Raw genomic sequence first — 57,671 nt, forward strand, 5'->3', positions numbered from 1 at the left:
TATTTTTCATGTCATTGCCTCCCCACAGCTATATTTTATCCTAACTAAGCTGTGTCCGGCAAATCGAGTATGGGTCATATCTCAACCACCGGGCTCACTGCCATTGTCTCAGATGATTACTCATTTACATTCCAATATGGTTCTATCTCAACGGATCTCGAATCGGCGCCCCTGTCCCCCAGTTCTTAATTTACATTCCAATATGGTTCTATCTCAACAATGCTCGGACTTGGGCAGAACCGAAATTCCGGTTAATTTACATTCCAATATGGTTCTATCTCAACTTTTGACTGTCGGCATAGCAATTGGACGACACATTTATTTACATTCCAATATGGTTCTATCTCAACGAACAAACACGGTGCAATATGCGGCTTATGTGATAAATTTACATTCCAATATGGTTCTATCTCAACTAAGTCAGCATGGAATATGTGAGCGATGCGATGGAGATTTACATTCCAATATGGTTCTATCTCAACTCTGGAGTATTCAGAAAAATACCCAGGGCTCATAGTCATTTACATTCCAATATGGTTCTATCTCAACTCATTTTACGGCCCCGCTCCTGAATTAACTGTTTGATTTACATTCCAATATGGTTCTATCTCAACTAAGTAAGGCTGTAACACTTGCACTGGCAGTCGGGTATTTACATTCCAATATGGTTCTATCTCAACTGAAAACCTATGTCTGACAGGTATTCACGGTTACATTTACATTCCAATATGGTTCTATCTCAACGCATTTAGCCATATTAGTTTAACCCCCTTTTATTCATTTACATTCCAATATGGTTCTATCTCAACTGCCGTGTGGGAAGAGTATTGGAAACAGCTTATACATTTACATTCCAATATGGTTCTATCTCAACGTAACCGGGGGTGCCAGTTGTGCAGTCGTGGTAACATTTACATTCCAATATGGTTCTATCTCAACCAAAAACGACCACGACTTTGATTCACCTGTTACCTGGATTTACATTCCAATATGGTTCTATCTCAACTGTAGCATCTAAAAATTTTATTGAATCAAAAAACACATTTACATTCCAATATGGTTCTATCTCAACCGAGAGACCCAAGCTGCTTCACTGTAGCTAAACCATATTTACATTCCAATATGGTTCTATCTCAACCTAAACCTTCAAGCATTCCTTTTTTTGAGTATACCCAATTTACATTCCAATATGGTTCTATCTCAACTCTGCACCTATGATTGATACCCCGTAAACTCCAAGATTTACATTCCAATATGGTTCTATCTCAACATAGCTTTTGGCAGATTGTTTTTTGCCACATTCAAATTTACATTCCAATATGGTTCTATCTCAACCATAGCTTTTGGCAGATTGTTTTTTGCCACATTCAAATTTACATTCCAATATGGTTCTATCTCAACTATAAGAGGATGTTTCTTTGTCGTAAACATATCCATATTTACATTCCAATATGGTTCTATCTCAACAGAGTACCAGGGGACGGTCCTTTACGTGCGGGAAACGATTTACATTCCAATATGGTTCTATCTCAACGGAAATATTGGTAAAGGAAGGATGATTATGGCCAGATTTACATTCCAATATGGTTCTATCTCAACCGAAGCGGCACGGTGCTAAGTTGGCGATAACTGGATTTACATTCCAATATGGTTCTATCTCAACGTATCGGAATACGCTCAAGATGGTAAACCAAGCAAATTTACATTCCAATATGGTTCTATCTCAACGAAAGATTTAAGAGAAAAGGTTCAAGCAATGTTAGAATTTACATTCCAATATGGTTCTATCTCAACAAGTGCGGCATCATACATAAAGTACCGGTTGCACCATTTACATTCCAATATGGTTCTATCTCAACCTGGTAATCCACACCTGGTTCCACTTTTCAAGTCAATTTACATTCCAATATGGTTCTATCTCAACTTATGGGGAGCGTCATTTTTTTGGGCCCAATTCGCATTTACATTCCAATATGGTTCTATCTCAACTACGAGAGGAAAAAGGCTTAAGTCAGAAAGAATTGGATTTACATTCCAATATGGTTCTATCGCAACGAAAAAGAGAATGTCCTACTGAAAGATTTAGTTAAAATTTACATTCCAATATGGTTCTATCTCAACATATCAGTTCCGCCAGTTCCTGGCCCAGATGCGGCATTTACATTCCAATATGGTTCTATCTCAACTCCTGTACCACAAATACCACTTCGCCATGCTCAACCATTTACATTCCAATATGGTTCTATCTCAACCCAATGGCTGTAAAAATAGCTGTAGCTGAGTAACTCATTTACATTCCAATATGGTTCTATCTCAACTTTCATGTTGCAGGCCAGGGTGAATATACAGAAGTGATTTACATTCCAATATGGTTCTATCTCAACCAAAGCGAAGTCCAACAACAGACTTGCCATTCTAGATTTACATTCCAATATGGTTCTATCTCAACTGAAGCCGTGGGGGGCTTGGCGATGATGAAGCTAAATTTACATTCCAATATGGTTCTATCTCAACAGTTCTGCCGGTTGGTTACGGAGCGCATGGGTGGCAATTTACATTCCAATATGGTTCTATCTCAACGATGAACCGGTGTCCAAAACCAAGGATGAATATACCATTTACATTCCAATATGGTTCTATCTCAACTAATTTCTACAGCCAAGTAACTTGCTGTATTAGAGATTTACATTCCAATATGGTTCTATCTCAACCAAGATCGAGAGAGGCATCAGGCACGCAATTGAAAATTTACATTCCAATATGGTTCTATCTCAACTGATGTAGATGTGGTTTTGGATTGGTTTCAAAGCCGATTTACATTCCAATATGGTTCTATCTCAACCATCCGGCAGGCAGCACTTCGGGGCGGTCCAATAAATTTACATTCCAATATGGTTCTATCTCAACTAAATGGCCAGTATAAAAAAGCGCAAAGGGAAGAAATTTACATTCCAATATGGTTCTATCTCAACTATATAACAGGTTTGTTTTAGCCCTGGTCTTGCCTTATTTACATTCCAATATGGTTCTATCTCAACTGAGGAATTTGAAAAGATTTATGTATCTTTTTCCGGATTTACATTCCAATATGGTTCTATCTCAACCAAAAACCGTACTACTGATAATTTCTTTTGTTGTATAGATTTACATTCCAATATGGTTCTATCTCAACCAATAGAAAATCAATCTACTATTTACGAATTAGAAAAATTTACATTCCAATATGGTTCTATCTCAACTTGCCTATACATTTACATATATTTACATGTACTACATTTACATTCCAATATGGTTCTATCTCAACGGAGCCTATACTGCCAGATGGTAGGCCGGGGAACCATTTACATTCCAATATGGTTCTATCTCAACGGAGCGGTGGGCAGTGATTAAGTTTGAATGGCTTGGATTTACATTCCAATATGGTTCTATCTCAACGTTTTCCAAGGCCACACAGGTAGCAAAGTGCGGAAATGATTTACATTCCAATATGGTTCTATCTCAACTTCATATTGTGCATAAGTTGCCCGTGCAATATTTATTTACATTCCAATATGGTTCTATCTCAACGCCTAACGGTGATAACCTTAGCCCTGGCAGAATATGATTTACATTCCAATATGGTTCTATCTCAACAGACCCAGCCGGCAAGCAAAAGGTCTGTCAGATAAGATTTACATTCCAATATGGTTCTATCTCAACATCTGTGTTACATCGTAGTAATTGCCCCTATATACATTTACATTCCAATATGGTTCTATCTCAACCTATGGCTATGAGTAGATACCACGTTAATGTTTTCAATTTACATTCCAATATGGTTCTATCTCAACTTATGCATTCTTTACGACCCCAATCCCATTCGATAAGATTTACATTCCAATATGGTTCTATCTCAACCGATACTGTGATTCTCAAGCTGCCGCTGAATCATATTTACATTCCAATATGGTTCTATCTCAACTGTTCTATGCCGGTTATTAAATCCCTTATCGGCGAATTTACATTCCAATATGGTTCTATCTCAACTATGAGCATCCGGAAGATAAAATATTCAATGACAGATTTACATTCCAATATGGTTCTATCTCAACCGAAAAGAGTTAATAGAATTAGGTATAACATGGAAATTTACATTCCAATATGGTTCTATCTCAACTATATTAGAAATGGCTGGGTTAGTCCAGAAAAAAGGATTTACATTCCAATATGGTTCTATCTCAACTTGACAACAGAACAAGTGCGCCTGCTTTTCTTCCAATTTACATTCCAATATGGTTCTATCTCAACGAAGGCTGAGAGAATAAAAATAACCCCCTCTTTTTAATTTACATTCCAATATGGTTCTATCTCAACAAAGGACGCGAAAACAAGTTATGGCGCAAGTTTCAAATTTACATTCCAATATGGTTCTATCTCAACGTGGAACCGCAGGCAGGAGACAGGTAAAAGCGCAGATTTACATTCCAATATGGTTCTATCTCAACTAAGCCCATTGTTCCATCTCAACACCTACACCGAAATTTACATTCCAATATGGTTCTATCTCAACGTGCCATCTGTGTATTGCCCGTTTCCTGATAATACATTTACATTCCAATATGGTTCTATCTCAACTCTGAATCCACTTACCTCTCTTAGTGTCCTTTTAAATTTACATTCCAATATGGTTCTATCTCAACACAGTAATCTCATAATCTGAAACGCTGTCTAACCTATTTACATTCCAATATGGTTCTATCTCAACTAGGTAACCACATGAAACCGATACTCTCCATCAAGCATTTACATTCCAATATGGTTCTATCTCAACACGAATACTGCTCAGGCATAGAATGTCCTGTAGAGAAAATTTACATTCCAATATGGTTCTATCTCAACGTGAATGTAATGCAAAAATACGGTACTACGGACCTGATTTACATTCCAATATGGTTCTATCTCAACACAAAGAAAAATACACTGCTATCTATGCACTCGATGATTTACATTCCAATATGGTTCTATCTCAACGTATGGTGTGCCAGAGCATGAAATCGAAATGATTACATTTACATTCCAATATGGTTCTATCTCAACCCGTAAAAAATGCATAATCATACAAAACTTACGGTTGAAATATACAATACTTTGTATTAACACGTCTTAGAGCTTTTTGAACCAGGGAAAAATCCCGATTTTCGTTCATTCTTGTATGTCACACCCCCGGCCTTTTGGCACTATTTACGGTTGACATATGACAACAATGCATAAATCTTATAAAAAATTACTTGTTGCATCATCTTCCCTTCCCCAAAATTTCTTATCTAGCCACTTTTCACTCCTGCTCTTAAAAATGATGCATGAATCCATATCAATACGCAAATGTTTTTTCAACTCACCCCTTAGTTTGAATATCTGGGATTCACTTAGTTCCCCTTCAAATACCGAATTCTGAATATGTGTCAGATATTTTTTACAGATTTTAAAAACCCGCCGCCAGGTCTTGGCTCCATTTTCCTCACTACTTATATCATAAACCAGTATAACATACAAAATAATCACCACCAAATCTTAAAGCCCTGATAAGGTTTTTCCCTAATAATATGCTTGATGAGCTTGTATAACTCCAGCCTAATTAAATACTGATAAGACACTTCACGCCCTAAGTCCCTGTGTTTTATGCTTGTTTTAAGCTTTTGGTCCAGCTCATTCATAATTAATTTTAATGCTTGTGGCTTTAATCTCAGGTAATATTGATCTTCATCAAAAGACTTTTGGTTGACCATGTTCTTATTTAATAAAGAGAAAATCAGCCTGTCTGCTATCAATGGCTTAAAAATCTCGGCAATATCTAGACTTAGCGAAAATCGTTTTGTACTTGGCTCATGTAAAAAACTGACGGTTGGATTTAACTGGGTTTTATAAATTTCATTTAAAACTTTAGTATACACAAGGGAATTTGTAAAAGAAATCAAGGAATTGATCATATTGTCCGGAGGATGCTTTACTCGTTTCTTAAAATCAATTTCTTGATTGATAATGATTCCCCATGTTTCATAATAAGTTTTTCTTATATTTCCCTCAACGCCCATTAGTTCCTCAATACTTTTACAGTTTTGAATACTGTCACGGAGAGTTTCTATTCTTTCCATATGATTTTCAAGAGCCTTACCTCGTTGATTATAATATCTGACATTTCTGTAGATATTGTAAGATGCAGCTTCAATAATAGCTTTAGCCAATTCTAACCGCTTTTGTTGGTTTTGATGATGATTAACTTGGCAAACTAAAACCTTCCCCGACACCAAACTCTCTCTTGGGGTAAAACTGCCAAAATAATAATCGTAATAATTATAAAAATGAATACAAATATTATTTCTGGCCAGGAAATCAAGTAGCTTTGTGTTGACAGTAATCTCTCCCAAAATATAAAGTTCGTCAACTCGTTCAATGGGAATATCCTTTTTCTGACCAGTCTCTACAATGAACTGTAAAGTATTGTCGTTCCGTTTTAGGGTTCCGCTTGAAAAAATATAATAAGCTTGTTTCATAATTCACCTGCCCCAATATAACACATATCAAAAAATGCACATTTTCGACAGACGGCCTTCTTTGGATAATCATTAGGTGGAGATTCTTTTTTTAAAACTTTTTCTATTTCCTCTAAATTCCCTTCGATCTCAAAGATGTCTCCGTCATCCCATAACACCTTTTGCTTTTTTTTCAGCAGCGGGTAATCAATTACTGCCTCGTTGACGGCAACGCCCATTTCCCTTAAATAGTACATATAATACTTGACCTGGGCAATAGCCATCTGATTCATCTTTGTTGTTTTTTTGATTTCGTGTATAACCCCTTTGTCAATAAAATCAATATTGATAACGCCATCCACCATCAAGTGTTTATCTTTTCTGGAATAACTGCCCTCATCAATAAATCGCCCAATCAACACATTCTCATTGTCCTGTTCCATATCAATATTGTAGCTGGAATACCAGAGCTTACGTTTACATAAGTGAAAATAGGCATACATCATCCCGTTGATTTTCCGTTTCATGCTATTCACCTACATACAATTATCAAATTCAAATTCACCCTTGATAAATCCAACGCCCGATAAACTCATTTCATCAAAGTCGTAAACATTCATGCTCCTGAAAATACCGCTATGAGCATAAATAATTTCAGTCTTCCCCTTGTCAACTCTTTTGTCATTACGGTAGCTCAGGCTCACACTAACTGTGTAATCCTGAATTTCATTTTTCAGTTTTATCTTATCCTGTTTTGACAACCCGCTGTCCTTTTTTAATTTGGATTGCCATTCATCCAGCTTGTTGTCCACACTAAGCTGTTCATAGACTGAATCCGGCATCAGCGTAATACTTAAAATTTCCCTGAACTTTTTTTGAACCCTCTCTTTTGACTTATCAAAGGGTTTTATTGTTTTCAACACTTTTAGCTTTTCAGTTATATCATTGTAATACCGGCTTTTTTTAAGCTGCTCATTTTTCTCTTCGTCATAAATAGAATCAACGTATGCAAACTTGTCTTTTTCGTCAAATAATTTACCTTCATACTGCTGCAGCATATCCCATGAAACATCGAAGAGAATCCGGTCATAAATACCTTGATTATCACCTGTCTGCCTACCGTTCTTGGTATTATATACAAACACATTTGGTTCAACAGGTACAATCCGGCCCCGTCGATTGCACCTTCCAAGGCGCTGCAGCAAGCTGTCCCCAGTACACATCTCCGTATACAACACATCAAAATCAATGTCCAGGCTTGCTTCAACAATCTGGGTCGTTATCCAGATTCCTGTTTCATTGCTTTTGGAGAAATTCATGATTTCCTCTTCCAGTTTCTGGCGGTGCCGCTTTATAAATAAAGCATGCAAAAGTTTTGCATTTTCGCTTTTTAATGCTTCATACAATTCCTGCGCCTTTTTAACTGTGTTAACAATCACCAGCACCTTTTTATTTTTACCGTCTCTTTTGATGGTATTTAGGTCTATTTCCCCGTCACAAAGTTTCATAAAATGTCTTGGCGGACTTTCAGGGAAAAGCAGGGGGGATTTTTCATAAACAATTCCCTCTCTTTCCATTAAATCCATAATAAAAGCAGGCATCGTAGCAGTGATAATGGCAAACTGCCCACCAGCATCCTGAATCAGTTTCAGGCCATACACTAAAGCTGCAATAATCTCACTGCTATACATTTGAATTTCGTCAATGATAACCCTAGAATAAGCTAGAGTAGCCAGCATCTGTTCCCCGCCGTTATATTTAAAAACAAAGGGAAACAACTGGTCAACAGTACATACTGTGAGAGGACTGGCAAAAAGACGTGATTGGCTGTAGAAAACCATCGGGTCAATATCTTCATCTTCACCCGAAATATCAATATACTTAGTTAACGAGTCCGAATGAAGCAAACGTACATTTCTATAACCATATTCACTGGCTATCCGGTCATAAATGGCATTAATTGATACCTTTAGGGGCAGAGTATAAAAGCCCTTACCGTCGCCTATCCACAAAAGAGCCCCTTCTGTTTTACCAATTCCGGTTGAGGCCCTGACCACCAGATTCCTACCTCGATTCTTCAGCATATATTCTTGCACCTGGTTCAATTTCGTCTTAAATTCGTTGGCAACCCTGTTTCGGATATTATCCGGTAAGTTTATACCGCCGTCATTGTGCAATATTTCAAAGGTGTTCTTCTCCAAACCACTGCTGGCAGCATAATCAAGCCTGTTCAGCATTCCCTTAATTATTGCATAAACCAGCCACTGTTCCTCTTCTACTTTTTCAGGAACAGGCATATTGCGCATATTGCTTTTTGAAGGCATTAGATTATCCAACAGTGTAAACTCCAGTTGTTTTACATTCTTTGCCAGATCTTTTGCAATGATTTCATCAATAAGTTTCTTATGGCTTTTAAATTCATATACCAACTCTCTGTCATGATGATACAGTACTGCCATCCGGATGGCTTTAGTAATAACTTCCCCAAATATATTGTTTAATTCCTGAACATTCATGAATGCTAAACTTAGTACGCCATGAGGTATCTGCTCTATTCCCTTTTCTCTGTACAAATCTTTTAAAACATCCACCAGCGGTACTTTGGGTTTCATTAAATTATAAAACCTTGTATTAATCTTGCCTATATCATGATACAGTAAGGCAATTTTTATTGCCTCTGCTATCCTGCTGTCTTTGTTTACAAAGGCATCAGGATAGCAGTTTAAAAATCTCTTGAAATGGATTAACAAATCCCTGGTATGCATTTCAATGGTCGTCTTGCCATCTGATTTAGCATGAAACTCCATCGGATAACCTCCTAAACGATCGGCGCAACATCTCCCTCGCTGTCAACGGGCAATATCTGTTCAAAAAGGCTCCCCTTTGCCGCATAACATGCTCTGATAGGCTTGTCCCACCTTCTTATACCCGTTTTATTGTCAATTTGAAACACTTTATTCAGCTTGAAAAAGGTTCCTTTGGGTCTTAAATCATAATCCCACTTATCTAAGTAGGATTCCGGAATATAAATATCATTTTCCAATACATCATCATACTCTTTTTCCGTAATTTCAACCATTGAAACGCCATCGATACACAGCAAATCCTCATACCTCCCCAGGGAAAGAAAAGTTTTTGGAAAATTGATACCGTTATAAACTTCCTCAATTTTATCTTGGTCATCAGGGCAGATATGTAAAACTAGCTTTAATCCTATCAACGTCTCTACATAGCCAGTGCCTCTGCTGACACCGTATTTTTTCCAATCCTCTCTACCTTTTGACAGGACAGTTTTATCCAAAGAATACAATCCAAAATTTTTACCATCATCTTCTATAACCATGTTATGGCGGCTGAGGTCATTCTTATCAAAGGCAAGGAACTCGTAACGGGTATACAAATCATTTACCACAGATTCATAGCTTCCCTGCACCGCAACCTGCATGGGAACATATTCCCTGTATCCACACGCCGTATGTACCATCCCGATAACCGTCGAATAGGGGGGTAGGGGAAAGGACTCTTTAATTTGAAAGCTGGAAGGTTTGCGGAAATTTGCCGTACTTGCGTAAGCCCTAATTTTTATTGCCTTCACTGTAATACCCCTCCACTTTTCCTTTCAGTTCATCAAACAAGCTGTTAATATCAACGGCTACCAGATCATCTTTTATTTTCGTAGAGTTGTCTAATATCCCGTCCAGCAAACCTACTAAAGTATTTTCTCTAACATCCTCATCCTTAAACATTTCCTTAATGATGCCCGTATCCAGACTGCATTTATTAAGCCTCAGCCGGCCTTCAAAATAAGGATTTTTTCTGTTGTAAACACCGCCTATGGCGAAAACCGGTGCCAAATTCTCCCGGCGGCCTTTGATGTCCCGGTAAAGGAATTGCACTGTTTTTAATAGTTTTACAACCCTTGCGGCCTTTTCAGCATCAGGTATCTCTTCCGTAACCGTTCCCGTCTGGTCCGTTTCTTTTCCCACCCGGTCCAAGTCAATGGTAATGGTATAGGCGTAAAAGGATTGATGAATCTCACTTTGCGAAATGCTGTTATCTAGGTTTTTTCCTCTTGATGATAGCGCCATATTGGTCAGGTAATCCATCTCCGCATGATAATTCTCAAGGGCAATGGCATGACTTAGACGCACTATCGCTGAACGGCTGTTGCCAGATTCACCTTTTGCTGTTTTCATGTAACCAAATAAATCAATCTCAGGATAATCTGATATCTTTGCGCTGGGTGCAAACTGAACAACTTTTTTTGCACCGCCCCCGGCTCCTTCCACTGGCGTATTATCCCAACCCAACTGATTGATTATGTTATAACGCAAAGCCTGCCTTGAAATATAGCTGTAAACCCCGCCGTCACCCCGGGAAAGTTTTTTTAATACCTGAATGTTCCCAAACCCCTCACCATAGTTTCCACTCTGCGCCTCAAATATGATTGATAATGTTAATCCCTTTAATCTCATTATAATTGAGCCTCCTTAATGTTCTTATCCGAGCCATTATTTTTCTGTTTGTCTTTCGTGTATTCATCCGCCGTACCCTTAAGACCTAGAACATAAGCATATCCCAAACTCTTAAACGTTTCCTCGTCATTTATCATTTTAATAAACAAGTTGGGTACAGGTTCCCCCATACCTATATACATACGGGTGGCAATATTTAAAAATCCGCTGCAATCTCCCACTTGAAGTGCATTTAACAGTTGATAGGCAAACCCTCTAAGTTTATTATCCGTGCTGTCCTTTTGGGTTTCATTTTTATCTTTATTCTCAAACTTTCCCCTAAAACGTATTCCGGCCTGTGAAATCGCAAAGATCATATTGTCAGTTACCATCGCCCTTCCCCCTTTTCCATATAATTTTGAAGCCAATTGAACTTTTAGCAAAGACCACACATATCCCGCATATTCTCCTTCAGAAAATCCCCTGCGCAGGGCCATATTAATCAGCCCATACTGGGAATATCCGTTGATTAGATTATGAAGAGTCTCTTCAAAAATATATAAACGTTCCTTGTTACGCAGGGTTAAATAAATTCCCGTTAATTTCTCCAGTTCTCTGCCACATTCTTTTATGACTATTAGGTGGGTCTTAGACAGCAGGTTAATGTTATAACGCCCATCCTGCCGTTTCATAATCACTTGTATATTGCTTAATTCATATTTTTGCTTTTGCCGCAACTGTTCGTTGACCATGCGGGAGATGAGGCGGTATGTCAGCCTGCCAATATTCTCCTCTTTAACCGCGTCATCAATATCCCCCTTAGCACCAATATTGTCATCCTGCAACAATTTAATGCTTTCACTGTTATTGATGAAAACACAGTCATTGCCATAATCCGCATAGGAAAATCCTAACGGTGCACAGGAATAAATAAAAGCGCAAAGAGGACACAAATAAGAGTCCGGTCTAAAGTTCCAGAAATAAGAGTATTTTCTTTTATGGTCCACACCCATATCATGAAGCCACGACAACCCTGTTGAAAAGGAGGCCGGAACAGATATTCCGCATTCAATACAATAATCTTTAGCCCTCGGCGACTTGTTAACCCAATCCTTGACTGGTTTGATGAATACTGTTCGGTGGGTGTCAATCATATCTTTCTTGCTATTTTGGGGGTATAAAAAGGAAATGTTGTTCCAAAGTTTTGATACTTTAGTGTAAGCAATATCTTTAAAACAAAATATCTCAGGGTAGTTTATTATATAATCTGTTACTTCAATAGCCTTCTTTATTTTTTCTTTATCGTCTTCTATGTCTTTTATTGACTTCAATGCCTCTAATGGGTCGTAATGGTCAGCCTTTTGTTTAGCAATTGCATAACCTGATTTGTAACTATTTCTTTGGAGATATGTTTTAAGATCCTCCAGTAACTTTTTCAGGTCTTCGCTATCTATTGAACTATTATTAAGCTTGTCATTCATATTAACGATGCTTTTATACACTGTTCCGTTCTGAAACTTTTTCCGTAAGGCCTCGTAATACATAAAAGCCAGGTCAATGTTTTCATCTAGGAACAAATCCCTGCTGATATATAGTTCGCTGCCTTTTATTTCGCAATAATGGCTGCAGTCTCCACTTTCCAGCACCTGAATAAAGCCCAAAATCCCTGCATTATACAAAAAGTTCTGTAGCCCTACTCTAAAAAATTCATCCATCCTTTCACCTCCCTACATCAAATTAAACATGCCAAACCCCTCACCCCTTCGAGAACCTATCCCGCTGTCAAACAGGTGTTTCAGAAGCCGCTTGTCCCCTTGAAGCCTGAATTTGCCAAGGCTTGCCGGAATCCTTGAACCAAAAGCCTTAACCAGCACAAATTTACCTGAAACCGTTTCAATGACTAAATTATCAACCATTGACCCTGTTAGAAGTTCATGGCCTTCAATGTCATTTTTAATAATAGTTTTTAAGCAGGGCAGAAATTGTTCATCAGAATAAATGTAATAGTTGTCTTTGTTTGCTTCCCTTAAATGTTCCCGTACAACCAGCGGACTGACGAAATAAATGAATAATTCTTCTGTATTGATAGCTGTTTCATTTTCCAAATAAATCCTTAATAGTTTTAAAACATTGTGGTGTTTTATCGGAAAGGCTATGTTTTTCTGTCTGAGCAAGGAGTTGTAAAGCTTTACAAAAATCCCATAATCTGCTGTTGAAAAACGCATTTCAAATTCTGGTTTGTCCAATAAAACGCAGTCTTCCGTATACTTTGCCTGACTGAGATGAGTAGAAAAAGTAAATTGCTTTGTTTTTGGTTCTTTCCTATACATTTCCTGAAAAAAGTCCTTATCATTTTCCTCCAGGGATTTTTTTATAAAGCTTAGAAGCATTCTGCGGTAATCAAGATCAAGTGTGCAATTTTGCAACTCATATAGAAGCTTCATTCTCATTTTTATTCCCCCCTTTCATCCTAAGTCATTATATGTCTCCAAAAAACACTTTTGAACGACACTTACGACGCAACTCATCCTTATCCCCCTTGTTCCCGACTCTTCCAATATGGTTCAATTAGAACAAAATTCTAAAATCAAAATATTTTTTACATTCCATTATGGTATTTAATATCAATATATTTGGTAATTATTGTTGGAATCATTGTATCTGGTAATTTTTAGCTTGTCAATAAAAATTTTTGTAAATGTAATCATCAATCAGGTTTCTGTTTATGTCAGATGCCTTTAGTTTGCGATTGTCAATAAAAAAGTGAGCCAGTCGCCAGAAAAAAATCAAGCCACTATCGCCAGAATTAGGTTCTGACCGTTTTGTTTGAGATATGGTAGAAGTTCATCTACTCCCATCCCATCTATACCGCCTGCCCCTTTATTGGACTTTACTCTTTTATATGCCTTATTCATATTGTCCCTGTCCAATATCTTCTCTAGCAGCCTGTCTGTCGACAAATATGCGTTGGTGACGTTGTTTTTAGTTATCCTTGATGAAGTACACGCTTCTGCATATCCTTCCTGTTCCGCAGGTACTTTTTGCAGACAGCCTTCTACTTGAAGTTTTCTGTGTTTTATTCCATCCTCGGTAACATTCATTGCCTGTCAACCTCCTAAAGTTCAGCCCTTCCCACCAACCGTCGACTGTCCGTGGTAATATGGCTTCTGCTGACTTCTCACGATAAATCTTGTTTCAACCGTGCTTCATACGTTTTATTTCCACACGTCCGCGAGACCTCCCCGGGTAAGAACGCAGTCTTTCCTTCCATCTATCTGCCACATTTACACCGTAGGCTTCCGGATAGTTTCGGGCTTCAGTTTGTTATGCAACCTTACCCAACCTACATATGCCTTATGTGATTTCTGTTCGTCAGACCAGAAGTTTGCCTCCTGCTTCCTCCAGATTCCACCTCGCGATGGACACCCTTGCCCTTGGCTATGTGCTTGGCACTATCAACCCGCACTCGGGACTTTCACCCGTTAGACTGCGCCCATGCCGGGCACACATAGAAAAAGCAGCGGTCAAGGAATAAACCCAGACCGCTGCTTTTTAGAGCAATACTGTTACTGCAAGCCATTTATAAAATAACAAGTGTTCTTGTAATACTCTTTTGGCTAATCTACTACAAAATGATACAATGCATACCCCTCCCAAGCACCGCTGCTTTTTAAAATACTGCGTAAATGCACTTTTATCCTTTATATCAGTTGCTTTAGCAATTCCGAGCAAGTTACCGCCAATCCATCAGTGTCCATAATATTAGTTGCTCTCGGCTCTGACATAATACTATGTAGTAATTCAACAATGTTTATATTACTGTAATAGGCTGAAACAGCGACCATCTTATCTATAAACGGGTCAGTAATACTCTCAATTACTTTATCAGTTTGAATAATAATATCTTTGTCACTCGATTTTTCGCATGCTCTGAAACTATCACCCAAAAACAAATCAGGATGCAGTCGTCTAAAGCCTTGAGTTGGCATATAACTCTCAAGGAATAATTGCCTGATAACAAGTTGAAGAGAAAGGTCAATCTCACGCCCCAGAACAATGTCTTTTACAGTTTCAATAATATGCAAATGATTTAGTGCCAAAAAGAGAGCTTCGCAAACATCACAATAGGTATATTCTCTATCTAAATCGTTCACAACGACAAAAATTGTTTCAATCGCAAAACTGTCACAATAACACTCATCAAACAGTTTTATATTTTTTGATATAAAGTTGTTTATTTCAGAATCTGTCACCGATGGAGAATTATTTTTCAAAAGTGTAAGCACTTGTTCTTTGACAAATAGAAATCTACTATCTTTTACTATTTCACATTTAAGCAGTACATGGGCAAATTCATGTAAAATTATATATATTTGTTGCAAAGCAGCAAAAGAAATTGCCTTGCTCACGATACTCTTATCTAAATTGTCAGAAAAATTATATTTTAAAGAAGTGTATGTTCGGATAATTTTCAAAGTTTCGGCTATTAGACCGACACTAAAACATTCATCCGCTGTAAGTTTGTTTAAATATTTTACGTAATCGCATTCTGACGCATTGTGAAAATACAGCAAATTCATCGCATTCAGTGTTTCAATCAAATATTGGTCAATAAAAACATCTACGCTCGTTATTACATCAATTAAACCAACAGTTGGTTTCAATGTGAATTGAACTCTTGTGTTTTTAGAAAAAGTATCAATTAACCAAAAACTTACATCGAAACCACTCCGATTAAAGAGCTTACTTAAAACTTCCTCTAAAATATCCGCTAAAGGTGCAATCCCATAAAAATCATCAGACTGTGTCAGCTTTCTAATACCTTTTGTCCGGAACTTACTACCCGTGAAATCATCATAAGGGATTTTACCTGACACGCTAATAAACCTCCTGTGTTAGCTTTTGTTCGCGATCTTCACAACTTCCGAAAGCAGTTCCTTGCATGTCTTATCATTAATCGATTTTGTGACTTTTTCGATCGCCGTCAATGAGTCCTTTATGCTGAAACCAACTAAATCCAGTTCAAACTCGACATTGGTATCTGAGTTTTTGAATTTTATGTACAATCGCTTTGATTTTAATAATGCAACAACAACTCCAGATATAGCGCCTATCATTGCTGGCGAGATGGAGATTATGAATTCAAAGAACTCTTTTCCACCAACCAATCCTTCTGAAAACCGAATTTCCGAAGAATCTGGGAATTGACTTAGGAATTTATCAAACTGACCCCGGTCATCTTTTTGGAAAAACACTGTGAATGTACTCATAACATCCTCCCATTTAAATGTAATACTTATTAGGTGTTCTTGGAGATACGAAGGCACATCGACAAACTATTTCCAGCAGTTCAATGGCCTGCATTTATAAGATATCATTAAAGAAGAACGGAAGAACCTGCTCCGGTGTAGCCACCTTATGATAATCATATATCGTGTCAGTTAATTCGTTAAGATACTTGCATATAAACTCCTCAATAGTCATTCCTTGTAATCTGGCTATTTCGATCAATGAGTTTACGCTCAGACATTTATTCCATTCCCGAAGCTGATAACCCATTTTTGACTTAAAAGATTTAGAATGGTAGTAGCTCACGAGACACCGGCTTATGATATCACTTGAACCAAGGTACCAAGCGGCTATACTCTGTGACCAACTATATATATCGTCCTCTGTTGCAGATTCACACATTTGATTCACTGCTCGATCAAGCAGAGCAAACACTTTTCTGGATTCGCTGAATAATAACCTGTATGCTTCTTTATAGTCAAATAAGGCCTCAGAATTTGTTCGTAAATGCGGAAATACAGCCCAATTTTGACTATGGGTTCCGATGCCCTGATTAACTTTATACTGATTAAATGATAACATTGGTTTATTATGGCAAAAGCAACTTCTTATTTCCCTTATAGCATTGATAAACACTTTGGTATTTCTGACTTCATTCTCGTTGATTACTTGACAGTCTTTCATTATTTCCAGCAGAGATCTTGTTGGAGCCATATCACAACAAGGTTTCAGATGAAAATTTTGATAATAGTCACTTGACCTTAAAAAGTAAGGCATGCAATCCATTAGAAGAGCGTACAAATTTGTTATATCATACCAGAAGCTCATTTCGAGGGGAGCGTGTTGGGGAATTGGTTTAGGTGCAAATGCATCAGCCAAAAATAGACTTGTATTCCGATGCCCACATTGATTATTCCAGCTAGCAACTTTCACGGATAGAATACTAGTGATAGTGGTGTTCATCACAGTGCCTCCCACTCACAGTTTACAGACTTGGAACCCAGTCAATGAGGTTGCCACTGAAAGGTTATAGAACTGCATATTTTCTCTTAAACTATTTACATCACGACCAAGTTTGTCCGCTCGGAAATAGATGGGCGTCTTGAATCCTTCGCCCTCCAAACGAATATATCCCCTATTATGATAAGTATTATATTTACCACTAAGACGACCATTGAACAGCTGTGGTTTACCGTTCTCATCAGAGATTACATGGAGCGTACGCTTTTCATACGAGACACTCTTTCTCAATTCATCGAATAGGAGTTGACACTCTTCCCGATATTTTGGCAAGTGTGCAGCACTCAAAGCTTGTAGATATACTATGCGCGGTGAACGAACTTTACTAAGATTGTCCAGATACTGCTTGCAGGCCGAATATAGTTCCAGCCACTTTTCTTGAGACAAACCAATGCATTGATTTTCTATAGCAGGAATGATGGGTTGACCGCTATAATACAACCACTTTACGTTGATAAGGGTATATATACAGCCTGCGTCATTTGTTACGATACTTTGATATTCTGTATTTTTCAACAAGGCTATAATCTGTTTGCATTTATTTAGGAAGGTCTCCTGCTTTCCCAGGGGGTTATTAAAATCTAACTTGTCGATACCTCTCCCAATCAATTTTCTGACTTTATAGAAGATACCATAAGATTTACCACTCTGAATACTACGCTCGAAACGTTCTTCAGACAGCTCCATACTATCCATTTGACCGTCTAGTTCACCTAAAACATTTGAATCTATATTCTCATCTACGACCTCGTTTTCAAGTATGTCGCGGAGTACAAAAAGGCTTTGCAGTAGTTCCATTTTTTCTTCTTGATTCTCTATAACCTCTACATATCTAAGCCCCGCCCAAAGGCATGCGCTGTACGCGAATCCATTTTGAGGGAAATAACTAATAACGATACTCAGTCTCCGACTGATATCTTGGTACATTCCCCTTCTCGAAAAGGATGAATCCTGATCTGATAGCCGTATGCACAGGAGTGCCCACTCCACAAAGAGGTTAGCAGCATAATTTTTGATTTTCACAAGATCCAGTTGATCGATGGTTTTTTCAGCCAGTTCAACGGCAGCACGCAAACGCTGTATACGTTCTTCGTTAGTTAACCATTTCCCACTACCGCAGATTTCACGGGTAAGTGTTAATTCTTGCAGGATCAAATTATCGCTATGCTGATTTTCTCTGAATTCTCTCAGTTTATCGATTAATTTTTCGAATTCTCTACAGTCTGGAGTCCATAATGAAAGGGATGAGTTACGATTGTTTGGGCCAATCAGACGTAGTAGATTCTGCATCATGTAAATCTCTGCAGAATCTCCATTAGGTGATATAGCATCTAAAAGCAGGAAAATGATTTCCATCCTGGATTTCCCATACTCATCCATTATCAAACTGGCTTCTAGTTCACTGCGTATATAAACAAGTGGCTCCTCATCTTCAGAGGATGAGTAGACAAGAAGAGAATTGTTCAAAATAGCACCGAAGACCTTGGAAGAAGTCGTGTCCATTGTTCCAAGCAAGCGTAAAGCAATGGATATCGGTAATCGCTCCTTGTAAATTGTACATAGAGCAATACAGCAGATAAGTTCTATCAAGTGTCGCTTAAGTTCATTCGACTGTTCACACACAGATTCTTCGGCACTGCTAATCTGCCATCCTAGCTTTTCCATAACTTTACGCATTTGAATTGTCATAACAGAATTAAGTCGTTCTTCTGCCTCAGCCTTACTTATACGATTCAGTTCTTCGCTGATATCGTCGATACGTCCTTCGTTTTCTCGTCGAAGACGCTGCTTAAGATCTTTATGTAACTCACGGAACAGATATAAAGAAGCAAAAAAGCTATCAGACGCAGAATAGTATTTCATCATACGGGCGGCATCTTCAGGCCGGAAACCACCCTTTTCAACAAGCAGATTGCGCATCAAGGCGATCTCATCATAGTCTTCAGTTTTTCTAAGTGAAACATCTACATCGATGCAGGAATATTTTTTGTACGTGTTGCCATTCTCATCTGCATTAATTGCGTCATATCCAGTGCACACGATTTGCACCTGGCGCCCTGCATCACGAAGTGCCAACAATAAATCCGTAGCCCGGCTTATGTCTCCTTTAGTGCGAAAAGACGTATCCCAGACAATGAGTGTGGGTGTTGGATTATCCGTCTTGCTTTCAATTTCACGCAACAGTTGCTCAAGTGACGTAAATGCAGAGGACTTCTTCTTTTCTATTTCCCCGCTGTCATTTTTCTCCACACTAACATTAAAATTAACATCAGACTCTGGGATATAGACGACGGGATACAACCCTTCGTGAAATATGCGGTAGGCAAGAGCACAGAGGGCATTTGTTTTTCCAGAACAAGCCTGCCCTCGTAACATGATTGGCTTTGCATTTCTATCTTTAGAGGCAGCATCCTCAAGAATTTTAATGGTGTCTCGATAGAGACCTTCTTCGAAATATCGCTTCATGTGGAAACCGTTAGATTCTCGATAAGCGTACCATTTTGGAAAACCAACAGTACTGGATTGAAGAAACGCTTGAAAACGCTGAACAATTTCCTCTTTTGGAAAACTGTCAGCAAGTTCGACCTCCTCATAGTTGAGCAGCCGAGCAAACCCCTTAATGTTAAGCAGCAGTTCATGATCTATAGGAGAGGTCATCTTATAAGGGGACTTGCGAATGAAAATGGTAGGTCCAATTTCGTCCTCTGCTTCTACTCCAGTGTATTCAAATTCTGTAAGTTCTCCCGAAAGATTAGAAAGTAATTGCATTAAACTAGTGGGTATAGAAACGGCAATTCCTTTTTCTATGAGACGAAGAATATAAGGATCTTGTACTAACTCCGAGGGTAGCCCAAAAAAGTACACTGATTTCACACGCCCGATCTTACTTAACTGCGGGCATAGTGCGCGGAGAATATCACCACTCGTGAGGCCATCAAACAAGATGCGACCATAGGAGCGTAAAAGATGAGGGATCGTCTCCAAAAAAACCTGAGTTGTTTCCAACTGGTCAATAGGATCAATTACATCTGGCTCCATGCCAGATAGACGAACAATAGAAAGTTCACGCCGGTTTAATTGAATTGCCCTGCTGTCCGAAACAACAGTAATATCAGTACTACGCCGATTAAAATTGTCAAACTGGAATGCCAAATCCTTTTGACGTAATGTTGTAAAAACACAGCTCCATGACTGTGAAAATAAGAGTTCGGGGTTGCGTGCATTAAAATTATCACCGAGAAAAAGAATTGTAGGTTCTGCCACCATTTGGTGTAAGATACCGGATAGAACGTCCAAATCATTTTCGTACATAACAACACCTCCCGATAATAATCTTTCTATACTAGCAAGGGTTTCACCTTTTGCTTGAGAGTAAATAAATTTTGATCTACAGCCACTAACAAAGAAAACCAATAGAAGAGTTTGTGCCACATCAGTTTTTTATCCCGGCAAATTACGCATGCCTATATCACCACCATCTATACCCAGCATGTTCCAGCTTCTTCTTCTCTGCATCTTCTTTATGCTCCATCCTTCCGGAGATCCCGGTTTAACCCCCCAATTTTGGAGTCATATACCCTTATTTGTTATTGTCAAAAAAAATTCCCCATTTTTGACGGAGAAAATTCCCCACCCCAAGTAGGTCAAAGAGCCAAATTAAATCCCATTCTATGGTTAAGCCGTCGATGCCAAAAAGCGGCATCGACAGCCCGCATCTAGAGTTGGTGCAGTTGAGATGTCAAGGGGTCGAGTCAAGCAGGGGAGTTTCACCCCTGCTTGCTCACGGAACCGGACGTGAGAGTCTCCCCTCAACCGGCTCTTGTTATCATGCCGCAGGCCTACAGCCAATTTCCCAGTGAGCAAATAGACCTGGTCTTGTCTGTGCACAAAAACCTCTTGCTAAATGTATAGGGGAAAAGGTATTGTCAAACAAGGGCAGCCCACAAAAGAGGCCTGCCCTTGTTTTCAGGAAAGAAAACTAATTATTATGTTCCCTTATATATCCGTTTGGTTCAACAATGAATTCTTTAAAATCCCACTCAATACCCAACTGAACACAAATCGAATATCGAATAAAGAGTCTTAAGATTTTTGTTGAGCTCATTGTAATTACTCAATATTTTTTTGTTTTTTAATCTTTGTTTAGCGCTATTTTCAAGTGGTCAGCCATTAACATATAACTGTCCCTTCTGCCACAGCTTTAAGCACTTGCCCCACTGCCCTTCCAAGCCCTAGCGGAACAGCGTTACCAATTTGACGGTAACAGTTACCAACAGTGCCTTCAATTGTCCAAGAGTCAGGGAATTGCTGTATCCTCGCATATTCACGGACAGATGGGGGTCTGTCTTGAGTTGGATGGCAAAACATGGTTGCTTTTTGCACCGGACTCGTTACAAGAGTCGGGGATGGTTGTTCATAATCCAAACGGCGGTAAAAACCAACTTTACCTCCACCGCTTTTATACGCCCCGCCCATTGCTTGCTCCACCAAATCCGGTGGTAAGTTCCTCCAGTTCCCCCCATCGGGACAAGGCGTAAATAATTCAACCTTGCTGGCGAGAATGTTGCACATAAACCAGTGGTATTTTCTAAGTCCTCTATGGCTTCCCTTAAAATAACCCATCTGTAATTAGGGTTTTGATGGAAGTGGAAATGTGTAGGCTTTGGTAGAAAAATATCCTCGTGGTCACGAGAACCGATTATTAAGAGCCGCTCCCGGAACTGTGGGACACCATAATGGACAGCATCAAGAATTCCGTAAGCCAACTTATATCCCAATTCCTGAAAAGTGTCTTTTATAACTTGGAATACTGAGCCAGGTAATTCTTCAGGTTTCTGTGGCTTTCCGTTCCTTTCTTTCAGAGGAATATGCTTTATAGCAGCAGATACTAAGCCTTTAACATTCTCCATGACGAAGAAACGAGGCCTGGAAACCCGTATTACGTGGCAAAATTCCATAAATAAGCTTCCACGGGGATCATTTGTTCCTAAACGCTTCCCTGCAGTACTAAATGGCTGGCACGGGGGTCCACCAACTACGGCAAAAGCATCACCGGGCGCTAATCCTGCTGGTTTTAGTAGAAAATTACAAAACTGGTCTTCAGCTATTAACTTACGTATATCCCCAAGGATAAAAGGTCTATTATTTGCAGAAGCAGTTTTGGCACACCAAGGGTCAAAGTCCTGTCCAATCTTAATCTCCAGACCGGCTTTTTCTAGTCCTAGGTCTAACCCCATTGCACCACTGAAAAGAGATATTACCGGAAATGACATCGTATTGTGCCTCCTAAGCTATAGTAATATTTGATAGATAAGACTCAGGTATTTCCTTTGTGCAACGCAGCATTACTTTTGTATCCCCTTTTCGCTGTTAATATGTGTATGTAACATTGTCTAATAATTTTTCAAGCTTTCTAAAGGGGATATGCCCTATACCTCCATTGGATTTATGTTTTTATTAGAGCCACCGTCTTCAAAATAATTGTCAATACTTACAACCCAAAATATCATATCAAGTCTGGGCATTTTTATTTAACTGTTGCGAAGGGTGAGAGCCACCGCTCCGGCCAAGGAACCCCTTATCCATCTTAATAGAAGACTGAAATATTTTGATCAATCAAGGAATGCTATCGCCCCGAAATCGGCTGCGTCCTTGATAGAATCAAAATATTTCAGTCTTCTATTATTAAAATAGTGTAATGCTATAAATGATATGGCATTCAAACCGGAACGGTGAATCATTTCGCCGGAAGCCGGGCTCAATATTCAACGGAACGGTGGTTACTATTGACCGATATTTTCACGGTAGAATCCACTAACTCTCCAGTGAACCTGTTAGTCTCATGGGGTGTGTGCCTAGGTCAAACTATTGACCGTTAATTTTCCCTTCGTACAGGTTCCATGAAATGATATTAAAAGAGAATTTTTAAAAATTTGTCTTTTATTTTTTTATATTCTTCACTAATTACTTCAAGCCACAGTTTGCTATACGCATTCCTCCCTGACCATTCCCTGCTATGGCCCAGAAGCATTACCTTTAGGTCGTTAATTTTCTCTAACTCTTCACACATATGCTTTGGGGCTTCTAACCAATACACTATTATCTTGTCTTTATTATTTTTATTTATATGTCTACACGCCTCTGTACTGTATTCATAGAATTTTCTTTTATTATCATTATAGTACTCCTCCAGTCTCTCAAATAATGTTCTTTCTGTTTTCCCAACCTTTTTTATGTCACCTTCATAAGATAAAAAGTATATCCCAGGTTCTTTAGGGGCCAGATGCCCTAAACAAGCATCTCTCAGAAAAGCTTTACACATTAAATTGCCTGCCACATATTTTTTTGGTATATTATTAACTTTAAAATAGCTATATATATCGTAAATAAAATCGATTTCAATATAGCTATTGTCATTAAAATTCCATTGATTAAAATAAATTTCTTTTTTTTGTGGTAAAGTGTGCCTTATCGTATACAAAACAACATCTTCATTAGAAGAGAATCTGAACGAACGGCGATATTCTTCATTTATTTCCTTCGTAAAGGGAACTAAAAAAACACCTTTAAGATTATAATTAATGCCGTTAACATCCACCCCCATATATTTCCTGCAACCAGTATAACAATCCATATACTTATTTATTCCTGAATCAAAAAGTATATATTTTTCATATTCTTTTTTCTTAACTATGTCCGCCTTTCTAGGCATCTTTTCTAAAATATAAACTTGTAGCAAAATTCTATTATCAGGGTAATATAGCAGTAATGGCGCCTTATCAAACTCTCTATTGAAAGATTTAATAACCAAATGAGCCTTCATCCTTTGCAGATTTTGGACATTATTTAAGACTGTATAAATCTCCATCTCCACGTTCTCCTTCCTGCTGTCTTGAGTAACATAATACTATAAAGGCTGGTGAAATCTCCCCTTAGTTTTGGTTCCCTTTATAATTTCTACGGTTATAACGTTGCATACGTCAAAAGCAACCTGCTCCCAAAAATTAAACTCAAAAGCGAGTACGGATGATATAAAGACTCGCTCAGAGATTGGACTACCATCAGGGCTCAGGTCATAATCCCCATCCCACCCTCACTTTGATCTAGAAGTCAGTACTTGGTAGTAAGTAATTACATTGACGAATACTCATGTAACAATACTGGACATCACTTGTCACGGGAACTAATCCCATAAGTATTGTCCCAATACCAACATAGGTATTTATCCTTTTAAGTTGTACTCGCCCTTCAGCAATCAAAGTTACCATCTGTTTTTATTGCATTAAATCAATAGTCCAGTTCTTTTCCTGAATTCTGGTGTCTAACTCCCTATACTGACGCGATAGTTCATCTACCTGTTTTTGCAGGTCCTTAACGTTAACTGTGCTCAGGTATCTAAGCTCGGACCTACTATACCTGTCATGCTTAATCATAGCTGCTTCTGTCAAATGGCTCAAAATCATGCGTTTGTTCCATATTTGCTCTCTTTCAGTTAAAATGTCAGAAATTGTATCCGTATCATTGAACTTAACCGTGCCATTTGTTCTATTTATTCTTTTGATTAATTCGGTCAATTGCTGCCTTACCTTTTCCAACTCATCCAGTAAATCCTGGGGATTTTCAGCAGGTATTTCTCCTTCCTGAACCTTAGCATAACTAATCAATCTTGATTTAATTTGTTCAACCCTCTTTTGAAGGTCTGCCCTCAAGATTAATGCCTCAGCTAATTTCACGACACTTCCTCCTTCACGTTAATATTTTTTTGTTCATTAACCGATTGAAATCAAATGAAGTTTAGTGACTAAAACAAACCTTATCCTGGCAATTATTACCGTTACATTATCTCGACTAACCAGTTCAACCCTTGGATCAGTTATATCAGCACTGTCTAAAATGCCGTGGGGTATGTGTCTTTGACAGAGGATAACAACATTGGCGGAAGATAACTTACCCATTAAAGCATTCTCACCGTCTTCATAAGGATTATGCCAGGTAACATTGGCTCCTAAGTCGCTAAGCGCCCTTGAATACTTCTCCTTATTCCTAGACCCTACAATAAGAATCTTGATTCCTCGGAATTCATCCCTATCATCAGAACACTTTGAATTTGACTCCTTATGTTTTCGTGATCGGTTGACAGTTGGGGTGATCCCGGAGAAATCATTATTATGTTCAAATGGATAAATAGTCTTAATTCTTGCTTTGCCATTACTAATAACCGCACTGGCTGGTAAATCGTCAGTAGCTCCTAGTTCTTCGGGCGAAATGTCAAGTCTATAGGCCTGTCCGTTTAATGATGCGAACCAATGTTGTTCATGACTATATAATATATAACCCATTACGACCTCAACGGCGTTATTATTGCGTTTCGCTATGTGCCTGGTATGACTCCTGAGGAACTTCTTCATCCTAATCATCTTACTGAGCAATCTATAGAGCGGCTCATACTCTGTAATGTTATCCATTCCTAATTTTTCATCCAACAGAAACAAAAGTTTACTAACAGGATAGCCCTTCTCTATTTCACGTTTGAGTGAATAGTATTTCCTTCTAAAAGAGTTTGCCAAGATTAAAGCCTCATTTAACTTGTTCCTTAATTTCAGGTTATCCTGGTTCAGGTCATTACTCTGAAGCTTTCTCACTTCCTCTTCTAAAAAATTAATTTGTTCCTTCAATTCCTGATTCATCTGTCTGAGTCTTCGGTTATCTTCAGTAACTTTTTTACGTCTATACTCCAGGTGTTTGTTTTCTTTCTCAATGCATTTATCGGAGGAGGTTCCTATCTCCCGTTGAAGGCTCTTTATTTTTTCCGTTAGCTCAGTTACTTTCCTCTGCCTTTCCGAAAGAATCTGGTTCCGGGTCGATATATCTTCAGTCATCTTAGTTACCTTCAATTGGGCTAGGCGGACTTTAAGCTCTAAATCCTTTTTTGCTTTCCTCAGTTCGGTAAGCTGATTAGCCATTTTTGCAACCTTTTTCTCAAGTTTATCTTTCACGGCTCTGACATTTTTCAGTTGTCTTTTTAATAGATCAATATTATGGTTTTCCGAATTATTCGTACCGGTTGATTCTGATGTCTTCCTATTCTTTGATTGCAATGCCTTTTGTTTTCACCTCCTTTAGTTGACACTTATAAAAAGTCAGTACTTGGTAGAACTAATTGTATTTAGCTATTAACACTCGTGTACAATGCTGGACATCATATGTAATGGGAACATTCCCAATACGTAACATAGGTATTTACCCGGTGTTGGACCCGTACTTCATAAATCAAAGTTACCATCTGTTTCTATTCCACTAAATCAATAGTCCAGTTCTTTTCCTGAAATCTGGTATCTAACTCCCTATACTGGCGCGATAGTTCATCCACCTGTTTTTGCAACTCCTTAACGTTAACTGTGCTTAGGTATCTAAGATCGGACCTCCTGTACCTGTCAGGCTTAATCATAGCTGCTTCCGCAAAATTGCTCAAAATCTCGCGTTTATTCAGTATTCCGTCTATTTTGGTTATTATATCGGAAATTGTATCCGTATCATTAAACTTTACCGTGCCAAGTGTTCTATTTATTCTTATTACTAAGCCAGTCAATTCCTCCGTTACCTGTTCCAAATCAGCCATTAAATCCTGAGGATTTTCAACAGGAATTTCTCCCTCCTGGACATTCGCATTATTGAGCAGTCTTACTTCAATCTTTTCAAGCCTTTCCTGAAGATCCTCCTTCAGGATTAATGCCTCAGCTAATTTCACGACACTTCCTCCTTCACGTTACTATTCTTCTATTCATTAACCAACTGAAATTAAATGAAGTTTGGCAACCAGAACAAACCTCGTCCTGGCAATTATTATCATTATGTCATCTCTACTAATTGGTTCGACCTTTGGGGCCGTTTAGATTAAATAATTTATTTCTTTTGTTTTTCCAGTTCATCAGCGTCGCTGCCTCCACAATCCTGAGTATTTCTTACACCAGAACCTTCCAAAAAGTTTTTTCTCTTCTCCTTCCTCTTTTCTCTTTTTGCTTCACACGCAGCAAGTTCAAGTTCCTCTAATGTAATTCCAGCCCGAATCATTTTTCTTGATATCTCATCTAATGATTTTTTTGCTTTTAAAAGTCTTATCATCCTATTCAAATTACTACCTCCTTTTGAATTCTTAGAAATAAAAAAGACCGCCAAAGAATAGGGAAACCCCCAATTAATTAGCAGTCTTTCATCAGTCTTTTAAGCGATTTTATGCCGTTTTCATTTATTTTACTACATTCTACTAAAAAAGTAAATACAACTACGTGGTCTTTGGTTAACAATAGATATGCGCATAAAGCTGGATAAGGCCATCCGGTGAGAAATGTTTACCACATTTATCAGCAATCATCTCTATGTTCCTTTTATTTAAGACTGTTTTTGGCGAGTAAATGAGTATTTCGGCAGAACCACCTTCACGGTCAAATTAGAAGATGAATGTTACAGCAGAAATGAATTCATGAACTTTACAGAGATATATAGAGTTATCAGTGAATATATGGATTATTACAATACCCGCCGCAGACATGGCAGAATAGGATATATGGCTCCTGCAAAATATTATTAAGCTGTTATTAACAGCCATAGGGTGTGAACAAAGTTAGTTGCTTAAGCAGCCGTTTATCGAAGACCCTTTATATCGGGAAGGTATCCATGTTAGCCTTTTCTGGCAGGGGGACGGCAAAGCCTTTAGCTGTAGCTGGCCCCGTCCGGACCCATGAAACAGGGATACCAGGGGCCCCATGTCAAGGGCGGCTGCGAGAAAATTGCTGTATCTCTATGTAAGCTTAACTTTAAAAAAGATATTCTCCATAATAGGGGGTCAAGCCGGTTTCGCATACCAAGAGCTACTGCCAATGGAGCGATGCCAAGATATTGTCCGGCAATCTGTAAAGTAATCTTTTTCATCTCCCTGATGTCGTCATCCGAATATTTAGCCACACGTTTCACCTCCTTCACTTTAGATCTGGTGATATGCGCTTATCCGTATTTACTGCATTAATGGGCCTTTGACGTGTCATTTGATTTTTTATTACCATAATAAAAAACCTCCATCATCTAGGGTTATCTTACCTTATAATGGAGGTTTTGACAATTTCCTATAATATTTAATGTTCAACTTTCGGGCACCGTTTTTACTCACATTTTTAATCTGCTACCCTTCAATATCAGTTCCATCCTTAAAACTAAAAATCAGCTTTCCTTCCAGCGTCACCGTTACTTTGTCCACTGCCACTGTCCACAGCTTTGCGTCAAACTCGTCTATGACAAGTGGGCGGGATTCGATGCTTCGGACAAAGGTTATTAACAGGGTTAGATGCCATTTGCTTCTGATGACGGCAGCAAGCATATCTTGGCTACTACGTCCGTAAATGTCTGCCATTCATCTTCTGGGTCAATCCCTACAAATTCATCTGGAGTCTTGGTATTCTCTGGTTTCTCGAATAAGAGGGGTTCATTATTGCAACCTTGGAAAAGGTGCCCATGATTGCTTCTACTAAAATAATCGCCATCTGCAATCAGTTCAATGATAAATATGTACCTATTCCCCCTGGCATGATAATCAGTCTCCCCAAGAAAGAATCTCAGATCCTTATTGACACCAAAGAACACTGCATAGTATATAGCTAGATTACCAGGCTTCTTCTTTAAATCGGGCATTTCCATAATCATCAAGCATGTATAATCCTCATCTGAGTCATTAATAATTATGTAATTTATTTTTATTTCTATTGGATGATTATTTACATTGTCTCCATTTTGATTGCAGATGTCAGCCCATAAAGACATCATAAGTGCATGAACTTGATCGGGACCTTCGTTAAACGCCTGATAAAATAAGTCTTTGCGGTATAAGAATAATTCTGGCAGTATCTCTCTTTGAAATATACTTCGCAGTTCCTCATTTTTCATTGGTTCATACTCCCTCATCCTCAAATTGGCTAATCGGAGTGTGCAGGTTTTCATTGTGCTCATTAATCTTTGCTGACTACAATTCCAATATAGCGGTCGATTTCACAACAGTTCTTTAATACTTTTGAATCTTCGACACCGTACTCCTTTGCCAGATCTATCGATACCTGCAAGCGTAGTTCATTATTTAATTCAAAGTCAAATGCGATATTGGTTATACCTTTGAGTTTTTTGTATCTCTCAATAATATCGGCATAAACAGCTTTATATTTTTCGTCAAGTGACTGCATCTTTTTTTCCAATTCGTGCTGATATTGCTCAATTAACTTGATCTCCTGCTTGTTCAATACATCCTTCGCTACCGAGGAAAACACACTGGTGGTTATGCTACCAATAACTGCACCTAGAACGGGAATCGGGATAATTACTTGACCTACTGCCGCTCCAACAGCACTCAAAGCAGAATCAAAACAAACTACTTGCGACATTGCCATGAAATCGTCGACCTCAATTTCACCTTTACGATACTTGTTAGCAACATTCAGAATACCAAATGCCGCTGAAGTATATGCGCTCGCTATTGGGGCGGGAATATTGTAAAGATTTCTCAGACAGTAGATAGAATAGCCTGTCACCCCTCCTTTAACAGCCCCTTTACCTGTGTCGAGGCCAACTTCTTTCCAATCACGTGCGGTAAAGTCCTCTATTTTTTTACCAGACTTTATTTTCTTGTAAATCGATAACCCTAGCGAAATTCCGCCACCGAATACCGCAGCAATACCAGCTACTTTTGAAGCCTCGGAAAAACTTGGCTTTGCTTGTTCCTGAGCAATTTGTCGGTCATTGTCGGCCTTTTTCTTTATCTCTTTTTTATTTTCCGCACTCTGCTCCTTGTATTGAGTTTCTTGTTTATCTAAGGTTTGCTTTGCTTCACCGATTTGAGGTTCACTATAGTCAAATGCCGAAGAATGCGTTACATCATTAAATGGCCGGTTGGTCTTCTCTTCGATCAATTTGATTAACTCTTTTGCCTTTTGAATAGTGCTCAGTCTTAATGGCTGCCCGTTGATATCAACGGTTTTATCGCCATTGAGAATTTTTTGTATAACTTCATATTGATCCTTCGGAATAACATAGTACGATCTGCCATCAGATCCAAAATACTCATACTTGCCATTATGCTTCAATACGGCATTTAATGTATTGTTAATACCGTTATAAAACTTTGACTGAACAACATGGGCTGCAACTATGTAATCTTCCGGGGCGGTTCGTCCGACGTTATCAAAAGTAGCGTCAGCCTTTAGGCCATCTAAAATTCTAAGACAATTTCTTCGAAGCACATCAAACTGCTCTGCTATTTCGCCATGTTTTGTCTCGTCATTACCCAGAATATTACCTGGATTACTAATAAATTCTCTAACACTATCAACATGCGTAAGGACTTCCAGAAGCTTAATGTCTTCTGCAGCATAAGCCTTTTTTTCCTTGCTGAGTATATCCTGCAATAAAGCTTGCAACTCTTCAAACTTCAGATTTTTGAGATATGACACATAAGCCCCAATACTTTGCCCTTTTACATCCTCTAATGACACAGCTCACACCTCTATCAATATGTTTTAACGGTTCGATCAAGCAATTTTGCCAAAGAAAGCGTGTTGTTTACCAGCGCACCGAGAGCCAATTTTTCATCCGAAGTATAGTCCAGGTAGTTCTGCTTATTTAGTGCTGAGATAGCGTCTAAACTCTTGCTCAAGCCTTCTGTATGTGTAATTGTTAGGTCCTTTATCTCGATTATTTCGTTGTTGAATCCCGTGAATTTACGTATAATTTCTTCTACCTTTGCTTTCTCTGCATGCGCCTTGTCCGCAATTTTCTTATTTTTTATGAAAGCAAAAGAAGCGCTACCAATAAGAGCAACTCCACCAATTGTCCATCCGATTGGCCCTGCTAATCCTAAAAGTGCTGTTCCAGCGCTCATCCCACCTCCGCCCGCCGCTAGCGCACCTCCACCCAACCAGGCTAAAGCGGCATTTGTAGCAGCTGCTCCCGAGAGAGAGGATATTGCGGCACCAGTGGAAGCTGTACCAAAAGTTGTGGCAACAGCCATAGCAGCAGTAGGTCCAAAAGCAGCTACACCTATACTAGTAGCAGCACCCACGCCAGCAATGCCACCACCCACTTTTGCAGCATTTATGGATTCTGCTTTGAACTCGGATGCTTCTTTGAATTGCGATACAAACACTTCTATTTGACCCAAATCTTTGTCAAAGATTTTCTCCGTGTTTGCTAGCGAATTCACAAATCGCTCGACATTTACAATAGCTTGTACTGATTTTTGCCGCTCGAGCATAAGTTCCGACGAAAGAATCTGTGTCTTTTCGGCTAATTGCTTATACCGCTCTACCGACGCTTCGAAGCTTGAAATAGCCGTTTTCTTTAGCTGTGAGTTAAACATTTTACACCTCCACTGCATTTTCCTTTTACCATTATTTATCTTTTTTCTGTTCGTTCTTTTTTAGTATTTTTTTGAGCCATGAACCGGTGACTGCTCCGCCTATTACTCCGATAGGTCCTAATGCAATTCCTGCGCCAATTAGCGCAGCTGAAGGAATTCCACTTAGTAATCCCATGAATACTGAAGCTAATGTTGCCCCTGTTACTCCGCCTGCTGCAGAAATAGAAACCACATTAATTGCTTCTTTGACTTTGTTATAGTCCTCCTCATTCAATTCGTTGCATTTATCCAACAATATAGTAACGACCTGTGGAAGAACCGTATTTTCCTTGTTTGTTTCTATTTCATAGTCGACAATAGCTCGTATAGCAATATATTGAGTAAGATTCAACGGTGTTTTGCCAGTTTCAAGATTGCTGATAGTCTGCTTAGTCACACCAATTTTATCGGCGAGTTGCTCTGCAGTCCATCCAGCAATTTTCCTGATTGCTGCAAGATTTTGCTGTAAACATTTAATTTGAGAGTCCCTATTTTCAAGATTTTTTGGCATAATAACCCTCCTTGAACAAATCATATCAAATATTTTTGTCGTTGTCAAATATTTTATACTGTATTTAAATTATTTTCCAAATTTAAATATCTTTACTTATATAAAATAGTATTAATTCTGTCTATGTGACCACAATATATGAGTTTGATGTTCAAAGAGGCACCGGACAGCCGCTTTTGTCCAGCGTGCTCCATCACCATGTACGTATATCTGCACAATTTCATCTGCCTCTTAAGCGTCATAAATCCATTTTGCAGCCTCAAGCCATAAATCTTCACTATTTCTCCCATAGCTGTTTATATGATGAATATTATACATTGACCTCGTTTGCCGTGTTTTTCTAGCCTAATGAATGCTAATTAACGGTACTATCGCATTAGACCCGTCCTCATTGCCACATGGTCCTCATCTGCCTCTACATGCAAAACCCGCACTTGCCTTTTTTCTGCAGGACGGGGCGTTTTCAATCCATTAATCTTTCTCACTTTTTTCATCACCGTCTTGCCTGCTGATTTCTCCGCCACTCACATGCAAGCTGCTTTGACCGTATAATGATTCTCCAGCATGCTGTATCACATAGTGCCCAATTGTGGGTAACTGGCAGCCAGGGTAAAATCCCTGGCTTACTTACGAACAGACCTAACAGAGAACAATTTAAACCCCTAAGCTGCTAGGGAAAAAAGAGACGAGGAGCCATACTGTAAAATGGCTCCTCATCTCTTTTTTCCCTAAAACATTGCTTTACTGTTTTTCTTCTGAAGATACCCTGAACAAGCTTTTCTGAGCAGGATGTTCGTAGTCAAGGAAAGCGGTATGCCTTTTTCCGATGCCTGTCGCTCTATGAATTTAAAAAGGTCTTCGTCAAGGTGAATGCTTACCTTCACCTTCTTATTTTGCTTGAGCCTGTTAAGGGTTTTCCGTTTTCTCTGTGGCCTATCTTTTAGGGTGTCCTTTACACCTTCGTTATCCATACTATCCCTCCTCTCATCATACTTTTACCATAATAAAAGATTCTTCGGAAAGTCAATTTTTTTCGATTCCTATTATTTTTATCTTAAATCCCAGTAGTTTTTTCTGAGCAGTTCTACAATGTTATTGTAGGCTCAAAGCCCTGAACATCTCTTAAAAGACTCTTTAGACTGCTACATCATTTTCTGAATAGTCTGTTTTAAACAGCTTAAGAGGACAATTAAGAACTGAACCAAGGTTAATTTGTTTAGCCACGCGAAGGCAAAGCAAACCTCCCCAAACTGCTTCTAACCGCTTAAGGCCATTAGACACCTCTTTGGGCATTGCGCAACAGAGTCAGATGAAATACTGAGACTATCAGATTTGCGAGGTCAGTAAACTCTCTGGGAATATATGAATAGGTAACGTCTAAGCGGTTATGGCCCAATAATCTGCTCACTGCAAGACGTGCCTGCCTATCTGTTAGCCCCGACATTCTTAATCTTAGGTACTCGGAAATAGCATAGTGGTGTCTGAAACCGTGTGTCCCCTTTTCAGGAATCCCTAATCTCTGGCAAATTCTCTTAACCTGCCTTTCCACTTCCCGAATTTTTTCAGTAAATATTTTTCTGTTGGCTGTCAGGTTTTCTCTCTCAATAACTTCCCGAAACTTCTTCAGTATGTTTTGCGGAACTGGAAGCTGCCTAACACGCCCTCCTTTGCCTTTGACCGTTAAGACTCCTTTCTTGAAGTCAATATCATGAACTCTGATTTTGGTAACTTCTTGGATTCGCAATCCTACAGTGTCCTGAACTTCAAGCATCAACCCTCTTGGATAATTCTCCTTTCGGACCGCTCCAATGATTCTATCTGCATCTTCCCGACTATAAGCGCCTCTATTCTTTCGGGCTTTTCTTTCTCTTATAGGCAGAGTAAGGTTTTTCGGCACGATTTCAATGGTTCGCTGAAATCGGACTTTCACCCCAGTTTCCAACTTCCTGAGAGCACTTCGCACTGTCTGGAGAGTCCAGGGACTTTTCCCCTCTGCTTTAAGCTTTTCAAAGTATTTTTCGGTAATTTCCGGCTTTAGATTGATTAACTTCTTCACCCCATGCTCTGCCTTTGCCCATTTTGAAAAAGTGCAACAGAGATTCATATACGTTTTCATTGTTTTGTGGCTGTATATTCCGTCAAGATATTCTCCATTATGTTCAATTTTCGCTTCATGCTTCGACTGTCCATAGGATTCCAGTGACTTCAGGCATAGTTCCACCTGGCGGGTCGGACTTGGTACTGACTTTTTCCCCATGCTGACCACCTCCTCGCACCGCTTCAAGAAGAGTGAATCACTTAAACTCTTCTTGAAGCGGTGCGAAAAGGTGAATACCCTCCCACGACTAACCGTCCCACTTCATGGTCCGTTTAGTCGCAGTTGCCGTTTTTAAAATCGTCTAGTTTCGGGCTGAAAAGTTAAACAATCAAGACGCATCCCCTCGGGACACGAAAGGCTGTCTTTTCAAGGCTTTGGCCATTAAATCCATGTCTGATACATTGTCTAATCGTTCTTCTATGAAGGTAGTCTATTTCAATTGTCGGACAGCGGTAGAAAACTCCTGCATTATCTTAAAAAGTACTGCAATTATTGAAGCGACTCAGATTCTTTTCTTGCTAGGTCTATTTCATTTCTCCTACTTCACCTTGAAACACCAGCAATAATACCTTAGAACATCAATGTGCTACATTTCAAGAAAAAAGTTGCCAACTTCTTGAACAGGGAAACATAAACAATTGTGATATAATATAATTTTTAAAACACTTATATCACCATTATCACTGGAGAGGTGAAAATGTTATGTATAAAGTTGTTTAGCCGAGAATGATGATTTTGCCAAAAAACTTTTAGACCACTGCATCAGTTGCTTCGTGACTTAACAAGTTCTGAAAAAACCAGCCCAGACATGAAGCATTTAACAAAAGAATTTGCCATTTCAGGTATTCTGAACCTCCCCGCCCAGACACCCCCTTAGGGCCATGGGAATCAGGCGGTTATTTAAACATTTTAAACCCAGAATTGCTGAAGTAGAAAGAGTTAAAAAAATGTCAAAACAGTATACTCAACTGCGTGAAGAAATCAAAATACTCTACAGGCAATAGAAAAAGTCGCCAAGGGAGGGCGACTTTTTCTATTGCTTGTGAATTAGGGAGGAACAAGTCCCCCTTCTTAAACCAGTCCATTTAAACATAGTACTGATTTCAGCGGCAATATCTACATCTTGAAAACTATGACTTTTTATCAGGCTATGGCTACTGCCTTCACTATGCAGAATTTTAACCATATAACAAGTTCCCGAAACATTCATGGACTTACTCGTGCTTCTTGCAACACCAGCATCTATATTGCATATTTTCCTTTGTCAAAAAGTATCGGAAGCCGCAATGGTTAAACTTCGCCTCTAACACCGCTACAAGAAAAATACCGATTTTCCATTTGCGAAATACAATAGTTTGCTAGTCTATGAAGTCAAATTTTACAAATTTTGTAACTTTCTTATCTGACCCCTAAATAATCTTTAGTTGAACCATTGTTTCCTAAAAACTCATATAAATTCATCTGAATTACCTTAAAGGAAATAATTTAAAAAGGTGTTCAATAAAAAGAGTCGCTGGAGGAGAGCGACTTTTTTTATTACTTATATTACCTATGTAGGGGTGGGGGAATATTCCCCCACGAAGCAATCACCTTTTTGGGGGAATTTTCCCCCGCTAGGCAATCGCCTTTTTCTTCCTAATAAGTGTCCATTTCAGTGCAGTTTTGATTTCACCGGCAATATCGACGTCAACAAAACTGGGAATAAATTCAACATCTATATCATTGGTTGCCAGGAATCCTCTTACTATAGCCAGACTCTTGGCACAGTTACTAACTGCCAATACCCCGATTGCAATGACATCAACAGATCCCATTTCTTTGACGATTGCAGCAATAGAACCCGCCACGGATGATGGACTACTTTTGGAACTTACCTTCACCAGTTTTCTATTCATAGAATAAATCCTCCTTCATTCTGATTATAATTTACTCTAGAATTTAAGACACCTTGTAAACAATACATTCCCCCTTTTTTATCTATTTTCTAGAGTAAATACAGGTTACCGGGCCATACTTAGTGTTGTCAAGTTAATTTTTTAGAAATTTTATCATTATTTACAATTATTTTTCAACATTCGCTTTTAAAGCCAAAAAAGTCAACCGGCCCCCTGTTCCAATAAGAATATAAAACCTTTCTCCGAAAAATCAAGTACTTTTTTAGTTGTTAAACATTAATACCTCCCTATTTCAGCGCCAAAAAAAATATTAAAATTTTTTGATTTATTTTGCTAAAAATACTTGAAAATTTAAAATATCTTGTTCTAAAGTAATTTTCATCATGATTATTCCTTTTACCGACCGAATTGGAATGTCATAAAATTTAAAGAACAATTAAGGAGGCTGATATAATGCCCAACAATAGCAACCAAACCCTAAAGGAACTTCCTCAAATTCTGACCGTACCCGATATAGCAAAATACCTGCGCATTAGCCGTTCTTTGGCATATGAACTGGCACATCATAAAGACTTCCCAAGTATAGTGATTAACAGAACCATCCGCATTTCAAAAGATGCCTTTCTGGAATGGATTAACGAGCAAAAAGCAGGAAAACCCGATAATGCCGGAGAATATTCCTATATTCCCGGCCGGGGAGTCGAAAGGAGGATGTAATGTGCCGGGAAAAGGTAAAAATAATATTATCCCAAGAGGAGCAAACCGCTGGCTTATCCGTTACGAACTTCCCAGAGATCCCCAGACGGGCAAACGCCGCCAGAAAGCATTAACAGTAAAAGGCACAAAAAAAGATGCCGAAAGGAAGTTGCGTGAGAAGTTACAGGAAGTCGACAACGGGAATTTTGTGGTTCCTTCATCAATAACAATAGAACAATATATGCTTAACTGGCTGGATAAATATGAAGTCAACTATCCGGTAGCCAAGACACATAAGACTGCACAATCACTTATAACAAACCACGTCATAAATGAACTTGGAGCCATGAAACTGTCAGACCTGCAGGCCTATCACATCAATACCCTGTTCACCTATTTAGGTAAAAGAAAAAACAAGGGTGGCAAAGGGCTTTCGTCAAGAACCAGGCGATATATATACTGGCTGTTCAGAAAGGCATTGGATGAGGCTGTCGATATAAATCTGATAAGTAATAATCCAATTCTTAAGGTTAAGCAGCCAAGGCTTCGCCAGCGTGAGGTCAAGCCTCTGTTAGACGAAGAGCGTAACCGTTTCTTAGAAGCCATCAAAGACAATAGGTTTGAAAACCTGTTCATCGTTGCACTGGGGACAGGGGTAAGATTCCAGGAACTCCTGAATCTAACCTGGTCACAGATTAGTTTTGAAGAAAGATCTATCGTCATATTAAACCTTAGGGATGACGATGAAGAAAATGAGTTATTCGAGACCGATGGCAAAAGAGAATGTTCTAAGAGAACCATCCCTATGTTTCCCGCAGTGTATAAAGGCCTGAAGGCCCAAAAAACAATACAGGCAAAAGAAAAATTGCTTGCAGGTTCCTTATGGGAAGACAATAACTTGGTTTTCGCCAATAACTTAGGGAAGGCTCTGAATCAGAGTAATGTTCGAAACAGATACTTTAAGTCTGCCCTAGAAAAAGCAGGTCTCCCCATCAATACCCACTTCCATGCTTTACGCCACACCTTCGTAACAACATTAATCCGTAAAGGTGAGGATTTGCGGAAGGTGAGTTACCTTGTGGGTCATAAAACACCCGAATTTACCTTTAAAAAATACCACCATTATCTTCCGACTAAAATTGAAACTGCTGAATCAGAAAGAATGAATAACCATTTGTTCGGGTAAAACCCATTATGTGAACAAAATGTGAACTAATGAAGTTTTCACAGAAAAAGAAAAAACGGCAAGAGTCTCAAAACTCTTGCCGCTCTAATAATCATTTTGGTGGAGACAAGCGGGATCGAACCGCTGACCTCTTGAATGCCATTCAAACGCTCTCTCGCTTTAGCCGGAAATGCACCCCAAACAACACATTTAGGCCAATGGGTGCTCCTATTCCTTCGCTACCATCTCTGGCGCAAGTACGAAAACAAAATCTCGAATCGCTTTTGCACTGTTCAGTGCCTGTCTCATATCCTGTTCCTCTAGCATCAGCTCCATTGGATACCTTGGCTGAACACCATAAGCTGTCAGGTCGGAACATTGGTCAGCTATATACTTAAAGATATCGGACAATTTCGAACAGAGCTTGCACAATTCATTTAAATCATGTATCTTGGGAGGGTTTAAACCATTCAAAACAAGATAAGCCTTAAGATATTTTTCAGCAGATTGCTGGCAGAGATAGCAGACGATTTCCAAAGGAACAGGACACATATTAAGTAAATACCCGGCACTGTTTAAATCCTGTTCCGCAAGCCTTCGCCATTCCTGTGCCCGTATTTGGTTATCCATACAGCACCATCCCCTCCTGTACAATCTGCCTTTCAATAGTAGGGGTGGATTTGCGCTGGTTAAACTTATTCTTTTTGCTGACCACAACATCCACAGGCATTGTTTTTTTATCCCGAATTGCTTTGTGAATTAATCTCATAGCATCAATTTCTCTAATATCAGCATTCTCCGCCATTACCACATAAATATCCAGGTCTGAATCATCATGCGGCGTACCATAAGCATAGGAGCCGAACAGGAATATCTGTTCCACAGGAACCGTATCCACTATGATACGTTTGAGAATTTCCAGTTCATCCTGTATTCGTTTTTCCATATCAGCACCTCCATTTATTTTCAGCATATCCCTTGTCTTAAGTATTACCATTTATTTTTGATATGATAATTATACCATAATTTTTTAATAAAACGGCTAAGATTATATTTTAGAAGATTTGATTAAAGGCCAAGACCCCTGAAATTGGTATAAGCACCAAGAGCCATTGTGCTAATGTTTACCACGAAATGAAAAATCCATATACTCCTATACAGCAAAAAACCCTATAATCACGTAGATTACAAGGTTTGTTTTCTTTGGTGGAGACAAGCGGGATCGAACCGCTGACCTCTTGAATGCCATTCAAGCGCTCTCCCAGCTGAGCTATGCCCCCACATATTAACTTGTTTCATTAACGCATTTATTATTTTAACAAGAAACCCGTGTCTTGTCAAAAGCTTTTTGCAGTTTTTTCAGGAATCTTTGTGGAAAATTTACCTGTTTTCCCCTCTTGTCTTGACTACAGCCAGCCTGGGCCTGAGAACTACAAAATAAATTACCAGGGCCAGTAAGGCAAACAATGTGGAAATCCCGTACATCAGCGAGTAACCGGCCCACTCCGAAATAGCCCCCAGAATAACAGCTCCCAGGCCGATTCCCAGGTCCATAGCTGAAAAAAAAGTAGCATTGGCTGCTCCCCTTCGTTCCGGGGGCGCCAGAGAAATTACCAGGGCATTCAGTACAGGCTGAACCGCGCCAAAACCCAGGCCATAGAGGACAGCCGCCAGTAAAAAAACTGCCATCGTGGATGCCTGCATAAGTGTTAACAATGCTGCCGCAATAGCCAGTGTTCCCGGAACCAGAAGCAGCCCCGCTCCGTACTTGTCAGCCATTTTTCCCATTACAGGCCTGCCGAAAAGTAGTACCAAGGCATATACCGTAAAGAAAGGACCAATGTTTTCAATTCCTCTGAAATCTGCATAGGGCTTCAGAAAAGTCACAATTCCCCCATAACTCAAAGCAGTAAAAAACAGGACCAGTGAAGGGGCAATGGCACTCTTTTCAATAATCACACCTTTTGGTTTCATCCCACCGGTCTTTTGGGTGCTGCTATCACTCGTTTTACCGTTCATACCTTCATAATTGATAAAAAGGGCGATTACCAGTCCAGCAGCGGCAAAGAGCACAGAAATGAAAAACAGCCGCTGAAAAGAGTAGTGGGCGATGATTCCCAGCCCCAATGCCGGGCCAACTGACATAGCTATAGTTGAAGAAATCCCGTAATACCCCATTCCTTCGCCACGCCTGACAGCCGGAATAACATCAGACGCCACTGTTCCGGCAGCAGTTGTGGTTGCCCCCCAGCCCAGCCCGTGCACCATCCTCAGGGCAAGGAGCACCCATACCAGATAAGCCCAGGTGTAGCTGGCAGCCGAAATAAGAAAAATGATGATACCGGAAATCAGGACCGCCTTTCTTCCCTTGCTGTCCAGGAGATTGCCGGAAAACGGCCGCACCAGGACAGCGGCAAAGGTGAACAGACCCACAATCAGCCCGGCAACAGTTTCACTGCCCCCTATAGATTTGGCATAAACCGGCAGGGTTGGCAGCAGGATATACATTGAAGTAAACATAAGAAATTGAACTAAAATTACCAGGATAAAGGGCTTGGTCCAGATTTGTGCCCTGACCGCAGATTTGTCGTTATGCAAAATCCACCACTCCAATTTTTGTATTTAAACAGCTAAATTGTACTTCAACAGCCAATTTTAAACACAAAAGCGCCCCCAAGGGCGCTCTTTATGTAATTCTACTGGTCTAGCGGAATACTTCCACCAGGGCTATGTGGATTGGGTGATCCGTAAACTGCGCCATTTACTCCGCCCATTCCACCAGCAGGGGGCATCCCTCCCGTAGGGGGCATCCCTCCTGCAGGGGGCATTCCGGAAGCAGAGCCCTCGGCTCCATGACTGTCTACGCCTTCCATGCCCAGGCTGGTAATTTTCCAATTATTCTCGTCTTTCTCCATCGTAATCATCATGTTAATCTCAGGCATGCTGGTAATGCCCGTTTCAAATTTAACCGGAACATTGGCAGCTTTACCCACAACTTCACCCTTTTGCACAGCAAAGCTTTTAAACATCATGCCATTACTTTTCTTCTCGTTTACATACTCCTCTTTACTCATGGACCAGTCCTTGAGGTATCCATAGGCCGCATCAGGCTTGCCATCCTGAAGGGCCTGATAATAAGCCTGCGCCACCCCCTCGGGGGAATCCGGGGAAAATGCGTTCTTGTTACCGCCACATCCCGCAGCCAAAAGCACGAGCATCCCCAAACAAAGAACCAGAATCTTTCTCAAAACAATATCCCTCCTTTCAATAATACTAAGTTATTTCGGTATGATTTGTTTTTTTCCTTTTTTATAAACATATTTTTTAATTAATGTTACAGACCTAAAGCCTCTTTTTATAACTAAACCTGTACATCGAGTATCGGGGTGAGATATAATATAAGCGTGAAGCAGAATAATATTAGAATAACACGCAATTTGTTCGACAAAGGAGAGGTAGCAAATCTATACTAAAATAAAAACTAAGCTGACAAAATTGGTTAATATTAAAGATAATCCTCACAAGCTGGCAAAAAGTATCGCTCTGGGTTTTGCCTTGGCGCTTTTACCTCTACCCGGACTAAACCTGCCACTTGGGCTGATTCTGGCAAAGCTCTTAAAATTTAATATCATCGCCACAACCTTGCCGGCACTGCTGCTGACTTACGTTTCTCCCCTGCTTTACCTCCTTAATTATAAGACCGGAGCTATTTTTATCACCTCCGCTGAAGCCCCTCCCCAGGATTTTGAATATGACCTGACTTTCTGGGATAAGGTAGTTGATTTCTTTTCCCATGCAGGTCCAGCTTATTTATTGGGGAGCGTTATTAATGCCTTATTGGCAGCAACAGCATCTTACTTTATCTTTCTGTTCATTTACAAAAATGCCGGCAGATTTTTTGGTGGCAAAAAGATCAGACTGGTCAGGATTATGAACCTGCAAGGCTTTCTCGCTCGCACCTGTTCAATCAAAAACCCACATATGCTCCGAAAACTTAAGCTGAAAAAAGCCAGCCAAAGAAAAACATGCCCGGCCGAGAGCCAGGCATAATATAGGCTCAACTGAAAAACCCGGAAAGCATTCCGGGTTTTGTTTGTTAGTCCCGCTACTGCAGCCACTTCTTTCTTTATGATTATTATGTGACTACGGTTCCAGATGTCTCAGGCTCATAATGATTTCATCAGTTACCAGAGCCTTCAGTTTACCCATTGCTGCCGCTACAGGTGTTGACAATTCTTCGCCCCAGTCAATTTCCTTTGGTTCCACACCGAAAATAATAGTTGGCGGAAGAGATTCCAGCAATCTGGCCTGCTGGAGAAAATCATAAATTCCCAGGTCATGATATGAGATTTTGAATTCCCTGGGAATAACGTTAACTTTATCCGGCTCAAACCTGAAAATACTACCCGGCTCCGCTCCAGCCTTCACACAGTCAATAATAATAAGCTTGGCCACATCATCAATATATGCAAGCAGTTCCAGACCCTGGGTCCCGCCCTCCAGCATCTCCACATTATCCGGAAATTCCTCCTCTTGCAGCCTCTTGACCAGATGGACCCCCAGACCTTCATCACTCAATATAGAGTTCCCAACCCCCAGAACCAAAACCTTGTTTTTCACTGCCATGTTTTTCACCGACCCCTGCACATTTCCGTCCGGTTATAATTTAAACCAAATGCAGCATTACTATAACCAGGCGGGACACATTCACCAAATCCTGTACATGTTAAATTGTGCCATCAGGTTTTTGAATAACCCAAATAAGTTACACGAAAAATAGATTCAATGGAGGGATTTGGGTGAACGAAACTAACCACAGCTTTACGACAACTGACTGGCTTTGGATAATTCTCCTGGGCTTCCTGATATCAGGGTGCCCCAGAGGCAGCTTTCTGGCAAAAATTATCGACCCATTAAGCAGAAAAGGCAGGATACCGGCATTTATTGGTTCCCACCTTTTTCGATATGGCCTGCTGGTTTTTCTGTTTACTGACAACAACAGCCGGTAAAACAAGGGCTCACCTCAGGAAGCGACTCCGCTAGCCTGTGACAGGTTCCTGTTATCTCTAAGCAGCAGCCCAAACAATCCGGCTGCCACAGGCAGCATAAAGAGCAGCCTAAGAGCTGTTACCAGGCCATAAACGTCAGCCACCCAGGCTATTGGGGTGACGGCAAGTCCGGCCAGCCCCATAGAAAGCCCTATAGTAATCCCTGATGCCAAACCACGGCTTGCCGGAAGAACCTCCTGAGCAGCCACCACCGTTACCGAAAACGAACCCATCAACAGAGCCCCGGCCACTCCCAGAAGCACTGTACTAATAATCCCCTGTGTATAGAAAAATCCAAAAAATGCCGGAGTAGCCAGTAGCAGCGACAGGACCGTAACACCCTTCCGGCCTAACCGGTCCGAAATCCAGCCCCCTGCCAGACCGCCGGCAGCGCCCGCAAACAGCATTATTGAGACCAAGTGTCCTGAGGCAATACTGGAAAGTGCCTGGGTTTTGAAGAAGTTGGGGAGGAGAACAATCAAGCCCATATAAACGGTTGATCTGATAACAATCACTATCACAATTTTAGTGATTTCCCAGGCAGATCCCAGCAGGTCCCTGAAAGAAGCTCTGGATGCCTTGCCATGGGACCTTTTCTCCTTCTGGGGCACCTTGGCAAACCTAATGAGAAACAGGGATACCAGAATTCCGGGAATCAATAGGTACATAGTACCATTAAGCCCGGTTCGGGCAAGAAGAGGTATGAAAACAACCGGACTGAGTGCAAAACCTGTATTCCCCATCGCCATAAAGGTGCTCATCATAAAACCTTTCCGGCTGCCGCTGACTTCACCCAGCAGCGCTGTCGCCTGGGGATGGAAAGTTGCGGTCCCCAAACCAGCCAAGGCTGATAACAGTACCAGAATCCAGTAATTCGTGGTTAGACCTATCAGACTAAGAAACACCGTCATCCACAAAGTACCCACATAGAGCAGCCAGCTCTTTCCCTGACGATCAATAAAATATCCCAACACTGGCTGGACAATTGAAGATGACAGGGTGAAAACAGAAACCAGAAAAGTTGCTTTGGCATAGCCGAACCCGGTCACCGCTATTAAAAACGGCAGTAGCTGCGGCAAAAAGTTGGAGTAAATATCATTTATCAGATGTGCAATTGACAGTACAGAAACAGTACTATATTGAATCTTTGGCGAATTCATTTTTTATCCCCCATTATTGCCCGCAAAACACAATTTTAATTTAATACCCCTAAGGGGTAACGTTATCATTTTAAAACAAAACCTCCATGCTGTCAATTTCAGTCTGGAGGTTTTACATTTATTTCAGCAAGATATTTTTCTGCCATCATCCCGGCTATCGCCCCATCGCCGACAGCGGTCGCCACCTGCCGGATTTTTTTATCCCTGATATCGCCGGCCGCATAAACTCCCCGGACATCTGTACTTAAATCTTCATTTGTGATGACATATCCCCATTCATTTAACCTTACTAATTCTTTAAAGGTTTCAGATCTGGGCTGCAAACCAATATAAACAAAGATCCCGTCAGCCGGAACAGTCGAGGTTTCCTTTGTTTTCAAGTTTTCTATAAGTACGCTGTTGACAACGCTGTCTCCCTGGATTTTTCTAACTTCTGATTCCCAGATAACATCAATCCCGGAATTCTTCAGGAGTTCATCCTGGGCAACCCCGGAAGCCTGAAAATGGTCAAGTTGGTGTACAACAGTGATATGTGAGGCATACTTAGTAAGGAAAACGGCTTCCTCTACAGCCGAATTACCTCCCCCCACCACAATCAGCCTGCGATCCTGGTACAGAGCGCCGTCACAGGCAGCACAATAATGCACCCCCCGACCGCGGTATTCGCGTTCCCCTTCAGCGAGCAGTTTTCGCGGTTCAGCCCCTGTAGCAATAATCACACACCTGGCGTAATAATCGGTGTCTCCTGTTTTCACACACTTCGTGTCTTTGCTGAGGTCAATCTCCAGAACTTCCTGAAGAGAATCTATAGCTGCTCCAAAAGACATTGCCTGGTCCGTCATATTCCGCATCAGGTCCGCCCCCCTGACAGTCCCGTTAGTGCCGGGATAATTTGAGATATGAAAAGTTGTGGCTGCCTGCCCACCCGGAAGCCCTTCGTCAATTAAAACAGTCTTCTTCTTCGCCCGCGCCAGATAAATGGCTGCTGTCAACCCCGCCGGCCCGGCTCCCAGCACAAGCACATCACACTCATAGCTCCGGCGTTCCGGTTGGGGACAGTCGTCACCCAAAACATTCTCAATATATCTTCTAAGTTCCGGGTTTGTTATGTACCCTGTCAGCCTCTGGCATACCTCTTCACCATTCCTGTAGAACATTACCGTCGGACTGCTTTTTACCCCCAGCCGGTCTGCCAACTCCCGGTTCTGCTGGCGGAGTATCTTTACAAACTTCATGTGCTTTGCGTACTTCTCCGCCAGTTTATCAAAAACTGGTGACAGGGCTTCACAGGGTGGGCAGTCATCGGAATAAAAATCAATAATAACCGGCATTTCACTCATTATGATATCATCTTCAAACTTCTTTTGATTACTCTCAATAACATTTTCAGCCAACATAACCACTCCTGTGGAAACCATATTATATGGAATATCTTTTCCTCATCCCGGCATTTTATCCGTTAGCCGTGATTTCCGGCTGTCCATAAATAAGACTTTTTTTCATATTCTGCCATGCTTTTGTATTCACAGCAATAATTAAAGGCTGCCCCCTTACTCATCGGGACAGCCCCATCATACAACTCCGCTTCGCTCAAAATATTGTATAAAATGTTTGTTTACAGCAAATCCAAAAGTTCATCAAGGTCAGAGCTTAACTCTCTTAAAGCCTCGATGCGTTCTTCCTGTACCTCACAAATTTTTTCAAAGCACTGGGCAGCGCCGGCGAAATCCTTAGTTCGCTTATGCAGTCTCAACTTCAGGGTTTCTGCACTAATTAATCCATGTGTCCCGGTCAGTTGGGTCCTGTCATCCCTGAGCAGCTCCAACCTTTCCCTGATTTCTATAATCTCTTCTTCGGTAAGGGAATCCGTGTCTTGTCTCAGCTTCTTTATCTCATCCTTGACCTGACGCAGCTTGTCACGGACTTCGTCCCTCAGCTCAGTCAGTTCGGAATTGGTTGATTTTGCTAGCTGCGCCGTTTCTCTCATCCTATTCCGGTGCTGCTGCTGATTACTGCCGGAATCCTTCTTTTCTTCACTGTGCCCGTTACCCATGCCGGACTGTCCGTTACCCGGAGCAGCATATGCTATGGTTCCAAATGCAAGCATCAGCAATGCCAGGAATGCAGCAAGGATCTTTTTCATTTTCCAGGCCCCCTTTACTCAACTTCCAGGTCACTGTCTGAAATTGTATCCAGGTTCTCCAGTGACTTTACCAGGCTGTTAATCTCTTTATCCATCTCACTGACTAAGGCTTGGCCTGAACCTGCCGAAACACGGTTGTCGCTTTTTATTACCAAGTCCTCACCGGACTCAGCCGTCTTGCTATTATCTGTCGGCTGTACCATTTCGACCGTCACCTTGTCCGTCTGAACTTGAGGCGTCTTTCCCTGCATTCCGGTATTTCCGGGTTCCGCGCTAAGACCCGCGTTCCCAGGTTCTTTCTCTCTATCTCTCTGTTGTGTATTAGTCCCGCCTTCAACCGTTTTATCTGTCTTATTTTGTGGGTCGCCCTGCCCACACCCTGCGGTCGCAAGGAAAACTGAAAGTAAAACACACACTATCAGTTTTTTCAAAGTTACCCACCCCCCTAAATATACCCCCCTCCTGTGCGGGTGTCCCTGCTTATAAGTATATTTTACACAGGATTTTTTACACAGGAATGAAAGAATTGTAAACAGTTTGTTAATAATGCTTAAAATGAATCCGGAAACTCTCCCCGTGGCAGCATTATCTTAAAAACTGTCCCCTGCCCTGCAGCGCTCCGAGCTGTGATACTTCCTCCATGAAGCTCCACGAGGTCTTTTACTATACTTAATCCCAATCCTGAGCCACCTGCTGAGGAGTCCCGCGACTTGTCGACCCGATAAAATTTTTCAAATATAAATGGCAATTCAGCGGCAGGGATTCCGATTCCATTATCCTTTACCAGTATTTTCACCACACTGCCGGTAAGCTCTGCCGAAACCTCAATCCTGCCGCCATCAGGGGTATACCTGCACGCATTGCTGAGGAGATTGATAAGCACCTGTTTTAATCTGTCAGGGTCAGCCTGAAGGGACAGTTTTTCCGGGGTAACAGTTACGCCAGAGGCAAGGATATCCTTACCTGAAGAGCGGCACACAGTGAGGATACTGTCATTTATTAGCTCAAGAAGCTCGATCTTCTGTTTATTCAGCTTAATCACACCTGCTTCGATTTTGGTCAGGTCCAGCAGATCATTGGTCAGTCTGGTAAGCCGGTTTGTCTCATCAAAAGCCATCCTGAGGTACTTTTCCCGGTCTTGGGTACAAATCACCCCATCAAGAATTCCCTGGATAAAACCACGTACAGAAGTCAGGGGAGTCCGCAGTTCATGGGAGACTCCGGCGATAAACTCCCGCCTCATCCTGTCAGTTTCGGCGAGCCTGTTTTTCATATGATTGAACGAATGAGTAAGGTGTCCAATCTCATCATCAGCCATTCCAGAGGCATCGGCTACTGTTTCCCCCCGGGCAATCTGTTCTGCCATCCGGCTCAGCTCAATTACCGGCCGGGAAATCCTGCGGGAAGTCACCCAGACAAGAATCAACCCGACAGCAAGGGCCATTCCGGCAGTAATCAGAATTATTTCATATACCCTGCCAAGAGCCTGATCCACTTCATAAACCGGCGAAAAAAGCAGAATCGCTCCCTTGGTATTTGCAGCCCCGGTGGGAATCCCCACTACAACCACATATGTACTCAATTCACTGGCATACTGCTGCCTCCTGACTACTTTTTCACCATCCAAGACCTTTTTAAGAATAGTTTCCAGTTCGTCGTCAAGGCCGGTATTGGCGCCAGTAGCTGAACTGCGCCCGCCAACTATGATAATCCTGGAATTGGTCACCTTACCGATTAGATTAATCTGTTTTTCCAGTTCCTCTCTCGTTAAATCACCCCTGCTGTATCTGATGAGCTGGGTTTCCACCTGTCTGCCGGTATTGGTGAGTTCCTCCTGCTTATTATTAAAGAAATAAACCTTCAGATACTGTGACATTAAAACTGAAAGCAGCCCTATTATTAATACCATTATTATAATATATGTTACCAACAGCCTCCGGAAAACCCCGCCCTTCATTGCAGTCACCCCTGTCAATCAATTTCAAGTTTGTAACCTACACCCCAGACCGTGCTGATACGCCATTCCGGCCCGCCTGCCGCCAGCTTTTCCCGGAGCCTTTTGACATGGACATCAACCGTCCTCGTTTCACCCATATAATCATAACCCCAAACCTTTTCCAGAAGCTGTTCTCTGGTAAAGACGATATTAGGGTTTCCCAGCAGAAAAGCCAGCAGCTGGATTTCTTTCGGCTTGAGATTAACCTTTGTACCCTCACAGTAAACTGTATAACAGGACAGGTTAACCTCCAGATTCCCCACCCTTAGAACCTCCTGACTTGGCAGTTCAGAGCCCGTCTGTCCTGGCGCCGCCTGGTTCGAGCCCGCTCCTGCCAAACCAGTCTGACCGGAAACCGGGCTGTCCACAGCCCTGCGCAGCAGCGCCCTGACACGGGCCACGACCTCCTTGGGATCAAAGGGTTTGACAACATAATCATCAGCACCTATATCCAAACCGCTGACCTTATCCTCGGTGGTATCCCGGGCAGTCAGCATAAGGATGGGCGCACTGCTCACAGCCCGTATCATTTTGCACACTTCCCATCCATTAATAATGGGAAGCATTATATCCAGAACAACCAGGTCAGGCTTTTCTTCCCTGAACCTGTCAAGAGCCTCACTGCCATTCCTGGCAAAAACCAGTTCAAAACCCTCATTGGCCAGGTAAAGTCTCAGTATTTCGCATATATTGGCATCATCGTCAACCACCAGGATTTTGGAAGACATATTTTTCACCTCATTTAGGTTAATCGACCCTAATAGTTTGTTACCACGCAGCTGTCGTTTTTTCTGATATTCGCCTCCGGAGGGCGAAATTCCTCTGCGGGAAAAAATGGGAGTTGTTGTAAGATGTTTATATAGGCAGAGATGTGTTCCTCCGGCGGGCAACGTCTCAGCCGGTTACCCAAACCCGCTAACGCGGGTTATGGACCGGCTGACGACAGACTCCGCCTGCCGGAACACATCTCTGCCTATCAAACCATACTCTTACAACAAATCCCATTTGAAGCTTGTTAATACCTGATGCCGACCAGCGGATGTCAGTCCGCCCTTCCGGAAAACATCTGTCACTCCCTGAATTCAAAGCAAAATTTGATAAGGCTGCCCCTCAAATCCCATTTGAAGCGGTTCTATACTACATCCCTTTTGGCAGGGCGGGATGGATGCTTTCCGCAGAACGAGTCTGACGTCCGCCGACCTGCGATCCGCACAGAGTGCGGGAGCAGAATGTCGGCGGAGTTGTAGCCGTTCTAAGGAATGTATCCATCCCGCTACTCAAATTCCACTTTACCGGCTGCCAGGCTTTTGATAACCACAAGTGGCTCCACCCTGACACCGCTTTTTCGCAGCTCCCGGCCGCCTTTTTGGAAGCCTTTTTCAATAACAACTCCCACACCGACAAGGTGAGCCCCGGACTGTCCAACTATTTCTATCAAGCCTTTTGACGCGGCGCCCATAGCCAGGAAGTCGTCAATTATCAAAATCCTATCATTTGAGTCTATGTAGCTGGCAGCCACACTAATGGTCACTGTCTCATTTTTGGTAAATGAGTGGACAATTGAAGAATAAACCTCACCCTGCAGTGTTGAAGGCTTGTTTTTCTTGGCAAAAACACAGGGCACCTTCATTTCCATCGCTGTCGTCAGAGCTACTGCAATCCCGGAAGCCTCAACTGTCAGTATCTTGGTAACTTCATCGCCGGCAAACCTCGTCGCGAATTCATGCCCTACAGCAACTATGAATTCAGGGTCTAGCTGGTGGTTCAGGAAGGAATCAACTTTCAATACATTGTCAGAAACCAAAACCCCATATTCTCTTATTTTTTCTTTGAGTATTTCCATTTAAGAAACCGCCTATCTCTCTTCCCGGTCATATGGGAGCCCCAGCGATGCAGGGGTCCCGACCCGGCGTTTTTTTGTTTCACTGGTAACAAGTATCAGAACAATAATGGTAAGGATATATGGCAGCATCTGCAAGAAGAACGGGGAAACATCTTTGAGAAACAACGCCTTGTCCCCCATAGCCTGAATATGGAATCCCAGGGAATCCACTCCGCCAAAGATGTATGCCCCCACAAGGGCCTTCCATGGATGCCAAACCGCAAATATAACCAGAGCCACGGCAATCCAGCCTCGTCCTGCTGTCATATTCTCCGCCCAGGTCGGGGCATAAGCCAGGGACAGGTATGCTCCACCCAGTCCGGCCAGCATTCCGCCTGAAATAACACACAGATAACGTGTCAGGTACACAGGTATTCCCATAGAATCTGCGGCTGCGGGGTTTTCACCTACTGCCCTGAGGTTCAGTCCCCACCGTGTCTTGAAAACGATTATCCATATCACGATTACAAGTAAGAAACTTAGGTACACCAGGGAATCATGTTCAAAAATTATTCTCCCTGCATAGGGTATCCGGGAAAGCACAGGGACTTCCACGGGTTTAAAAACATCCGGAACAGGCTGGCCGATATATCCCTTTCCCAGAAAGGCGCTTAATCCTGTCCCGAAAATAGTCAGCGCCAACCCGCTGACAACCTGGTTAGCCCTCAGGGTTACCGATAGAAAGGCATGGATTGCTGCCATCAGCCCACCGGCGCCCAGCGCCGCAATAACCCCCACCCAGTGATTTCCTGACTGTACTGTGGCGATATATCCGGAGACAGCCCCTACCAGCATCATTCCCTCAACTCCCAGGTTAAGCACACCTGCCCGTTCGCTGAGGATTTCTCCCAGAGCTGCAAAGAGAAGCGGAGTCCCGGCAATAACTGCAGTTGACAACAAAACAACGACTAAAGGATCTCTCATTCGACCACCTCAATTCCACGGGGATTCCTTATCCTGATACGATATTTTGTGAGCATTTCGCCCCCCAGGATGAAAAACAGGATTGCTCCCTGCAGGATAGAAACAATAGCTGCCGGAAGACCGCTCATCTGCATATTATACCCACCGACCAGCAGACCTGCAAGCAGAAATGAAACACCGGTTATGGCAAAAGGATTAAGCCTCCCCAGCCAGGCTACAATGATAGCCGTATAGCCATATCCAGGTGACAGGTTAGGCTGCAGGCGCTGGATAATCCCTGAAACCTCAGCCATTCCGGCCAACCCGGCCAATCCACCGCTGAGCGCCATGACCAGGAGTATATTCCTGGCGGTGTTCATGCCGGCATAACGGGCTGCTACAGGGCTTTCACCAATAACCCTGATCTCGTATCCCCACTTGGTATGCCAGAGAATGATATACAGTAATACGGCGGCCACGAGACCGAAAACCAGACCCAGGTGAATCCGGGTATCTCCGAAACATGGCAGGACAGCGCTCTCAGGAAAAACAGCACTCAAGGGAAAATTCATCCCCTTGGGATCCTTCCACGGACCATATACCAGATAATTTGAAAATAGAATAGCCACATAATTCAGCATCAGTGTAGTAATCGTTTCATTAACCTTAAAAAGCGCCCGGGGTATTGCCGGTATCAGGCCCCAAATTCCTCCGGCTGCAACAGCCGCCAGAAACATAAGAGCCAGTACCCCAATACGTGAGCCCTCCCCATAAAACAAAGCCACCCCTGAAGCGGCAACTGCGCCCATATAAAGCTGGCCTTCAGCCCCGATATTCCATAACTGCATCCTAAAGGCCACCGAAACAGCCAAACCGCACAACAGCAGCGGTATTGCCTTGACAACCGTCTCTGACAGCCCATATGCAGAGCCAAATGCCCCTGACAGCATGGTCACATATATTTCAACAGGATTATAACCTGTAGCCAGCAGGAACAGGCTTCCACTGAGCAAAGCGCCTAAAATGGAAATTACCGGAACCAACAGGGCAGCGCTCTGCGAAAAATGTCCCCTCTTCTCCAGAACCAAAACCCTGTCCCTACCTATTGGCAGCCCGCTCATACGCTTCCTCCTCCCTTTGGCCGGCCATCAGCCTGCCAACCCTTTCCAGGTCAAAATCCTCTCTTTCCAGTATGCCCATGATTTCACCCTCATGCATTACTGCAACCCGGTCAGAGAGCATAAACAGTTCCTCAAGTTCCTCAGATATCAGGAGTATCCCTTTCCCCGACTCCCTCTGCCGCAGCAGGATATTACGCACAAATTCGATTGCCCCCACATCCAGACCCCGGACCGGGTAAACCGCGACTATGACATCAGGGTCACTGGTTATCTCGCGGGCCAGCAACAGTTTCTGCAGATTCCCCCCGGAAAGCATCCTCACAGGCGCTTCCACGCCGGTTGTTTTGACATCAAATTTGTCCACCAGCTTATGGGCATATTCGCGAACTCTTTTCCAGTTGATGAACCATCCTGCGGTGACTTCACCGGAACGGTAATTTTTCAGGATGCTGTTTTCCAGGACATTCAAAGTCCCCACCAGCCCGGTGCCAAGCCTGTCCTCAGGGATTAGACTGATACCGGCATCAATCATGGAGCGGACCGACCGTCCGGTAAACCGTTCCCCGCGAACTTCAATGTCCCCGGCTGCAACCTCCCTGAGTCCGGCTATGACCTCTGCCAGTTCCTTCTGCCCGTTTCCGGCCACCCCCGCGATACCCAGGATTTCACCTTTGCGCAGGTTCAGGCTGAGTGATTTCAGGGCTTTCTGGCCCCGGTCCCCCAGGACAGTTAACCCTTTCAGGCTGAGGATAAATTCATCCATTGGTTTGTCGGAAGGGTTTTGTCCAAACGTTATATCACGATCCACCATGGCCATAGTTAATTTCCTGCTGTCTGTGTCTTTCCCGGAAAAAGTATTCACAAACCTTCCATCACGTAATACAGTGATCCGGTCAGCATTTTCCAGGACCTCCTGGATTTTATGGGAAATTATGATAATCCCCTTGCCCATGTCAGCCATCCGTCGCAGAGTAGCAAACAGTTCGCGTGATTCCTGTGGTGTTAATACTGCCGTAGGCTCGTCAAGAATCATGATATCGGTACCTCTGTAAAGCATCTTCACTATTTCGACTCTCTGCTGCTCTCCCACCGACAACTGCCATATCTTAGACCCTGGTATTACATTTATGCCATACTCTTCTGAAAATCGGGACAGTTTTTCCTCCACTTTTTTCATATTAATAAAAAAACCATGGTTACCCGAACCCATGATAACATTTTCCGCAACTGAAAAGGTGGAAACCAGGCGGAAGTGCTGGTGCACCATCCCGATTCCGGATTCAATAGCGCCACGGGGAGAACTAAACTTCACTTTTGCACCCCTGAGGTAAATCTCTCCTTCATCAGGCATATACAGTCCGGTAAGAATATTCATCAGGGTACTCTTACCCGCTCCGTTTTCACCCAGCAGGGCATGAATTTCCCCCGGCCTGAGTTCAAAATCTATGTCCTTGTTGGCAGTGACTCCCGGAAATCTCTTAGTGATTGATACCATTTTAACTAAAGATGTGGTCATTGTTGATTCCCCCCGGATAATTAAGGGCTGCCGACCCATTACGGCCGGCAGCCGGTCATCTACTGTTTGGTAACAGTTCCGTCTACACCCTCGACAAACCAGTCAAGACTAAGCATTTCCTGGTCAGTGAGTTTTGCGCCTGCGGCAACACGCTCTTTTCCGGTATTATCTTTGATAGGACCGGTAAATACGTCCCATGTTCCATCAACTATTTCCTTTTTCTTAGCATCTACAAGAGCCTTTACATCATCAGTAACCATATCCCCATAGGGAGCCAGATCAACGATATCGTCACCGATGGGTCCCCAGTATTGCTCACTCTTCCACGTTCCATCAAGAATAGCCTGTACGGTTTCGGCATAATAAGGGCCCCAATTCCAAACAGGTCCTGTGAGTACTGCTTTAGGAGCAAACTGCCTCATATCGGAATTATAGCTGACACCAAATTTCCCGGCCTCTTCAGCTGCCTGCATTGGTCCGGGGGTATCTTGATGCTGGGCTACCACATCAGCGCCCTGCTCCAGAAGGCTCTTGGCGGCATCCTTTTCCTTGGCGGGATCATACCAGGTGTTTGTCCAGACAACTTTGACCTTGGCATCCGGATTAACTGAACGCACACCAAGGGTAAATGCATTGATGCCACGGACAACCTCCGGAATCGGGAAGGCAGCCACATAACCGATAGTATTGCTCTTGGTTGTTTTGCCGGCTACGATACCCGAAAGATACCTGGGCTGGTAAATCCGGCCGAAATATGTACCCATATTATCAAGCGTTTTATTCCCTGAACAGTGCAGGAAATATACATCTGGGTGTCTTTTGGCCACCTTTTCCATTGCATCCATGTAGCCAAAACTGGTCGCAAAAATAATTTTGTTCCCCTTCTGAACCAGGTTTTCAATTACTTGCTCCGCATCAGCGCCCTCAGGAACTGATTCCAGCGGAGGGGTCACCTCAATACCGGACACATTCTCTTCAAGATACTTCCTGCCCAGGTCATGGGCATAAGACCAGCCGGCATCCCCTGCAGGTCCTACATAGATAAAAGCTACTTTTGTCTTCTCTGCTTCTGTGGCCTTGTCCTCCCCCTGCTGCCCGGAAGAAGCCTTGTCCGCCCCGCCCCCGCAGCCGGCGAAGACTGCAACTGCCAGAAGAAGAACGGTGATAAGGGCTAAAACCTTTTTGTACATGATACTCCTCCTTTTTTTTATGTGTTTCTTTTATGGGAACAAAAAAAATACGTCTCCAATTTGTTCTACAGATACGGTGAAACAGGGCATATCAAAACTGCCCATTCCAGGAAAATTTTATATGAAAAGGACCCAAACAAAAAAACTCAGATGACCAGTTTTCTCTTTCGGGAGTGAAAACCCTCATCTAAGCCTGTTTCCGGCAAAATGCCGTTCCAATTTCCTGGGAGGATTATTTCACTCGTAGTCGGGCAATTTACGGTTGCCCGGTAGAAACTTTTGAGCCATATTCTCAAAGATATACGAGCTATTATGTTTTTGGTTGGAAAACTATGTAAATAACATTTATATTTACAGAATAAATTTAACATAAACGTCGACAATTTTCAAGAAAAATATCACCCTGTCATGTCACAATCAGGCCCTGTTTATTAATACAATACAGTAGAAGGATATTTAGCTTATGTTAACATTAGAAGGAGGTTTGGTTATGTACTCTAGAGCTAATATGGGATGCTCGGGAATGTGCCCGGTATGCGGAGGAATGCACGCCCCCGGTCAATGCCCGTTTATGCAGCCGGCAGGACCGCCGGTGCCCGGCATGGGTGGTATGGGCGGTATGGGTGGTATGATGCCTGGTATGGGCGGTATGGGTGGCATGATGCCTGGTATGGATATGAGCGAAATGATGGAAGAAATGAAAGAACACCATGAAATGATGAAGGAAATGCATACTAAAATCAACGAAATCCACAGCATGTGCAAAGACATCTACCTGAAAATGGCTAAAGGTTAAGCTCCAGAGAAAGGTCTCTTCCCAAGACCCTGTACAATTTCTTCAATGACTGCAGGGTCTTTTTCCTTTTCCAGGGCATCAGCAAGCGCCTGAAAAACGCCGGGATCATCCATTCTGCTCAGGGCCCAGGCGGCCAAGCCCCTTAATACTGGCCTGGCATCTGACTTCAGGATACCGATAAGCTCCGGGATGGTATCCCTGGCACCCAGGTTACCGGCTGCAATTATCGCATTCCTCTGTATAGGGGTCCTCCCTCTCCAGGCTCCCGCCATGTGCCCGAAGCGTTTCCTGAACGCCGCCTTGGATAAGCTTAAAACCTCTTTTAGAACCGGATAAGCATCATCATAACTGCATAAGAATTCAGACCCGCAGTCGTTAATCCGGGCGTTCCTGTTATATGGACAGACCTGCTGGCAGATGTCACACCCATATAAAGAAGTACCCATGATTTCACGTATTTCGGGGTCAGGCATAAACTTGCCCAGGGTAAGACAAGCCAGGCATCTATCCAGGTTCAAATCTTCTCCGTCCCTGATAGCGTTGGTGGGACAGGCCGTAACACATGCGGTACAAGAACCGCAGTTGTTGTTCAGAGGCCGGTCCGCCGGGAACGGAATGTCTGTGATTAATTCCCCCAAGCAGACCCAGGAACCGAATTCCGGAGTGACCAAAAGGGCATTCCTGCCAAACCATCCCAGTCCTGCTTTTACCGCCAGGGCCTTTTCCAGAAGTTCGCCGGTATCCACCATGTGAACTGTCCTGCCCGCGGGAACCAGATGCATGATATAGTCCCTGATTTTTTCCAGTTTGCCTGAAACCACCGTGTGATAGTCCAGGCCCCTGGAAATAAAACTGAAGCTCCCCCTGCTGAATTCTTCTCCTTCCGGCGGAGAAATAGCGGCAGACGCTGTTCCTAAATAAGCCACGGCAACAGAAATAACTGATCTTGCTCCGGGCAGGTGCAGTAAAGGGGCAATTCTCTTTGCCGGGTCTCCCTCGTTTATCCCATGCTTATAGCCTGCCTCCCGGCGCCGTACCACAAGGGGCAGGTGTTCTGTGAGCGCTTCCGCGTCAGTAAAACCAATTTTGGCAGCGCCAATAGAATAGGCGTATCCTTTCACTTTTTCCTTTAATACGGCAAAATCTGTGTGAACCACCTTATCTCACCTGCCATTAGTTTTACTCCAAACCCTTTACCTACATTATATCCGCTCCCGGCAGATTTAAGTGTCATCCATACCTTCATTGACTGATATTCCAGGCTGCCTTAAGCAACTTCACACTCAGGTGTGATATAGATTACAGTTTTAACCTCCTGCTGCATATATAATTAACACATCAACAAGGAACAACGCTGACCGGGAACGGCGGCGAAATATAAAAAGAAAGGGATTGATTTAGTATGTTCCAAAAGATGTTTTGTTATCAATGTCAGCAAACTCCCAAAGGAGGCTGCACCCAAGTAGGGGTCTGCGGTAAAAACGAGGATATCGCCAGCCTGCAGGATACCATTATTTTCGGGCTGAAAGGTGTTGCCGCTTATGCAGTTCATGCCCGCGAACTCGGGGCCAGTGACCCTGAGGTTGATGCCATTACACAAGAGGCGCTGTATTCCACTCTGACAAATGTCAACTTCAACCTGGAGGATACCATAAAAATGGCCCTTAAGGTGGGTACAGCAACCGTAAAGGTAATGGGGCTGCTGGACAAAGCCCATGTTTCCAGGCTGGGTGTGCCAAAACCCGTAACAGTCTCCCAGGATAAGGTAGAGGGCCGGTCAATCCTGGTATCAGGCCATAACCTCTATGCCCTTGAAGAACTGCTGAAACAGACTGAAGGCAAAGGAAT

General features: G+C 41.8%; 51 protein-coding genes, 1 tRNA gene, 1 pseudogene, 1 CRISPR repeat array and 1 riboswitch (1 of these 55 running past the window's edge). Of the genes and pseudogenes, 7 read left to right on the plus strand and 46 right to left on the minus strand.

All coding sequences use genetic code 11. The annotated features are described in order from the left end of the window. Positions 1–122: 122 nt before the first annotated feature. Positions 123–5,076: direct repeats of the CRISPR family, unit length 30 nt; unit sequence ATTTACATTCCAATATGGTTCTATCTCAAC. 177 nt (positions 5,077–5,253) lie between these two features. The 20 genes from cas2 to Ga0451573_RS05455 form a co-directional block, all read right to left on the minus strand. Further along, positions 5,254–5,532 (minus strand): CRISPR-associated endonuclease Cas2, encoded by a 279-nt coding sequence (cas2, locus tag Ga0451573_RS05365; RefSeq protein WP_231682862.1) that lies wholly within the window; start codon positions 5,530–5,532, stop codon positions 5,254–5,256. Positions 5,533–5,537: 5 nt separating this feature from the next. Next, on the minus strand, positions 5,538–6,530 hold the full coding sequence (cas1b, locus tag Ga0451573_RS05370) for a type I-B CRISPR-associated endonuclease Cas1b (RefSeq protein ID WP_231682863.1): 993 nt from the start codon (positions 6,528–6,530) through the stop codon (positions 5,538–5,540). Next, entirely contained in the window at positions 6,527–7,036 is a 510-nt protein-coding gene (locus tag Ga0451573_RS05375; protein WP_231682864.1) for a CRISPR-associated protein Cas4, read from the minus strand. Before Ga0451573_RS05375 ends, cas1b begins: the two co-directional genes overlap by 4 nt. Positions 7,037–7,045: 9 nt before the next feature. Next, positions 7,046–9,316, minus strand: coding sequence for a CRISPR-associated helicase Cas3' (cas3, locus tag Ga0451573_RS05380; protein ID WP_231682865.1), 2,271 nt, complete (start codon positions 9,314–9,316; stop codon positions 7,046–7,048). An 11-nt stretch (positions 9,317–9,327) separates the two neighbouring features. Beyond that, complete coding sequence (gene cas5b / locus Ga0451573_RS05385; protein WP_231682866.1) at positions 9,328–10,104, minus strand: type I-B CRISPR-associated protein Cas5b; 777 nt, start codon at positions 10,102–10,104, stop codon at positions 9,328–9,330. Continuing rightward, positions 10,085–10,984, minus strand: a complete 900-nt coding sequence (gene cas7i / locus Ga0451573_RS05390) for a type I-B CRISPR-associated protein Cas7/Cst2/DevR (RefSeq protein ID WP_231682867.1) — start codon at positions 10,982–10,984, stop codon at positions 10,085–10,087. Before cas7i ends, cas5b begins: the two co-directional genes overlap by 20 nt. Further along, positions 10,984–12,444: a type I-B CRISPR-associated protein Cas8b1/Cst1 gene (gene cas8a1 / locus Ga0451573_RS05395; RefSeq protein WP_231682868.1), complete on the minus strand. Its 1,461-nt coding sequence runs from the start codon at positions 12,442–12,444 to the stop codon at positions 10,984–10,986. Before cas8a1 ends, cas7i begins: the two co-directional genes overlap by 1 nt. A 246-nt stretch (positions 12,445–12,690) precedes the next feature. Continuing rightward, entirely contained in the window at positions 12,691–13,413 is a 723-nt protein-coding gene (gene cas6 / locus Ga0451573_RS05400) for a CRISPR-associated endoribonuclease Cas6 (protein ID WP_231682869.1), read from the minus strand. A 336-nt stretch (positions 13,414–13,749) separates the two neighbouring features. Next, complete coding sequence (locus tag Ga0451573_RS05405) at positions 13,750–14,064, minus strand: hypothetical protein (protein WP_231682870.1); 315 nt, start codon at positions 14,062–14,064, stop codon at positions 13,750–13,752. 600 nt (positions 14,065–14,664) lie between these two features. Continuing rightward, positions 14,665–15,840, minus strand: a complete 1,176-nt coding sequence (locus Ga0451573_RS05410) for a hypothetical protein (protein ID WP_231682871.1) — start codon at positions 15,838–15,840, stop codon at positions 14,665–14,667. A gap of 18 nt (positions 15,841–15,858) precedes the next feature. Then, entirely contained in the window at positions 15,859–16,233 is a 375-nt protein-coding gene (locus Ga0451573_RS05415) for a MotA/TolQ/ExbB proton channel family protein (protein WP_231682872.1), read from the minus strand. A gap of 94 nt (positions 16,234–16,327) precedes the next feature. Further along, complete coding sequence (locus Ga0451573_RS05420; protein WP_231682873.1) at positions 16,328–17,215, minus strand: hypothetical protein; 888 nt, start codon at positions 17,213–17,215, stop codon at positions 16,328–16,330. 15 nt (positions 17,216–17,230) lie between these two features. Beyond that, complete coding sequence (locus Ga0451573_RS05425; protein ID WP_231682874.1) at positions 17,231–20,584, minus strand: hypothetical protein; 3,354 nt, start codon at positions 20,582–20,584, stop codon at positions 17,231–17,233. A gap of 858 nt (positions 20,585–21,442) precedes the next feature. Next, the gene (locus Ga0451573_RS20225) at positions 21,443–21,748 is read right to left on the minus strand and encodes a DNA cytosine methyltransferase (RefSeq protein ID WP_353740064.1); all 306 of its coding nucleotides are present in this window, start codon (positions 21,746–21,748) and stop codon (positions 21,443–21,445) included. Further along, a complete protein-coding gene (locus tag Ga0451573_RS05430) occupies positions 21,664–22,545 on the minus strand; it encodes a DNA cytosine methyltransferase (protein WP_231682875.1) in 882 nt (293 codons plus the stop codon). The genes Ga0451573_RS20225 and Ga0451573_RS05430 overlap by 85 nt, the downstream gene beginning before the upstream one ends. A 638-nt stretch (positions 22,546–23,183) precedes the next feature. Further along, positions 23,184–24,140, minus strand: a complete 957-nt coding sequence (locus tag Ga0451573_RS05435) for a hypothetical protein (RefSeq protein WP_231682876.1) — start codon at positions 24,138–24,140, stop codon at positions 23,184–23,186. A gap of 406 nt (positions 24,141–24,546) precedes the next feature. Next, positions 24,547–25,005, minus strand: coding sequence for a DIP1984 family protein (locus Ga0451573_RS05440; RefSeq protein WP_231682877.1), 459 nt, complete (start codon positions 25,003–25,005; stop codon positions 24,547–24,549). Between the two features lie 36 nt (positions 25,006–25,041). After that, complete coding sequence (locus tag Ga0451573_RS05445) at positions 25,042–26,370, minus strand: hypothetical protein (protein ID WP_231682878.1); 1,329 nt, start codon at positions 26,368–26,370, stop codon at positions 25,042–25,044. 191 nt (positions 26,371–26,561) lie between these two features. Next, entirely contained in the window at positions 26,562–27,020 is a 459-nt protein-coding gene (locus Ga0451573_RS05450; RefSeq protein WP_231682879.1) for a DIP1984 family protein, read from the minus strand. A gap of 155 nt (positions 27,021–27,175) precedes the next feature. Next, on the minus strand, positions 27,176–27,403 hold the full coding sequence (locus Ga0451573_RS05455; RefSeq protein ID WP_231682880.1) for a hypothetical protein: 228 nt from the start codon (positions 27,401–27,403) through the stop codon (positions 27,176–27,178). Between the two features lie 316 nt (positions 27,404–27,719). Here Ga0451573_RS05455 and Ga0451573_RS20230 point away from each other — a divergent pair. Beyond that, a pseudogene (locus tag Ga0451573_RS20230) lies at positions 27,720–27,860 on the plus strand (IS3 family transposase); the annotation flags it as partial. A gap of 122 nt (positions 27,861–27,982) precedes the next feature. Here the strand turns inward: Ga0451573_RS20230 and Ga0451573_RS05460 are convergent. The 8 genes from Ga0451573_RS05460 to Ga0451573_RS05495 form a co-directional block, all read right to left on the minus strand. Then, the gene (locus tag Ga0451573_RS05460) at positions 27,983–28,234 is read right to left on the minus strand and encodes a hypothetical protein (protein WP_231682881.1); all 252 of its coding nucleotides are present in this window, start codon (positions 28,232–28,234) and stop codon (positions 27,983–27,985) included. 372 nt (positions 28,235–28,606) lie between these two features. Further along, entirely contained in the window at positions 28,607–29,206 is a 600-nt protein-coding gene (locus tag Ga0451573_RS05465; RefSeq protein ID WP_231682882.1) for a hypothetical protein, read from the minus strand. 62 nt (positions 29,207–29,268) lie between these two features. Then, entirely contained in the window at positions 29,269–30,801 is a 1,533-nt protein-coding gene (locus Ga0451573_RS05470; protein WP_231682883.1) for a YeeR family protein, read from the minus strand. Positions 30,802–30,815: 14 nt separating this feature from the next. After that, positions 30,816–31,664, minus strand: coding sequence for a hypothetical protein (locus Ga0451573_RS05475; protein ID WP_231682884.1), 849 nt, complete (start codon positions 31,662–31,664; stop codon positions 30,816–30,818). Positions 31,665–31,695: 31 nt separating this feature from the next. Continuing rightward, positions 31,696–32,214 carry a helix-turn-helix transcriptional regulator gene (locus Ga0451573_RS05480; RefSeq protein WP_231682885.1) on the minus strand — a complete coding sequence of 173 codons (519 nt, stop codon included), beginning with the start codon at positions 32,212–32,214 and terminating at the stop codon, positions 31,696–31,698. Positions 32,215–32,942: 728 nt separating this feature from the next. After that, positions 32,943–33,185: a hypothetical protein gene (locus tag Ga0451573_RS05485; protein WP_231682886.1), complete on the minus strand. Its 243-nt coding sequence runs from the start codon at positions 33,183–33,185 to the stop codon at positions 32,943–32,945. A 302-nt stretch (positions 33,186–33,487) separates the two neighbouring features. Next, positions 33,488–34,471 (minus strand): tyrosine-type recombinase/integrase, encoded by a 984-nt coding sequence (locus Ga0451573_RS05490; protein WP_231682887.1) that lies wholly within the window; start codon positions 34,469–34,471, stop codon positions 33,488–33,490. A gap of 1,454 nt (positions 34,472–35,925) precedes the next feature. Further along, positions 35,926–36,207: a stage V sporulation protein S gene (locus tag Ga0451573_RS05495; RefSeq protein ID WP_231682888.1), complete on the minus strand. Its 282-nt coding sequence runs from the start codon at positions 36,205–36,207 to the stop codon at positions 35,926–35,928. Positions 36,208–36,660: 453 nt separating this feature from the next. Between Ga0451573_RS05495 and Ga0451573_RS05500 the strand changes: the two genes are divergently transcribed. Both Ga0451573_RS05500 and Ga0451573_RS05505 read left to right on the plus strand, forming a co-directional pair. Next, positions 36,661–36,924 carry a helix-turn-helix domain-containing protein gene (locus Ga0451573_RS05500; RefSeq protein WP_231682889.1) on the plus strand — a complete coding sequence of 88 codons (264 nt, stop codon included), beginning with the start codon at positions 36,661–36,663 and terminating at the stop codon, positions 36,922–36,924. A gap of 1 nt (position 36,925) precedes the next feature. Beyond that, positions 36,926–38,089, plus strand: a complete 1,164-nt coding sequence (locus Ga0451573_RS05505) for a site-specific integrase (RefSeq protein ID WP_231682890.1) — start codon at positions 36,926–36,928, stop codon at positions 38,087–38,089. A 207-nt stretch (positions 38,090–38,296) separates the two neighbouring features. Here Ga0451573_RS05505 and Ga0451573_RS05510 read toward each other — a convergent pair whose 3' ends face one another. The 5 genes from Ga0451573_RS05510 to Ga0451573_RS05530 form a co-directional block, all read right to left on the minus strand. Further along, positions 38,297–38,698, minus strand: coding sequence for a HEPN domain-containing protein (locus Ga0451573_RS05510; protein ID WP_231682891.1), 402 nt, complete (start codon positions 38,696–38,698; stop codon positions 38,297–38,299). Continuing rightward, complete coding sequence (locus tag Ga0451573_RS05515) at positions 38,691–39,014, minus strand: nucleotidyltransferase domain-containing protein (RefSeq protein ID WP_231682892.1); 324 nt, start codon at positions 39,012–39,014, stop codon at positions 38,691–38,693. Before Ga0451573_RS05515 ends, Ga0451573_RS05510 begins: the two co-directional genes overlap by 8 nt. Before the next feature lie 258 nt (positions 39,015–39,272). Then, positions 39,273–39,348, minus strand: a tRNA-Ala gene (locus tag Ga0451573_RS05520). 100 nt (positions 39,349–39,448) lie between these two features. Then, a complete protein-coding gene (locus Ga0451573_RS05525) occupies positions 39,449–40,666 on the minus strand; it encodes an MFS transporter (RefSeq protein WP_231682893.1) in 1,218 nt (405 codons plus the stop codon). Positions 40,667–40,764: 98 nt separating this feature from the next. Beyond that, on the minus strand, positions 40,765–41,316 hold the full coding sequence (locus Ga0451573_RS05530) for a nuclear transport factor 2 family protein (protein WP_231682894.1): 552 nt from the start codon (positions 41,314–41,316) through the stop codon (positions 40,765–40,767). 238 nt (positions 41,317–41,554) lie between these two features. On the opposite strand from Ga0451573_RS05530, the gene Ga0451573_RS05535 reads away from it, so the two are divergent. After that, positions 41,555–42,118, plus strand: a complete 564-nt coding sequence (locus tag Ga0451573_RS05535) for a DUF2062 domain-containing protein (RefSeq protein ID WP_269438136.1) — start codon at positions 41,555–41,557, stop codon at positions 42,116–42,118. Positions 42,119–42,211: 93 nt separating this feature from the next. Here the strand turns inward: Ga0451573_RS05535 and Ga0451573_RS05540 are convergent, their stop codons facing one another. After that, positions 42,212–42,694, minus strand: a complete 483-nt coding sequence (locus tag Ga0451573_RS05540; RefSeq protein WP_231682896.1) for a HyaD/HybD family hydrogenase maturation endopeptidase — start codon at positions 42,692–42,694, stop codon at positions 42,212–42,214. Positions 42,695–42,867: 173 nt separating this feature from the next. On the opposite strand from Ga0451573_RS05540, the gene Ga0451573_RS05545 reads away from it, so the two are divergent. Then, the gene (locus Ga0451573_RS05545; RefSeq protein WP_231682897.1) at positions 42,868–43,077 is read left to right on the plus strand and encodes a hypothetical protein; all 210 of its coding nucleotides are present in this window, start codon (positions 42,868–42,870) and stop codon (positions 43,075–43,077) included. Positions 43,078–43,091: 14 nt separating this feature from the next. On the opposite strand, the gene Ga0451573_RS05550 is transcribed toward Ga0451573_RS05545, so the two are convergent. The 11 genes from Ga0451573_RS05550 to Ga0451573_RS05600 form a co-directional block, all read right to left on the minus strand. Next, entirely contained in the window at positions 43,092–44,276 is a 1,185-nt protein-coding gene (locus tag Ga0451573_RS05550) for an MFS transporter (protein ID WP_231682898.1), read from the minus strand. Between the two features lie 98 nt (positions 44,277–44,374). Further along, a complete protein-coding gene (gene trxB, locus Ga0451573_RS05555; protein WP_231682899.1) occupies positions 44,375–45,673 on the minus strand; it encodes a thioredoxin-disulfide reductase in 1,299 nt (432 codons plus the stop codon). 218 nt (positions 45,674–45,891) lie between these two features. After that, a complete protein-coding gene (locus tag Ga0451573_RS05560; protein WP_231682900.1) occupies positions 45,892–46,419 on the minus strand; it encodes a hypothetical protein in 528 nt (175 codons plus the stop codon). Positions 46,420–46,433: 14 nt separating this feature from the next. Further along, positions 46,434–46,850, minus strand: coding sequence for a hypothetical protein (locus Ga0451573_RS05565; protein ID WP_231682901.1), 417 nt, complete (start codon positions 46,848–46,850; stop codon positions 46,434–46,436). A 119-nt stretch (positions 46,851–46,969) separates the two neighbouring features. Next, on the minus strand, positions 46,970–48,376 hold the full coding sequence (locus tag Ga0451573_RS05570; RefSeq protein ID WP_231682902.1) for a sensor histidine kinase: 1,407 nt from the start codon (positions 48,374–48,376) through the stop codon (positions 46,970–46,972). A gap of 14 nt (positions 48,377–48,390) precedes the next feature. After that, the gene (locus Ga0451573_RS05575) at positions 48,391–49,143 is read right to left on the minus strand and encodes a response regulator (RefSeq protein ID WP_231682903.1); all 753 of its coding nucleotides are present in this window, start codon (positions 49,141–49,143) and stop codon (positions 48,391–48,393) included. A 545-nt stretch (positions 49,144–49,688) separates the two neighbouring features. After that, on the minus strand, positions 49,689–50,258 hold the full coding sequence (locus Ga0451573_RS05580; protein ID WP_231682904.1) for a xanthine phosphoribosyltransferase: 570 nt from the start codon (positions 50,256–50,258) through the stop codon (positions 49,689–49,691). 12 nt (positions 50,259–50,270) lie between these two features. Continuing rightward, positions 50,271–51,221 (minus strand): ABC transporter permease, encoded by a 951-nt coding sequence (locus Ga0451573_RS05585; RefSeq protein WP_231682905.1) that lies wholly within the window; start codon positions 51,219–51,221, stop codon positions 50,271–50,273. Next, positions 51,218–52,321, minus strand: coding sequence for an ABC transporter permease (locus tag Ga0451573_RS05590; RefSeq protein ID WP_231682906.1), 1,104 nt, complete (start codon positions 52,319–52,321; stop codon positions 51,218–51,220). Before Ga0451573_RS05590 ends, Ga0451573_RS05585 begins: the two co-directional genes overlap by 4 nt. Further along, the gene (locus Ga0451573_RS05595; protein ID WP_231682907.1) at positions 52,299–53,837 is read right to left on the minus strand and encodes an ABC transporter ATP-binding protein; all 1,539 of its coding nucleotides are present in this window, start codon (positions 53,835–53,837) and stop codon (positions 52,299–52,301) included. Before Ga0451573_RS05595 ends, Ga0451573_RS05590 begins: the two co-directional genes overlap by 23 nt. A gap of 59 nt (positions 53,838–53,896) precedes the next feature. Then, positions 53,897–55,027 (minus strand): BMP family ABC transporter substrate-binding protein, encoded by a 1,131-nt coding sequence (locus Ga0451573_RS05600; protein ID WP_231682908.1) that lies wholly within the window; start codon positions 55,025–55,027, stop codon positions 53,897–53,899. Positions 55,028–55,251: 224 nt separating this feature from the next. Beyond that, positions 55,252–55,353, minus strand: a riboswitch (purine riboswitch). 164 nt (positions 55,354–55,517) lie between these two features. On the opposite strand from Ga0451573_RS05600, the gene Ga0451573_RS05605 reads away from it, so the two are divergent. Continuing rightward, entirely contained in the window at positions 55,518–55,823 is a 306-nt protein-coding gene (locus Ga0451573_RS05605; protein WP_231682909.1) for a hypothetical protein, read from the plus strand. Here Ga0451573_RS05605 and queG read toward each other — a convergent pair. Further along, positions 55,820–56,980, minus strand: coding sequence for a tRNA epoxyqueuosine(34) reductase QueG (queG, locus tag Ga0451573_RS05610; protein ID WP_231682910.1), 1,161 nt, complete (start codon positions 56,978–56,980; stop codon positions 55,820–55,822). The two genes, Ga0451573_RS05605 and queG, sit on opposite strands and share 4 nt — an antisense overlap. Before the next feature lie 257 nt (positions 56,981–57,237). Between queG and hcp the strand changes: the two genes are divergently transcribed. Continuing rightward, a protein-coding gene (gene hcp, locus Ga0451573_RS05615) for a hydroxylamine reductase (protein ID WP_231683098.1) crosses the window boundary here: on the plus strand, positions 57,238–57,671 show its beginning. It continues 859 nt past the right edge of the window; the window shows 434 of its 1,293 coding nt (coding positions 1–434); its start codon is at positions 57,238–57,240; the stop codon falls past the right edge of the window.

The organism is Phosphitispora fastidiosa, from assembly GCF_019008365.1.
GTDB lineage: Bacteria > Bacillota > Thermincolia > Thermincolales > UBA2595 > Phosphitispora > Phosphitispora fastidiosa.

Coding starts and splice junctions, on each gene's coding strand:
- cas1b (WP_231682863.1), bottom strand. CDS start 6,530: ATGAAACAAGCTTATTATATTTTTTCAAGCGGAACCCTAAAACGGAAC.
- Ga0451573_RS05375 (WP_231682864.1), bottom strand. CDS start 7,036: ATGAAACGGAAAATCAACGGGATGATGTATGCCTATTTTCACTTATGT.
- cas3 (WP_231682865.1), bottom strand. CDS start 9,316: ATGGAGTTTCATGCTAAATCAGATGGCAAGACGACCATTGAAATGCAT.
- cas7i (WP_231682867.1), bottom strand. CDS start 10,984: ATGAGATTAAAGGGATTAACATTATCAATCATATTTGAGGCGCAGAGT.
- cas8a1 (WP_231682868.1), bottom strand. CDS start 12,444: ATGAATGACAAGCTTAATAATAGTTCAATAGATAGCGAAGACCTGAAA.
- cas6 (WP_231682869.1), bottom strand. CDS start 13,413: ATGAGAATGAAGCTTCTATATGAGTTGCAAAATTGCACACTTGATCTT.
- Ga0451573_RS05405 (WP_231682870.1), bottom strand. CDS start 14,064: ATGAATGTTACCGAGGATGGAATAAAACACAGAAAACTTCAAGTAGAA.
- Ga0451573_RS05415 (WP_231682872.1), bottom strand. CDS start 16,233: ATGAGTACATTCACAGTGTTTTTCCAAAAAGATGACCGGGGTCAGTTT.
- Ga0451573_RS05420 (WP_231682873.1), bottom strand. CDS start 17,215: ATGAACACCACTATCACTAGTATTCTATCCGTGAAAGTTGCTAGCTGG.
- Ga0451573_RS05425 (WP_231682874.1), bottom strand. CDS start 20,584: ATGTACGAAAATGATTTGGACGTTCTATCCGGTATCTTACACCAAATG.
- Ga0451573_RS20225 (WP_353740064.1), bottom strand. CDS start 21,748: ATGGGCGGGGCGTATAAAAGCGGTGGAGGTAAAGTTGGTTTTTACCGC.
- Ga0451573_RS05430 (WP_231682875.1), bottom strand. CDS start 22,545: ATGTCATTTCCGGTAATATCTCTTTTCAGTGGTGCAATGGGGTTAGAC.
- Ga0451573_RS05435 (WP_231682876.1), bottom strand. CDS start 24,140: ATGGAGATTTATACAGTCTTAAATAATGTCCAAAATCTGCAAAGGATG.
- Ga0451573_RS05465 (WP_231682882.1), bottom strand. CDS start 29,206: ATGAAAAATGAGGAACTGCGAAGTATATTTCAAAGAGAGATACTGCCA.
- Ga0451573_RS05475 (WP_231682884.1), bottom strand. CDS start 31,664: ATGTTTAACTCACAGCTAAAGAAAACGGCTATTTCAAGCTTCGAAGCG.
- Ga0451573_RS05480 (WP_231682885.1), bottom strand. CDS start 32,214: ATGCCAAAAAATCTTGAAAATAGGGACTCTCAAATTAAATGTTTACAG.
- Ga0451573_RS05485 (WP_231682886.1), bottom strand. CDS start 33,185: ATGGATAACGAAGGTGTAAAGGACACCCTAAAAGATAGGCCACAGAGA.
- Ga0451573_RS05490 (WP_231682887.1), bottom strand. CDS start 34,471: ATGGGGAAAAAGTCAGTACCAAGTCCGACCCGCCAGGTGGAACTATGC.
- Ga0451573_RS05495 (WP_231682888.1), bottom strand. CDS start 36,207: ATGAATAGAAAACTGGTGAAGGTAAGTTCCAAAAGTAGTCCATCATCC.
- Ga0451573_RS05500 (WP_231682889.1), top strand. CDS start 36,661: ATGCCCAACAATAGCAACCAAACCCTAAAGGAACTTCCTCAAATTCTG.
- Ga0451573_RS05510 (WP_231682891.1), bottom strand. CDS start 38,698: ATGGATAACCAAATACGGGCACAGGAATGGCGAAGGCTTGCGGAACAG.
- Ga0451573_RS05515 (WP_231682892.1), bottom strand. CDS start 39,014: ATGGAAAAACGAATACAGGATGAACTGGAAATTCTCAAACGTATCATA.
- Ga0451573_RS05540 (WP_231682896.1), bottom strand. CDS start 42,694: ATGGCAGTGAAAAACAAGGTTTTGGTTCTGGGGGTTGGGAACTCTATA.
- Ga0451573_RS05550 (WP_231682898.1), bottom strand. CDS start 44,276: ATGAATTCGCCAAAGATTCAATATAGTACTGTTTCTGTACTGTCAATT.
- trxB (WP_231682899.1), bottom strand. CDS start 45,673: ATGTTGGCTGAAAATGTTATTGAGAGTAATCAAAAGAAGTTTGAAGAT.
- Ga0451573_RS05560 (WP_231682900.1), bottom strand. CDS start 46,419: ATGAAAAAGATCCTTGCTGCATTCCTGGCATTGCTGATGCTTGCATTT.
- Ga0451573_RS05570 (WP_231682902.1), bottom strand. CDS start 48,376: ATGAAGGGCGGGGTTTTCCGGAGGCTGTTGGTAACATATATTATAATA.
- Ga0451573_RS05575 (WP_231682903.1), bottom strand. CDS start 49,143: ATGTCTTCCAAAATCCTGGTGGTTGACGATGATGCCAATATATGCGAA.
- Ga0451573_RS05580 (WP_231682904.1), bottom strand. CDS start 50,258: ATGGAAATACTCAAAGAAAAAATAAGAGAATATGGGGTTTTGGTTTCT.
- Ga0451573_RS05585 (WP_231682905.1), bottom strand. CDS start 51,221: ATGAGAGATCCTTTAGTCGTTGTTTTGTTGTCAACTGCAGTTATTGCC.
- Ga0451573_RS05590 (WP_231682906.1), bottom strand. CDS start 52,321: ATGAGCGGGCTGCCAATAGGTAGGGACAGGGTTTTGGTTCTGGAGAAG.
- Ga0451573_RS05595 (WP_231682907.1), bottom strand. CDS start 53,837: ATGACCACATCTTTAGTTAAAATGGTATCAATCACTAAGAGATTTCCG.
- Ga0451573_RS05600 (WP_231682908.1), bottom strand. CDS start 55,027: ATGTACAAAAAGGTTTTAGCCCTTATCACCGTTCTTCTTCTGGCAGTT.
- Ga0451573_RS05605 (WP_231682909.1), top strand. CDS start 55,518: ATGTACTCTAGAGCTAATATGGGATGCTCGGGAATGTGCCCGGTATGC.